At 69.3% G+C, this 56556-nt stretch carries 60 protein-coding genes (1 of these 60 only partly in view); 45 read left to right on the forward strand and 15 right to left on the reverse strand.

Translation table 11 applies throughout. From position 1 onward, the window contains the following. On the forward strand, positions 1 to 1031 hold a 1031-nt coding region (locus NX1_RS28085), incomplete at its 5' end, for an AAA family ATPase (RefSeq protein ID WP_157120147.1). Here the strand turns inward: NX1_RS28085 and NX1_RS38460 are convergent. The 4 genes from NX1_RS38460 to NX1_RS28100 all read right to left on the reverse strand — a co-directional run bounded on the left by NX1_RS38460 (position 1028) and on the right by NX1_RS28100 (position 3337). Next, positions 1028 to 1159 (reverse strand): hypothetical protein, encoded by a 132-nt coding sequence (locus tag NX1_RS38460; RefSeq protein WP_281217215.1) that lies wholly within the window; start codon positions 1157 to 1159, stop codon positions 1028 to 1030. The two genes, NX1_RS28085 and NX1_RS38460, sit on opposite strands and share 4 nt — an antisense overlap. A 38-nt stretch (positions 1160 to 1197) precedes the next feature. Beyond that, complete coding sequence (locus tag NX1_RS28090; protein ID WP_068065725.1) at positions 1198 to 1419, reverse strand: hypothetical protein; 222 nt, start codon at positions 1417 to 1419, stop codon at positions 1198 to 1200. A 16-nt stretch (positions 1420 to 1435) separates the two neighbouring features. Continuing rightward, positions 1436 to 2326: an MBL fold metallo-hydrolase gene (locus tag NX1_RS28095; RefSeq protein WP_068065728.1), complete on the reverse strand. Its 891-nt coding sequence runs from the start codon at positions 2324 to 2326 to the stop codon at positions 1436 to 1438. Between the two features lie 96 nt (positions 2327 to 2422). Further along, on the reverse strand, positions 2423 to 3337 hold the full coding sequence (locus tag NX1_RS28100; protein WP_068065731.1) for an NmrA family NAD(P)-binding protein: 915 nt from the start codon (positions 3335 to 3337) through the stop codon (positions 2423 to 2425). Positions 3338 to 3453: 116 nt separating this feature from the next. Here NX1_RS28100 and NX1_RS28105 point away from each other — a divergent pair, with 116 nt between their 5' ends. Beyond that, complete coding sequence (locus tag NX1_RS28105; RefSeq protein ID WP_068065736.1) at positions 3454 to 4248, forward strand: TetR/AcrR family transcriptional regulator; 795 nt, start codon at positions 3454 to 3456, stop codon at positions 4246 to 4248. A gap of 108 nt (positions 4249 to 4356) precedes the next feature. Here the strand turns inward: NX1_RS28105 and NX1_RS28110 are convergent, their stop codons facing one another. Continuing rightward, complete coding sequence (locus NX1_RS28110) at positions 4357 to 4746, reverse strand: DUF2237 family protein (RefSeq protein ID WP_068065739.1); 390 nt, start codon at positions 4744 to 4746, stop codon at positions 4357 to 4359. A 317-nt stretch (positions 4747 to 5063) separates the two neighbouring features. On the opposite strand from NX1_RS28110, the gene ftsY reads away from it, so the two are divergent. The 12 genes from ftsY (at position 5064) to trmD (ending at position 17787) form a co-directional block, all read left to right on the forward strand. Next, positions 5064 to 6620: a signal recognition particle-docking protein FtsY gene (gene ftsY, locus NX1_RS28115; protein ID WP_373864922.1), complete on the forward strand. Its 1557-nt coding sequence runs from the start codon at positions 5064 to 5066 to the stop codon at positions 6618 to 6620. 459 nt (positions 6621 to 7079) lie between these two features. Then, complete coding sequence (locus NX1_RS28120) at positions 7080 to 8378, forward strand: ammonium transporter (protein ID WP_174555535.1); 1299 nt, start codon at positions 7080 to 7082, stop codon at positions 8376 to 8378. A 4-nt stretch (positions 8379 to 8382) separates the two neighbouring features. Next, positions 8383 to 8721, forward strand: coding sequence for a P-II family nitrogen regulator (locus NX1_RS28125; RefSeq protein WP_067782130.1), 339 nt, complete (start codon positions 8383 to 8385; stop codon positions 8719 to 8721). Between the two features lie 157 nt (positions 8722 to 8878). Continuing rightward, complete coding sequence (locus NX1_RS28130) at positions 8879 to 11332, forward strand: [protein-PII] uridylyltransferase (protein ID WP_068065745.1); 2454 nt, start codon at positions 8879 to 8881, stop codon at positions 11330 to 11332. 128 nt (positions 11333 to 11460) lie between these two features. Then, positions 11461 to 11778, forward strand: coding sequence for a hypothetical protein (locus NX1_RS28135; protein ID WP_245668712.1), 318 nt, complete (start codon positions 11461 to 11463; stop codon positions 11776 to 11778). Positions 11779 to 11880: 102 nt separating this feature from the next. Next, the gene (gene ffh, locus NX1_RS28140; protein ID WP_068065750.1) at positions 11881 to 13455 is read left to right on the forward strand and encodes a signal recognition particle protein; all 1575 of its coding nucleotides are present in this window, start codon (positions 11881 to 11883) and stop codon (positions 13453 to 13455) included. Between the two features lie 283 nt (positions 13456 to 13738). After that, the gene (locus tag NX1_RS28145; protein ID WP_068065753.1) at positions 13739 to 14833 is read left to right on the forward strand and encodes an amidohydrolase family protein; all 1095 of its coding nucleotides are present in this window, start codon (positions 13739 to 13741) and stop codon (positions 14831 to 14833) included. A gap of 92 nt (positions 14834 to 14925) precedes the next feature. Further along, entirely contained in the window at positions 14926 to 15480 is a 555-nt protein-coding gene (locus NX1_RS28150) for a dihydrofolate reductase family protein (RefSeq protein ID WP_068065756.1), read from the forward strand. Between the two features lie 280 nt (positions 15481 to 15760). After that, the gene (gene rpsP / locus NX1_RS28155; protein ID WP_067782140.1) at positions 15761 to 16192 is read left to right on the forward strand and encodes a 30S ribosomal protein S16; all 432 of its coding nucleotides are present in this window, start codon (positions 15761 to 15763) and stop codon (positions 16190 to 16192) included. An 82-nt stretch (positions 16193 to 16274) separates the two neighbouring features. Continuing rightward, positions 16275 to 16517, forward strand: a complete 243-nt coding sequence (locus NX1_RS28160) for an RNA-binding protein (RefSeq protein WP_067782143.1) — start codon at positions 16275 to 16277, stop codon at positions 16515 to 16517. After that, positions 16518 to 17042: a ribosome maturation factor RimM gene (gene rimM, locus NX1_RS28165; protein WP_068065758.1), complete on the forward strand. Its 525-nt coding sequence runs from the start codon at positions 16518 to 16520 to the stop codon at positions 17040 to 17042. A 61-nt stretch (positions 17043 to 17103) separates the two neighbouring features. Beyond that, positions 17104 to 17787, forward strand: a complete 684-nt coding sequence (trmD, locus tag NX1_RS28170; RefSeq protein ID WP_068065761.1) for a tRNA (guanosine(37)-N1)-methyltransferase TrmD — start codon at positions 17104 to 17106, stop codon at positions 17785 to 17787. An 88-nt stretch (positions 17788 to 17875) separates the two neighbouring features. On the opposite strand, the gene NX1_RS28175 is transcribed toward trmD, so the two are convergent. Next, positions 17876 to 18244 (reverse strand): VOC family protein, encoded by a 369-nt coding sequence (locus tag NX1_RS28175; RefSeq protein ID WP_068065763.1) that lies wholly within the window; start codon positions 18242 to 18244, stop codon positions 17876 to 17878. A 113-nt stretch (positions 18245 to 18357) separates the two neighbouring features. Next, a complete protein-coding gene (locus NX1_RS28180; RefSeq protein ID WP_068065768.1) occupies positions 18358 to 19257 on the reverse strand; it encodes a helix-turn-helix transcriptional regulator in 900 nt (299 codons plus the stop codon). A 47-nt stretch (positions 19258 to 19304) separates the two neighbouring features. Here NX1_RS28180 and NX1_RS28185 point away from each other — a divergent pair, with 47 nt between their 5' ends. The 16 genes from NX1_RS28185 (at position 19305) to NX1_RS28260 (ending at position 36905) form a co-directional block, all read left to right on the forward strand. Further along, positions 19305 to 20948 (forward strand): AMP-binding protein, encoded by a 1644-nt coding sequence (locus NX1_RS28185; RefSeq protein ID WP_068065771.1) that lies wholly within the window; start codon positions 19305 to 19307, stop codon positions 20946 to 20948. Continuing rightward, complete coding sequence (locus NX1_RS28190) at positions 20945 to 22606, forward strand: AMP-binding protein (RefSeq protein WP_068065774.1); 1662 nt, start codon at positions 20945 to 20947, stop codon at positions 22604 to 22606. The genes NX1_RS28185 and NX1_RS28190 overlap by 4 nt, the downstream gene beginning before the upstream one ends. A 223-nt stretch (positions 22607 to 22829) precedes the next feature. After that, entirely contained in the window at positions 22830 to 25169 is a 2340-nt protein-coding gene (locus NX1_RS28195) for a Tex family protein (protein ID WP_068065859.1), read from the forward strand. 33 nt (positions 25170 to 25202) lie between these two features. Beyond that, complete coding sequence (locus NX1_RS28200; RefSeq protein WP_068065777.1) at positions 25203 to 26087, forward strand: hypothetical protein; 885 nt, start codon at positions 25203 to 25205, stop codon at positions 26085 to 26087. A gap of 251 nt (positions 26088 to 26338) precedes the next feature. After that, positions 26339 to 26680 (forward strand): 50S ribosomal protein L19, encoded by a 342-nt coding sequence (gene rplS, locus NX1_RS28205; RefSeq protein WP_011210681.1) that lies wholly within the window; start codon positions 26339 to 26341, stop codon positions 26678 to 26680. 83 nt (positions 26681 to 26763) lie between these two features. After that, positions 26764 to 27537 (forward strand): signal peptidase I, encoded by a 774-nt coding sequence (lepB, locus tag NX1_RS28210; protein ID WP_373864923.1) that lies wholly within the window; start codon positions 26764 to 26766, stop codon positions 27535 to 27537. Positions 27538 to 27582: 45 nt separating this feature from the next. After that, positions 27583 to 28350, forward strand: a complete 768-nt coding sequence (locus NX1_RS28215; protein WP_084501817.1) for a ribonuclease HII — start codon at positions 27583 to 27585, stop codon at positions 28348 to 28350. A 121-nt stretch (positions 28351 to 28471) separates the two neighbouring features. Beyond that, positions 28472 to 28777 carry a DUF2469 domain-containing protein gene (locus NX1_RS28220; protein WP_011210678.1) on the forward strand — a complete coding sequence of 102 codons (306 nt, stop codon included), beginning with the start codon at positions 28472 to 28474 and terminating at the stop codon, positions 28775 to 28777. A 193-nt stretch (positions 28778 to 28970) separates the two neighbouring features. Beyond that, positions 28971 to 29327, forward strand: a complete 357-nt coding sequence (locus NX1_RS28225) for a YraN family protein (RefSeq protein ID WP_068065783.1) — start codon at positions 28971 to 28973, stop codon at positions 29325 to 29327. After that, entirely contained in the window at positions 29327 to 30835 is a 1509-nt protein-coding gene (locus tag NX1_RS28230) for a YifB family Mg chelatase-like AAA ATPase (protein WP_068065786.1), read from the forward strand. Before NX1_RS28225 ends, NX1_RS28230 begins: the two co-directional genes overlap by 1 nt. A gap of 5 nt (positions 30836 to 30840) precedes the next feature. Next, positions 30841 to 32046, forward strand: coding sequence for a DNA-processing protein DprA (gene dprA / locus NX1_RS28235; protein ID WP_373864924.1), 1206 nt, complete (start codon positions 30841 to 30843; stop codon positions 32044 to 32046). Between the two features lie 78 nt (positions 32047 to 32124). Further along, complete coding sequence (locus NX1_RS28240; RefSeq protein WP_174555534.1) at positions 32125 to 33048, forward strand: tyrosine recombinase XerC; 924 nt, start codon at positions 32125 to 32127, stop codon at positions 33046 to 33048. A gap of 417 nt (positions 33049 to 33465) precedes the next feature. Next, complete coding sequence (locus tag NX1_RS28245) at positions 33466 to 33831, forward strand: YidH family protein (RefSeq protein WP_068065789.1); 366 nt, start codon at positions 33466 to 33468, stop codon at positions 33829 to 33831. Then, positions 33828 to 34142, forward strand: coding sequence for a DUF202 domain-containing protein (locus NX1_RS28250; protein WP_068065792.1), 315 nt, complete (start codon positions 33828 to 33830; stop codon positions 34140 to 34142). Before NX1_RS28245 ends, NX1_RS28250 begins: the two co-directional genes overlap by 4 nt. A gap of 49 nt (positions 34143 to 34191) precedes the next feature. Further along, on the forward strand, positions 34192 to 36093 hold the full coding sequence (locus NX1_RS28255) for an alkyl/aryl-sulfatase (RefSeq protein ID WP_068065795.1): 1902 nt from the start codon (positions 34192 to 34194) through the stop codon (positions 36091 to 36093). A 116-nt stretch (positions 36094 to 36209) separates the two neighbouring features. Further along, positions 36210 to 36905, forward strand: coding sequence for a GAF and ANTAR domain-containing protein (locus NX1_RS28260; protein ID WP_169812301.1), 696 nt, complete (start codon positions 36210 to 36212; stop codon positions 36903 to 36905). 4 nt (positions 36906 to 36909) lie between these two features. Here NX1_RS28260 and NX1_RS28265 read toward each other — a convergent pair whose 3' ends face one another. After that, positions 36910 to 37638 carry a GAF and ANTAR domain-containing protein gene (locus NX1_RS28265; protein ID WP_068065801.1) on the reverse strand — a complete coding sequence of 243 codons (729 nt, stop codon included), beginning with the start codon at positions 37636 to 37638 and terminating at the stop codon, positions 36910 to 36912. Between the two features lie 242 nt (positions 37639 to 37880). Here NX1_RS28265 and NX1_RS28270 point away from each other — a divergent pair, with 242 nt between their 5' ends. Together NX1_RS28270 and NX1_RS28275 are read left to right on the forward strand one after the other, a co-directional pair. Continuing rightward, positions 37881 to 38582: a GAF and ANTAR domain-containing protein gene (locus NX1_RS28270; RefSeq protein ID WP_068065803.1), complete on the forward strand. Its 702-nt coding sequence runs from the start codon at positions 37881 to 37883 to the stop codon at positions 38580 to 38582. 194 nt (positions 38583 to 38776) lie between these two features. Then, complete coding sequence (locus NX1_RS28275) at positions 38777 to 39376, forward strand: sigma-70 family RNA polymerase sigma factor (protein WP_068065805.1); 600 nt, start codon at positions 38777 to 38779, stop codon at positions 39374 to 39376. Positions 39377 to 39401: 25 nt separating this feature from the next. Here the strand turns inward: NX1_RS28275 and NX1_RS28280 are convergent, their stop codons facing one another. Together NX1_RS28280 and NX1_RS28285 are read right to left on the reverse strand one after the other, a co-directional pair. Beyond that, positions 39402 to 39920 (reverse strand): DUF1990 domain-containing protein, encoded by a 519-nt coding sequence (locus NX1_RS28280; RefSeq protein WP_068065808.1) that lies wholly within the window; start codon positions 39918 to 39920, stop codon positions 39402 to 39404. A 172-nt stretch (positions 39921 to 40092) separates the two neighbouring features. Further along, positions 40093 to 40626: a M23 family metallopeptidase gene (locus NX1_RS28285; protein WP_068065810.1), complete on the reverse strand. Its 534-nt coding sequence runs from the start codon at positions 40624 to 40626 to the stop codon at positions 40093 to 40095. An 803-nt stretch (positions 40627 to 41429) separates the two neighbouring features. On the opposite strand from NX1_RS28285, the gene rpsB reads away from it, so the two are divergent. The 6 genes from rpsB to NX1_RS28320 all read left to right on the forward strand — a co-directional run bounded on the left by rpsB (position 41430) and on the right by NX1_RS28320 (position 46242). Next, a complete protein-coding gene (rpsB, locus tag NX1_RS28295) occupies positions 41430 to 42245 on the forward strand; it encodes a 30S ribosomal protein S2 (protein WP_068065815.1) in 816 nt (271 codons plus the stop codon). 97 nt (positions 42246 to 42342) lie between these two features. Beyond that, positions 42343 to 43167: a translation elongation factor Ts gene (gene tsf / locus NX1_RS28300; RefSeq protein WP_068065818.1), complete on the forward strand. Its 825-nt coding sequence runs from the start codon at positions 42343 to 42345 to the stop codon at positions 43165 to 43167. Positions 43168 to 43424: 257 nt separating this feature from the next. After that, complete coding sequence (pyrH, locus tag NX1_RS28305) at positions 43425 to 44153, forward strand: UMP kinase (protein ID WP_068065820.1); 729 nt, start codon at positions 43425 to 43427, stop codon at positions 44151 to 44153. Positions 44154 to 44203: 50 nt separating this feature from the next. Further along, positions 44204 to 44761 carry a ribosome recycling factor gene (frr, locus tag NX1_RS28310; protein ID WP_068065867.1) on the forward strand — a complete coding sequence of 186 codons (558 nt, stop codon included), beginning with the start codon at positions 44204 to 44206 and terminating at the stop codon, positions 44759 to 44761. A gap of 45 nt (positions 44762 to 44806) precedes the next feature. Beyond that, entirely contained in the window at positions 44807 to 45805 is a 999-nt protein-coding gene (locus NX1_RS28315) for a phosphatidate cytidylyltransferase (protein WP_245668715.1), read from the forward strand. 65 nt (positions 45806 to 45870) lie between these two features. Next, entirely contained in the window at positions 45871 to 46242 is a 372-nt protein-coding gene (locus NX1_RS28320; protein WP_068065875.1) for a LapA family protein, read from the forward strand. A gap of 18 nt (positions 46243 to 46260) precedes the next feature. On the opposite strand, the gene NX1_RS36600 is transcribed toward NX1_RS28320, so the two are convergent. Continuing rightward, complete coding sequence (locus tag NX1_RS36600) at positions 46261 to 46428, reverse strand: hypothetical protein (protein WP_157120149.1); 168 nt, start codon at positions 46426 to 46428, stop codon at positions 46261 to 46263. A 53-nt stretch (positions 46429 to 46481) separates the two neighbouring features. On the opposite strand from NX1_RS36600, the gene rlmN reads away from it, so the two are divergent. The 3 genes from rlmN to NX1_RS28335 are packed head-to-tail and all read left to right on the forward strand — an operon-like array spanning position 46482 to position 49942. Continuing rightward, complete coding sequence (gene rlmN / locus NX1_RS28325; RefSeq protein WP_068065823.1) at positions 46482 to 47591, forward strand: dual-specificity RNA methyltransferase RlmN; 1110 nt, start codon at positions 46482 to 46484, stop codon at positions 47589 to 47591. Between the two features lie 16 nt (positions 47592 to 47607). Continuing rightward, positions 47608 to 49248, forward strand: coding sequence for a serine/threonine-protein kinase (locus NX1_RS35670; RefSeq protein ID WP_084501819.1), 1641 nt, complete (start codon positions 47608 to 47610; stop codon positions 49246 to 49248). Between the two features lie 55 nt (positions 49249 to 49303). Then, positions 49304 to 49942, forward strand: a complete 639-nt coding sequence (locus NX1_RS28335; RefSeq protein WP_068065827.1) for a Uma2 family endonuclease — start codon at positions 49304 to 49306, stop codon at positions 49940 to 49942. Between the two features lie 31 nt (positions 49943 to 49973). Here NX1_RS28335 and NX1_RS28340 read toward each other — a convergent pair whose 3' ends face one another. Further along, on the reverse strand, positions 49974 to 50396 hold the full coding sequence (locus NX1_RS28340; protein WP_068065830.1) for a DUF5997 family protein: 423 nt from the start codon (positions 50394 to 50396) through the stop codon (positions 49974 to 49976). A gap of 97 nt (positions 50397 to 50493) precedes the next feature. On the opposite strand from NX1_RS28340, the gene NX1_RS28345 reads away from it, so the two are divergent. Further along, entirely contained in the window at positions 50494 to 51450 is a 957-nt protein-coding gene (locus tag NX1_RS28345) for a LysR family transcriptional regulator (protein WP_068065832.1), read from the forward strand. Between the two features lie 6 nt (positions 51451 to 51456). On the opposite strand, the gene NX1_RS28350 is transcribed toward NX1_RS28345, so the two are convergent. The 3 genes from NX1_RS28350 to NX1_RS28360 all read right to left on the reverse strand — a co-directional run bounded on the left by NX1_RS28350 (position 51457) and on the right by NX1_RS28360 (position 53313). After that, positions 51457 to 51939 (reverse strand): hypothetical protein, encoded by a 483-nt coding sequence (locus NX1_RS28350; RefSeq protein ID WP_068065834.1) that lies wholly within the window; start codon positions 51937 to 51939, stop codon positions 51457 to 51459. Then, positions 51936 to 52874, reverse strand: a complete 939-nt coding sequence (locus tag NX1_RS28355) for a dihydrodipicolinate synthase family protein (RefSeq protein WP_068065838.1) — start codon at positions 52872 to 52874, stop codon at positions 51936 to 51938. The genes NX1_RS28350 and NX1_RS28355 overlap by 4 nt, the downstream gene beginning before the upstream one ends. A gap of 169 nt (positions 52875 to 53043) precedes the next feature. Next, a complete protein-coding gene (locus tag NX1_RS28360; RefSeq protein ID WP_068065840.1) occupies positions 53044 to 53313 on the reverse strand; it encodes a DUF2631 domain-containing protein in 270 nt (89 codons plus the stop codon). 155 nt (positions 53314 to 53468) lie between these two features. Here NX1_RS28360 and dxr point away from each other — a divergent pair, with 155 nt between their 5' ends. The 3 genes from dxr to ispG all read left to right on the forward strand — a co-directional run. After that, complete coding sequence (gene dxr / locus NX1_RS28365; protein WP_068065878.1) at positions 53469 to 54608, forward strand: 1-deoxy-D-xylulose-5-phosphate reductoisomerase; 1140 nt, start codon at positions 53469 to 53471, stop codon at positions 54606 to 54608. A gap of 222 nt (positions 54609 to 54830) precedes the next feature. After that, on the forward strand, positions 54831 to 56027 hold the full coding sequence (locus NX1_RS28370; RefSeq protein WP_068065843.1) for a M50 family metallopeptidase: 1197 nt from the start codon (positions 54831 to 54833) through the stop codon (positions 56025 to 56027). 153 nt (positions 56028 to 56180) lie between these two features. Continuing rightward, positions 56181 to 56556, forward strand: partial view of a flavodoxin-dependent (E)-4-hydroxy-3-methylbut-2-enyl-diphosphate synthase gene (ispG, locus tag NX1_RS28375; RefSeq protein ID WP_068065845.1) — the beginning only. The gene runs 782 nt beyond the window's last position; 376 of the gene's 1158 nt are visible here — the first part of the coding sequence; it begins with the start codon at positions 56181 to 56183; its stop codon lies off the right edge, out of view.

The raw sequence follows: 56556 nt of genomic DNA on the forward strand, positions 1-56556 counted from the left end.
CCGAGCTGGAGCGGGTGGTGGCCGAGGCGAGCGCCCGCCGCGACGACCTGGTGCGCCGCCGCACCGAATGCGCGGCGCAGGTCGAGCAGGTCAAGGAGCGGGCGCGCGCGTTGAGCACGCAGCTGGCCCAGCTCACCGACGCGGTGCACCGCGACGAGGTGGCCAAGGCGCAGGCCGCGCTGCGCATCGAGCAGCTGGAAGCGACCATCGCCGAACAGTTCGGCATCGCCCTGAACGACCTGATCGCGGAGTACGGTCCCGACGTGCCGCTGCCGCCGTCGCCGCTGGAATTGGCCGAGTACGAGCAGGCCAAGGAGCGCGGCGAACAGGTCAGCGCCCCGCAGCCGATGCCCTACGACCGGGCGAGTCAGGAGCGCCGCGCCAAACGCGCGGAGAGGGATCTGGCCACGCTCGGCAAGGTGAACCCGCTGGCGCTGGAGGAGTTCGCGGCGCTGGAGGAGCGATACAACTTCCTGTCCACGCAGCTCGAGGACGTCAAGAACGCGCGCAAGGACCTGCTCGACGTGGTCGCCGAGGTGGACGCGCGCATCCTGCAGGTCTTCACCGAGGCATACGCCGACGTCGAGCGCGAGTTCGTCCAGGTGTTCGCCAAGCTGTTCCCCGGGGGCGAGGGCAGGCTGGTGCTCACCGACCCGTCCGACATGCTCACCACCGGCATCGAGGTGGAGGCCCGCCCGCCGGGCAAGAAGGTCAAGCGCCTGTCGCTGTTGTCCGGCGGCGAGAAGTCGCTGACCGCGGTCGCGCTGCTGGTGGCGATCTTCCGCGCCCGCCCCTCGCCCTTCTATGTCATGGACGAGGTGGAGGCCGCGCTGGACGACACCAACCTGCGCAGGCTGATCGGGTTGTTCGAGCAGCTGCGCGAGAAGAGCCAGCTGATCGTCATCACCCACCAGAAGCCGACCATGGAGATCGCCGACGCGCTGTACGGCGTGAGCATGCGCGGCGATGGCATCACGCAGGTCATCTCGCAGCGGCTGCGCGGCGAGAACCTCGCTCCCGCATCGGCCTAAGAAGTACGTCCGCGCGGTCGGCGTTCGGCCGCGTCGATCAGGCTTTTCCAGGCGTGGACGCCGATGTCGATCACCTCGTGCACCTCGCGGCGCGGAGTGAACGGAAGCGGGGCGACGCTGGTCGGCATAGAGCCGAGCCGGATCATCGCCCGCGGGTGTCACAACGCTATGGACATCGGCCGTCCCGCACGGGCGCGGGCAGCCTGACCACCCGCGCCTCCAGATCGACCAGCGGCTCGTCACCCGCCTGCCGGTCGTCGAGCTTGGCGACCGCGACCCATTCCGTGCGTTCGTGGATGTGCTTGCGCGAGGGACCGAAGATCTCGTCGACCTCGGCGCCGACCGGATTGCGCCGCTGCCGGGCGGTCCGCCGCTCGAAGAGATTCACCGCATCCAGCGTACGGTCACCGTGCTCGACCGGCCGCCGTGGCGAACCGGTGTGGCTGCCATATGTGCCCGCTGGTCGCCGGGACGGCGCTGCCGAACTGCACGTCGGCGAAATGGCAGCCGTAGCCGAGTGTTCCGGGCGCAGCGAGTTCCTCCACGAGACCGTGCCGCACGTCCGCCGACCGCATCGGGTCGTGGTCGGCCACGGCCGAGAGCTCGGGGTGCGCGATCTGCAGTGACGAGTGCAGCGCGTCGCCGAACGCGACGAGCCGGTGCTCTCCCGTGCCGATGACGAACCCGGTGTGGCCGGTGGTGTGCCCGGGCAGCGCAAGCACCCGCACGCCGGGAAAGACTTCGTCGCCCTCGGCGACGGTGCGGACCTGGTGGGCGAACACGTCGAGCATCTCGGCGGTGGTGCCAGCGGCGGCGGCCAGGTCGCGATGATGCCACTCGACCTCGGAGATCAGGACCGGGGCGTGCGCGAACGGCGTCCGGCGCGCACCGGGCGCCGCCTGCCACAGCCAGCCGAAGTGGTCGGCGTGCAAATGGGTGACGGCGACCATCTCGATCTCGGCGGGCTCGCGGCCGACCTGGGCGAGGCTGTCGAGCAGCGCGCCGCCGCGCAGGATTCCGACGCCGGTGCGGAAGGTCAGCGGGCCGAATCCGGCATCGATCAGCATGGCCCGTTCGCCGTATTCGATCAGCAGTCCGCCGACGCCGGCGACGAAGGAGTCGGCGTCGAGGTACTCGCCGTGCCTGCTCCAGAACCCGTCGGGCGCGGTGGGCAGCCAGGCTCGCGCGTTCATGGTGGTCAGGCCGTCGGGTAGATAGGTGACCTGTAGGTCGCCGACCTGAACGGTTCGGAGCGAGGCGGGCTGGATCAAACGCTCGGTGACGGAGAAGGTCATCGCGACTCGGCTTTCACGGCGTCGGTGTGCAGGTGCTATGACTCTATCCACGTTTCCCCGTCGCGTCGCGCCGAACGCACAGCGAATACCCGTGAATCAGACTGCGGCGGAATCCTTCTGAGCGTCGAGCAGCGCCGCGATACGGTCGGCCCCGCCCGATGCGAGCCAGGAGTCGAGGGTCAGCAGCCCGGGGTGGAGTTCGCGCAGAGCGGGAATATCGGCGTGCCAGCCGACGGTTCGCCGAGTCAGACGCCAGACGTCGACGATCTCGGGACCGATCGCCTCCGCCTCGGCCTCGCTCACTTCCTCGTAGCGCAGCGGGTGCCCGGTGGCGCCCGCGATCGCCGTGGCGGCGGCGACGGGAGTGACCGCGTCGCCCGCCAATTCGAGGATCTCGCCGTCGAAATGGTCCGGGTCCGCGAAGGCCAGCGCGGCGAAGACCGCGACATCGTCGACGGCGATCATCTGCAACGGCCGGTCGGCGGGGAACAGGTGGCGGTGCACGCCGTGCGCGATGCCGTCCACCGGTGAACCCTGGAGCAGGTAGTTCTCCATGAAACGGACCGGGCGCAGCACTGTGTGCCGCAGGCCGCTGGCGATCAGTGCCTCCTCGATGCGCCGCTTACCGTGTGCGCCCCAGGTGTCTTCGCCCAACGAGGCCACGCCGGTGAACACGAAGTGCTCGACCCCGGCGGTGCGCGCGGCATCGATCAGTGCGATGCCGCGCTGGGCCTCGAGGTCGCCGTCCCAGCCCTCGACGCGGTAAGTCGCTGGGGGAACCGCGAATACGCCGCGTGCGCCGGACGCCGCGGCGCGCAGGGTATCGGGCGCGTCGAAGTCGCCGATCGCCAGTTCGGCGCCTGCCGCGGCCAGCGCTCGCGCGGCGGGCGCGCCGGAATCGCGCACCAGGGCGCGCACCGGGATGCCGTCGGCGAGGAGTCTGCGGGCGGTGGCCCCGCCTTGCTTGCCTGTGGCGCCGGTGACGAGGATCGGTTCGTGCTGAGAGGACATGCTCGCCTTCTTCTGAAGAATCGTTCTGGCTAGAATCGGGTCGGTCGACCCGTTTTCGGACGTTACGGGTGAAATCACCCGCTTGGCCAGGCGATCGAGGGAAGGTGCGTAACGAAATGACGGTCTCGGCGACTTACTCGGCCCCTGCCGCCCTCGCGGCGCGGGCCGACGCGCAACGCAACCGCGCGTTGGTGCTCGCCGCCGCGCAGCGGGCCTTCGCCGAGCGCGGACTCGCGGTGTCCCTCGCCGAGGTCGCGCGCCGCGCCGGTGTCGGCGCCGGCACGGTCTACCGGCACTTCCCGACGAAATCCGAACTGCTGGAAGCGGTTATGCAGCAGCGGGTGGACCGGCTGGCCCGGCTCGCCGCCGCCCGTGCCGGTGCGCAGGACCCCGGCGCGGCGTTCTTCGAGTTCTGCGCGGACGTGGTGTCGTCCACCCCGCGCAACCAGGCGCTCTGCGAGATGGTGCAGTCCGACGACGGCTGGCCGCGCACCCTGATGGCCGGTGCGGGAGTGCGATTCCATCAGGCGCTCGAGGCGCTGCTGCTCGCGGCGCAGCGGCAGGGCGCGGTCCGCGCCGACATCGTGCTCGCCGACGTGCTCGACGTCTTCACCGGATGCGTTGCGATTCAACGGAACAAGCCCGCCGGGAGCGAACTGGCTCGCGCCGCGGTGATCCTGCTCGATGCGCTGCGCGCTACTTCCGGTGGCGCGGGCGTAGCGAAACTTCGCGTCGCGTCGGATACCCGTGACGAAACAGGTCCGCGTAACGAAACTTCGACGGGGCCGCGCTGCCCGATCTGCGGCGCGGAACTGGACGCGCCAGGGATCGGACGCCCTCGTCGTTACTGCTCGGCGGCCTGCCGTCAGAAGGCGCACCGTTCCCGTGTCGCCGTCCGAGCCATGGGTTGAACGCGCCACGCGGTGAGCGCCGTATCAAGGGAAGCCCCTTGATCGACAAGGCCGATCTCGGGTGGGGAATGAGGCCGCCGGATATTCGCGGCCGGTGTACTTCGACGCCTACAGCAGGTCGCTCACGTCGTCCGGGACGTCGACGGCGTATTTGCGCAGGATGTCCATGGAGATCACTTCCAGGGCGTTCTCGTGGGTGGCGGCGAGCACGACGGGGGCGGCGACGCCGTCCTCGTGGGCGTGCAGCCAGCGCACCGCGACCACGCACCACCGATCGCCCGGCTGCAGGCCGGGGAAGTTGTTCTCCGGGCGCGGCGAACTGAGGTCGTTGCCGATGGACGCCTGATGTTCGAGGAACTCGGCCGTGACGACGGTGCACACCGTATGGCTGCCCAGATCCTCCGGCCCGGTGCTGCAGCAGCCGTCCCGGTAGAAACCGGTCACAGGATCGGTGCCGCACTCTTCCAGCGGCCCCCCAAGCACGTTTCGATCGGTCACGTCGCCGATCCTATTGTCAGTTCGCGAGAAGTTCCGCAGGACAAGAAATCTCGGGGGCTGTGTCTCGGGCTCGCGCGTGGCGTGATAAGGCGCGGTTCCGCCGCTGCTCCGGCCGGGTGTGGGTCCGTGGAGGACCGGACGTGCCCCGTCTGTCGCACACCGCCGACTGTGCCCCGCCTCCCGACGCCTGTGGGCTGCGCCGCATCGGACCGCGAGTCATCGGGTTGCCGCATCGGTGATCGAACCCACATGGCGCTGCGGCGCGGCCGCGCCGCAGCGGACCGCGCCTATCAGCGGCGATGCGGTGTTCTGCAAGGATGGTCGGCGTGAGTTCCGAAGTCTGGATTCTGATAGCCGCGATCGCCGCCCTGCTCATGGTGGCGCTCGTCGCCGGATTCGTCCTGTACAAGCGCCGCCGCGTCTCCATCGCGGCACCGACGCCGGAGAAAGAGCTGACCGATCGGTCGGGCGGCTACACGGCCACGGGCGGGTTCAGCTTCAGCCAGGGCGGCGCGGCCACCGCGACACGCCCGGAACCGAACCTGGAACGGACCGATACCGAGGGGCAACCGCACGTCGGTGACGACGCGGCCGTCCCGCGCGACGCGCCGCGGCGCGGCATCACCAATGTGCCGCTGCCCGAGTCCGACGTCCTCGCGGAAGCCGGAGGGGCGACGGCGGAGCCGGTCGAATCGGCGGAGGCCGACACGCCCGACGCGACACACGTCGCTCCCGAATCGCCTGCTCCGGCTGACCCGGAGACGCTCGTCGATCCGCAAGCGACCGACCAGGCCCCGGCCGAGCAGCTCCCCGTCGATGAGCCGCCGGTTACGGCCGAGCCGCCCGCGGAGTCCGACACGGCGGTCGCCGAGCCCGAGACGACCGTCGAACCGGCCCCCGTCGTGCCCGACACCGCGGCGGCCGCCGAGACCGCTCCCGCGCTCGAGGAGATCGAGCCGACGGCGGGCCGTCTGGTCCGCCTGCGCGGCCGGCTGTCGCGGTCGCAGAACGCGGTGGGCAAGAGCCTGCTCGGCCTGCTCGGCGGCGGCGACCTGGACGAGGACTCGTGGGAGGAGATCGAGGACACCCTCGTTCTCGCCGATCTGGGCACCGCGAGCACCACCGCCGTCGTCGGCCGCCTGCGCGAGGAGCTGGCCGCGCGCAGCGTGCGCACCACCGACCAGGCCCGGGCCGTGCTGCGCGACGTGCTGGTCGAGGCGCTGCGTCCGGAGCTGGACCGTTCCATCCGCGCGCTGCCGCACGCCGACCATCCGTCGATCCTGCTGGTCGTCGGCGTCAACGGCACCGGAAAGACCACCACCACCGGCAAGCTGGCCAGGGTCTTGGTCGCCGACGGCCGCCGGGTGCTGCTCGGCGCCGCCGACACGTTCCGCGCCGCGGCCGCCGACCAGCTGCAGACCTGGGGCGAACGGGTCGGCGCGGAGACGGTGCGCGGCAAGGAGGGCGCCGACCCGGCGGCGGTCGCGTTCGACGCGGTCAGCGCGGGCATCGAGCGCGGCGTCGACGTCGTGCTCGTGGACACCGCAGGCCGCCTGCACACCAAGACCGGCCTGATGGACGAGCTGGGCAAGGTCAAGCGCGTCGTGGAGAAGAAGGCCGAGGTCGACGAGGTCCTGCTGGTGCTCGACGCCACGATCGGGCAGAACGGCCTCATGCAGGCGCGGGTGTTCGCCGAGGTCGTCGACATCACCGGCGTGGCGCTGACCAAGCTGGACGGGACCGCCAAGGGTGGCATCGTCTTCCAGGTGCAGCACGAGCTCGGCGTGCCGGTGAAACTGGTAGGCCTGGGTGAAGGCGCGGACGATCTGGCGCCGTTCGAGCCCGGCGCGTTCGTGGACGCGCTGCTCGGCTGAGCCCCGATTCGCATTCACATAGGACGGCCGAGCGGACCACCCGCTCGGCCCTCCTATGTTTGCGCATCGATAGCGGGCGATCGAGGTTCGAGGCCGTTCTCGGGCCGCCTCGACGACCTTTCTCTCGAGCGTTCCGTCACCGATCTCGAGACTTCCGCCGCGCCGCTCGATGAACGGAAAGTTTGCGGTGTCCTACTCACAGGTAACCGGTCGCCGCGGTGCGCCGACACCAACCTCACAGCGGGCCGGAAACGGGTGGTGTACGCCACGAAACGTGGTAGCAACACAACGGCGCTATCCGTTCACGCAGGCGCAACACGACAGCTCAACGAATGAAACACCGAATGGCGACCCTTCTGTGCAGGTCCATTTGCCGAAGGCGGCTGGGCCCGAGATGAGGAGGACATTAAGGTGGCATTTCCCGTAATCGGCGCGCCGGACGCCGGTGACACCGCATGGATGCTGGCTAGTTCAGCACTCGTGCTCCTGATGACACCCGGACTCGCGTTCTTCTACGGCGGCATGGTCCGTAGCAAGAACGTGCTGAACATGATCATGATGAGCATCAGCGCCATGGGATTGGTAACGATCCTATGGTCGCTGTACGGCTTCTCCATGACCTTCGGTGAGGACAAAGCGAACCTCATCGGCGACCCGGGGCAGTATTTCGGCCTGAAGAGTGTTTTCGGCGGTAGCTACCTTGCCTCCACCGACCCGGCGGCTCCGGCCGCGGTTCCGCTGAACGGAACCATCCCGCTGTCGGTGTTCGTCGCGTTCCAGCTCATGTTCGCGATCATCACCGTCGCACTCATCTCGGGCGCGGTCGCCGACCGCCTGAAGTTCGGCTCCTGGCTGCTGTTCGCCGGTATCTGGGTCACCGTCGTGTACTTCCCGGTCGCGCACTGGGTCTTCGCGTTCGACGGCTACACCGGTGAAGAGGGCGGCTGGATCGCCAACAACCTCAAGGCCATCGACTTCGCCGGTGGTACCGCGGTCCACATCAACGCAGGCGCCGCGGGCCTGGTGCTCGCGATCGTGCTCGGCAAGCGCAAGGGCTGGCCGCAGACGCCGTTCCGTCCGCACAACCTGCCGTTCGTCATGCTCGGCGCCGGTCTGCTGTGGTTCGGCTGGTACGGCTTCAACGCCGGTTCGGCCGTCGGCTCCAACGGCATCGCGGGCGCGACCTTCCTGACCACCACCATCGCCACCGCCGCCGCCATGCTGGCCTGGCTCCTGGTGGAGAAGGTCCGCGACGGTCACCCCACCTCGCTGGGCGCGGCGTCGGGCATCGTCGCCGGTCTGGTGGCCATCACGCCGTCCTGCTCCTCGGTGAACGTCGTCGGCGCGCTGGCCATCGGCGTCGTCGCGGGCGCGCTGTGCGCCCTCGCGGTCGGCCTGAAGTTCAAGTTCGGCTTCGACGACTCGCTCGACGTGGTCGGCGTGCACCTGGTCGGCGGTCTGGTCGGCACCCTGATGGTCGGCCTCGTCGCCGCTCCCGAAGCTCCGGCGGCCGTCGAAGGCTTGTTCTACGGTGGTGGGATCGAGCAGTTGAAGCTGCAGGCTGTCGGTGCGTTCACCGTGCTTGCGTACTCCCTGGTCGCGACGGCGGTGATCGCGTACATCGTGAAGTTCACGATCGGACTGCGCGCGACGGACGAGGGCGAGTCGGTGGGCCTGGACGAGTCCGAGCACGCGGAAACCGCATACGATTTCGCTGCTGTGGGTGGCACGGCACGCTCGCTCGTCAAGGAGGCATGACGACATGAAACTGATCACCGCAATCGTCAAACCGTTCACGCTCGAGGACGTCAAGTCCGGACTCGAACAGGCTGGCGTGCTCGGCATGACCGTCAGCGAGGTGCAGGGTTACGGGCGGCAGAAGGGCCACACCGAGGTCTACCGCGGCGCCGAGTACTCGGTGGACTTCGTGCCCAAGGTGCGGGTCGAGGTCGTCGTGGACGACGCGTCGGTCGACAAGGTCGTCGAGGTGATCGTCGAGGCCGCGCGCACCGGCAAGATCGGTGACGGCAAGGTCTGGGTCACCCCGGTGGAGTCGATCATCCGCGTGCGAACCGGCGAGCGCGGTACGGACGCTCTCTGATCGCGGCGTGAGCATCGGGCCCTGAGCCGGAACCGCAGCGTGCCGGCGCAGGGCCCGTGAGCGGCTCGATGCGATACGGGACAAACGAGCGGCGGCCCCGTTCCCACCGGAGAGCCCGGTAGGGGCGGGGCCGTACGCATTCAATGGGCGGTGGGTTGTGGGTAGCAGTAGCGGAAATGGCAAGCAGGGCAACGGCGAACGGGTCTCCAACGGGGCGGCCGATCTGGTCGCCGCGCGCGACCAGCTGCTCGACGGCGGCATGCCGCGCAATCCGCGGTTGGATGCCGAGTCGCTGCGGTCGGCGCTGGTAGACCTCTTCGACCTGTGGCTCACCAGCAAGGGCGCCGAACTCGGCATCACCGCCGACAGCGGCCTCGCGGTCGTCGCGGTCGGCGGGCTCGGGCGCAGGGAGATGCTGCCCTACTCCGATCTGGATCTGGTGTTGTTGCACGACGACGTCGATCCGGCCAGGGTGGCCGAGGTCGCCGACCAGCTCTGGTATCCGCTCTGGGACGCCCACATCAAACTCGACCACAGCGTGCGGACCGTCCCCCAAGCGCTGCGGGTCGCCAACGACGATCTGATCGCGGCACTCGGCATGCTCGAGGCCAGGCACATCGTCGGCGACGTGGAGTTGAGCAATCTGCTGATCGGCGGGGTGCGCCGCGAGTGGCGCACCGGAATCCGCAACCGTTTCGACGATCTGATCGCCCAGGCGCAGGCCCGCTGGCAGCGCAGCGGTGAGATCGCGCACCGCGCCGAGCCCGATCTGAAGAACGGCCGAGGCGGACTGCGCGACATCCAACTGCTGGACGCGCTGGCCGTCGCCCAGCTGACCGATGCCATGCCGGGGCTCGGTCCCGATGTGCCCGGCGGTGGCGTGAAACAGGCGCATCGGCGTTTGCTGGATGTTCGCACGGAGCTGCACCGTGTCGCCGGCCGTTCCCGCGATCAGCTGCGCGCGCAGGACGCCGACGAGATCGGCGCCGCCCTTCGCATCGGCGATCGGTTCGATCTCGCTCGCACACTGAGCGATTCGGCGCGGACGGTGAGCTACTCGGTCGACGTCGGGCTGCGCACCGCCGCCAACGCGTTGCCGCGCCGCGGGCTCGCTCGACTGCGCCGCATGCCCGTGCGACGACCACTCGATGAGGGGGTGGTCGAGCACGCGGGCGAGGTGGTGCTGGCCAGAGACGCACGGCCGCAACGGGATCCGGGGCTCATCCTGCGGGTGGCGGCCGCATCGGCGCAGACCGGGCTGCCGATGTCGGCCACCACGCTGAACCGCCTGTCCGAGGACGCGCCGGAGCTGCGCGAGCCGTGGCCGAAGGACGCGCTCAACGACCTGCTGGTGCTGCTCGGCGCCGGGCGCGGCGTCATCGACGCGATCGAGGCGCTCGACCGCACCGGACTCTGGGGCAGGCTGCTGCCAGAGTGGGGCGCGGTACGCGATCTGCCGCCGCGCGACGCACTGCACACCTGGACCGTCGACCGCCATCTGATGGAGACCGTCGCCTACGCGAGCGCGTCGATGACCCGGGTGGGCCGCCCCGACCTGCTCCTGCTCGGCGCGCTGCTGCACGACATCGGCAAGGGCCGGGCGGGCGACCACAGCGTGGTCGGCGCCGAGCTGGCCACCCATATCGGCCGCAGGCTCGGCCTGTGGCCCTCCGATGTGCGCACGCTCAGCGCCGTGGTGCGCCACCACCTGCTGCTCCCGGAAACCGCGACCCGCCGCGACCTCGCCGACCCGGACACGGTGCAGCTCGTGGTCGACGCGCTCGACGGAGACGTGCAGCTGCTGGAACTGCTGCACACGCTGGCCGAGGCGGATTCGCTGGCCACAGGTCCCGGCGTCTGGGGTGACTGGAAGGCGTCGCTCATCGGCGATCTGGTGCGCCGCTGCCGCACGGTGATGGCGGGTTTCGAACTGCCGACCCCCGAGCCCATCGCGCCGGAGTTGCTGGCCAAGGCGGCCGCGGGCGGCGTTCACGTCGACCTGAAGCCAGGCGAAGGCAAGTACACCTACGTGGTCACGGTGATCGCTCCCGACGCGCCGGGCCTGCTCTCCGACGCCGCGGGCGTGCTCGCGCTGCATTCGCTGCGGGTGCTCTCCGCCGCGCTCGGTGGCGAGGGCGCGTCGGCCGTCAACACTTTCGTCGTGTCGCCGAAGTTCGGCGACCCGCCGGACGCGGGTTTGCTGCGGCAGGAATTGATCAGGGCCATCGCAGGGGATCTCGACCTGCCCGCGTTGCTCGCCAAGCGCGAACGCGAGGCGAGCGGTGTCGGCCCGAGCCCGTACGCCCAGGCCCAGCCGCGGATGATCTGGTCGCCGACCTCGACGCCCGGCCAGCTGATCCTGGAGTTGCGCGCCGAGGACCGCGTCGGTCTGCTGAGCCGGTTGGCCGCGGCGTTCGCGGCGTGCGGCGCGAACGTGCGCTGGGCGAAGGTCGTCACCATGGGTTCGGCCGTGGTCGACGCGTTCTGCCTGGAGCTGGGCGGCGAGGATGCCGCGCAGCGGCGCGACGCCATCGAGAAGGCGGTGCTCGACGTCGTACCGCGACCCGCTCCGAAGACGCCCGACCCGGCGCTGCCCGACAGCGCCTCCTGACGGCGACGGCCCGTGTCTCGGCACGGACGACTGCGTTGCACGCTATTTGCTGGATCTTCTCTCCGTGTGCCGTGACGCACCCTACTATCAGAGCGTCCGGCTATCGCGAGCACGAGGGGAGCAGGTCGGTGGCAATTGAGGTTGTTTCGGCTTCGATGATGACGAGCGACGAGACCACGCACATGGCGCGGTGTGTCGGCGGAGATCGATGGGTCGTTTCCTGGTTGCCCGGCCGGACCTTGACCGGACGGCAGGCCGTGACCGCGATGACCATCGCCTCCACGGTATCCACCACGCCCGACGCGCCCGAGGGCGCGGACTGGGCGATGCTCGACGATTTGGCGCTCGAGCTCGGGCTGACCGGCCGGGAGGCCGCGTATATGGTCCGGTTGGAGAACCACGACTACCGCAAGACTTCCAAACCGCGCCGCCGCGCGCTCGAATAAATACCGCGCTCCGCTCGAAGGACGCACCGCCTGCGCGAACACGCGGGCGATCCCATTACCCTGGGAGCAAGTTGACGTCACTCGAGATCAGGAGCGCGATCGGTGTTCGAATCCCTGTCCGACCGGCTAACCGGTGCCCTCAAGGATCTGCGTGGTAAGGGGCGTCTGTCACCGGCCGACATCGACGCCACCTGCCGCGAGATCCGCCTGGCGCTGCTCGAGGCCGACGTCGCGCTGCCCGTGGTTCGCGGTTTCATCGCCAAGATCAAGGAGCGCGCCAAGGGCGCCGAGGTCTCCGCGGCGCTGAATCCGGCCCAGCAGGTCGTCAAGATCGTCAACGAGGAACTGATCGGCATCCTCGGCGGCGAGACCAGGCGGCTGAACCTGGCCAAGAACCCGCCGACCGTGATCATGCTCGCCGGTCTGCAGGGTTCAGGTAAGACCACGCTGGCCGGCAAGCTCGCGAAATGGCTGAAGGGGCAAGGACATCAGCCGCTGCTGGTGGCCTGTGACCTGCAGCGCCCCGGCGCGGTCACCCAGCTGCAGGTGGTCGGCGAGCGCGCGGGCGCGCCGGTGTTCGCCCCGCATCCCGGCACCTCCGTCGGCGGTGGCGACAACCCGCTCGGCATCTCCGCCGCCGACCCGATCGAGGTCGCGCGCGCCGGTGTCGAAGAGGCGCGCGCCAAGCAGTACGACGTGGTCATCGTCGACACCGCTGGTCGCCTCGGCATCGACGAGGAACTGATGCGCCAGGCCGCAGGCATCCGCGACGCGGTGCAGCCGGACGAGACGCTGTTCGTGCTCGACGCGATGATCGGCCAGGACGCCGTCAACACGGCCGAGGCGTTCCGTGACGGCGTCGGGTTCACCGGCGTCGTGCTCACCAAGCTCGACGGCGACGCGCGCGGTGGCGCGGCCCTCTCGGTCCGCAACGTCACCGGCGAGCCGATCATGTTCGCCTCCAGCGGCGAGAAGCTGGAGGACTTCGACGTCTTCCACCCCGACCGCATGGCGAGCCGCATCCTCGGCATGGGCGACGTGCTCACCCTGATCGAGCAGGCCGAGCAGGTCTACGACGCGCAGCAGGCCGAGGAGGCCGCGCGCAAGATCGGCAGCGGCGAGCTCACCCTCGAGGACTTCCTCGAGCAGATGCTGGCAATCCGCAAGATGGGCCCGATCGGCAACCTGCTCGGCATGCTGCCCGGCGCGGGCCAGATGAAGGACGTGCTCGCCCAGGTCGACGACAAGCAGCTGGACCGGGTGCAGGCCATCATCCGCGGCATGACCCCGGCCGAGCGGGACAACCCGAAGATCATCAACGCCTCCCGCCGCCTGCGCATCGCCAACGGCTCGGGCGTCTCGGTCTCCGAGGTCAACCAGCTCGTCGACCGCTTCTTCGACGCCAAGAAGATGATGGCCATGATGGGCCGCCAGATGGGTCTGCCCGGCGCGCGGCGCGGCGGCGGCAAGAAGGGCAAGAAAGGCAAGAAGGGCGGACGCGGTCCGACTCAGCCGAAGATGCGCGGCGGAATGCCGGGGATGCCCGGAATGCCCGGCATGCCGCCTGGGATGCCCGCCGGTATGCCCGACCTTTCGAACATGCCCGCCGGTCTCAACGAATTGCCGCCCGGTCTCGAAGGTTTCGACATTTCCAAGCTCAAGTTCCCGAAGAAGTAGGGCACTGTCTCGCCGGTCGGCGCGCGCGGCGGTCTCCGCCTCGCGCGCGGCGGGCCGCGCGTGGCGGCGAGAGAGCCGTTGCGTGCGGCGCGGCGGGGCAGACCGGGACGATCGCCACTGGCTCGCGTCCCCTGGGGCTTGTCCGATGGGTGCCACGGTAGAGATCAGCCCAAGTGCCCATCGTCAGCGCTCGACCTGTACGAACGCGAGCTGTCGGGCGGTGGGTGAGCGCGGTCGAGGCCGGGTAGGTTGTGCGGCAGACGAGCACGTCCAGGAGGTTGCTGTGCATCTACGCGGGGTGGTTCTGCCGGACGACGGGGTGCGCGATCTCTGGGTGCGCGACGGCCTGGTGTCCTTCGAACCAGTGCCCGGCGCCGAAACCCTCTGCGCCACAGGGTGGATCGTGCCGGGGCTGGTGGACGCGCACTGTCATGTCGGCATCCGCTACGGCGGCGGCCACGAGACCCGCGATGGCGCGATCGCCCAGGCGGTGACCGAACGCGACGCCGGTGCGCTGCTGCTGCGCGACGCCGGATCGCCGATCGACACCCACTTCATCGACGAGCACGACGAGCTGCCGAAGATCATCCGGGCGGGCAGGCACATCGCGCGGCCCAAGCGCTACATCCGCGAGCTCGGCATCGAACTCGACGACGAACGCGACCTTCCGGAGATCGTGGCCGAGCAGGCGCGGTTCGGGGAGGGCTGGGTGAAGATCGTCGGCGACTGGATCGACCGCTCCGTCGGCGACCTGCGCCCGCTGTGGAGCGACGCCGTCCTGAAGGAGGCCATCGACGCCGCGCACGCCAACGGCGCCAGGGTCACCGCGCACGTGTTCGGCGAGGACGCCCTGCCCGGCCTGATCGACGCGGGCATCGACTGCCTCGAACACGGCACCGGCCTCACCGACGAGACCATCGAGATGATGGTCGAGCACGGCACCGCGCTGGTCCCGACCCTGATCAATATCGACACCTTCCCGTCCATCGCAGACGGTGCGGGCAAATTCCCCGTCTACGCCGCCCACATGCGCGACCTGCACCGCCGCGTGCGCCGCACGGTCGCCGACGCGCACGACGCGGGCGTGCCCATCTACACCGGCACCGACGCGGGCGGCTCCATCCGGCACGGCCGCATCGCCGACGAGATCGCGGCGCTCACCGGCGCAGGCTTCTCCCCACACGACGCCCTCGGCGCCGCATCCTGGGACGCGCGCACCTGGCTCGGCCGCCCCGGTATCGAGCACGGCGCCCCCGCCGACTTCGTCGTCTACCGCGACGACCCACGCACCGAACCCGCGACCCTCAGCACCCCCGAATACGTCGTCCTACGCGGCCGCCTCCACCGCTCCGCGGGCCCCATCACCGCCCACCGCTGACCACGATCCACGCCGGTTCGCCGGACCGATGAATCGGAGGCCGTCGCGCCGTCGGTAGTCGAGACAGACTTTTCGTACTAGGAGGTCGGCGCATGCGGGATCTGGTGGTGACGGAGAACGTCACGCTGGACGGGGTGATCGATGCGACGGAGGGGTGGTTCACGGTCGGTGGCGACGCGGTGGACGATCAATCCGACATTCTGGACGAGCTGATGGTGCACACCGCGGCGTGCGACGCGGTGCTGTTCGGGCGCGTCACCTTCGAGGACATGCGCGGGTACTGGCCGGAGCAGACCGACGATCGGACCGGCATCACCGACGACCTGAACCGGATGGCGAAATACGTGGTGTCGCGTTCGATGGACGACCCCGGATGGCAGAACTCGACCGTGCTGCGCGGCCTCGACGAGGTGCGCGCGCTGAAGGAACTGCCGGGGAAGGACATCGTCTGCACCGGAAGCATCGACCTGGTGCACCAGCTGATCGAGGCCGGGCTCATCGACGAGTATCGGTTGTTCGTCTACCCGGTCGTGCTCGGTCGCGGCGCCCGGCTCTTCACCGAAGGCGCGAGAGTTCCCGCGCTGCGACTGGTCGAGAGCAAACCGTTCCGCTCCGGCGTGGTGCTGCTGCGCTATCGCCACACCTGACCAGCGGCGAACCGGTTACTGCGGCGGGAATGGGAAACGTTGCCTTCGGGCCGGGTCTCGGCGGGGCCGCCGCATCGCCCAGGTGACCGAGGTCGTGAGGCGATTTCGGGCGGGGCGGTCCGGTCTGGCAGAATGGACCACCGTCCTTCCGGACAGTGTCAGCCCGTCTCCGGTTACGTACCGCGCGGCGGTCACACACTTCAAGCGCGAAACCGGGCTCGCAGACCGTGCGGGTCGCTGAATCGCGCCGTGACCAACTACCTGAAAGAGGCAGATCAGCATGGCTGTTCGCATCAAGCTCACCCGCATGGGCAAGATCCGCAACCCGCAGTACCGCGTCGTCGTCGCGGACGCCCGCACCCGTCGTGACGGCCGGGCCATCGAGTCCATCGGCAAGTACCACCCGAAGGAAGAGCCGTCGCTGATCGAGATCGACTCGGAGCGCGTGCAGTACTGGCTGGGTGTCGGCGCGCAGCCGACCGAGCCGGTGCAGCGCCTCCTGGAGATCACGGGTGACTGGCAGAAGTTCAAGGGCCTGCCGGGCGCCGAGGGCACGCTGAAGGTGAAGCCGGCCAAGCCGTCGAAGCTGGACCTGTTCAACGCCGCGCTGGCCGCCGCCGAGAACGAGCCGGTCGCCGAGGCCGTCACCCCGAAGAAGAAGGCCAAGAAGGAAGAGGCCGAGGGCGAGGCCGCTACCGAGGCTGCCGAGTAATCGTGAGCGAGCGCAGCGAGCGAACCATCGACACAGCGCGCACCGCGCTCGCCACGGAGCCGAGCGCTAGCGAGGTGGAATCGTGAGTGCGGTTGTGGCCGATGCCGTCGAGCACCTGGTGCGCGGCATCGTCGCCAATCCCGATGACGTCCGCGTCGAGCTGATCACCGGCCGCCGCGGGCGCACCGTCGAGGTGCACGTCCATCCCGAGGACCTGGGCAAGGTGATCGGCCGTGGCGGACGTACCGCGACCGCGCTGCGCACCCTCGTCGCCGGCATCGGCGGCCGTGGCATCCGGGTCGACGTGGTCGACACCGATCAGTAGATGGAACTCGTCGTAGGGCGGGTCGCCAAGTCGCACGGCGTGCGCGGCGAACTCGTCGTCGAGATCCGCACCGACGAACCCGACGAGCGTTTCGCGGCGGGCGCCACCTTGCGTGGCCGCCTGCCGCGCTCGACCGAGGTTCGCGACTTCACCGTGGAGTCGGCCCGCGAGCACTCGGGCCGGCTCCTCGTGTTTCTCGCCGGGATCACCGACCGCACCGCCGCCGACGCGCTGCGCGGGACGCTGTTCCTGGTGGACAGCGAAGACCTGCCGCCCTCGGACGATCCGGACGAGTACTACGACCACGAACTCGAAGGGCTCACCGTCGAGCTCACCGACGGCGCGGTCGTCGGGACGGTCACCGAGGTGCTGCATTCGGCTGCGGGAGAACTGCTTTCGGTGCGCGCCGCCGACGACGGGCGGGAGATCCTGATCCCGTTCGTCACCGCGATCGTGCCCACCGTGTCGGTCGCCGACGGGCTGGTGGTCATCGATCCGCCCGAGGGCCTGCTCGATCCCGAGTGATGGGCACGCCACGCGCTGTCGCGACCGGGCGCGGACAACTCGGTGGAACGAAGGGGCTGGGATGAGGCTCGACGTCGTCACGATCTTTCCGGAGTACCTGGAGCCGCTGCGGACGGCGCTGCTCGGCAAGGCCATCGACAAGGGATTGATCTCCGTCGACGTGCACGACCTGCGGCGCTGGACCCACGACGTGCACAAGTCGGTCGACGATTCGCCGTACGGCGGCGGCCCCGGCATGGTCATGAAGCCGACCGTGTGGGGCGACGCGTTGGACGAGGTGTGTCCCGACGACGCGCTGCTCGTGGTACCGACGCCGGCGGGCGTGCCGTTCACCCAGGCCACCGCCCAGCGCTGGGCGAACGAACAGCACCTGGTCTTCGCCTGCGGCCGCTACGAGGGCATCGACCAGCGCGTGTTCGACGACGCCGCGCGCCGGGTGCGCGTCGAAGAGGTGAGCATCGGCGACTACGTCCTCATCGGAGGTGAGGCCGCGGTGCTGGTGATGACCGAGGCAGTGGTGCGGCTGCTGCCAGGAGTGCTGGGCAATCAGCAGTCCCACCAAGAGGATTCGTTCTCCGACGGTCTGCTCGAAGGACCTTCCTACACCCGTCCCGTCAGCTGGCGCGGTCTGGACGTGCCGCCGATCCTGCTCTCCGGCGACCATGCGAAGGTCGCAGCCTGGCGCCGCGAACAAGCCCTCGCGCGCACCCGCGAACGTCGCCCGGACCTGCTGCCGCCGGATTGAGGCGCCGCCCGGTCACTGCCGTGGCATCGTGCGATCGGTCGACGCACGATGCCACGGTTCCCGGGCATGGCGCAGCCGGTGCCGCGCGCTAGTCGGGCAACTGCGCCGTCGTGATGCAGAACGGATGACCCGCCGGGTCGAGCAGTACCCTCCACCGGTCGCCGGGTTGGGTCGGTGCGGGCACGGCGCCCAGTGCGAGGGCGCGCTGCTCGCACGCGTCGAGGTCGTCGTCGGCCGACAGGTCCAGGTGCACGATCGCGCTGCCAGGCCACACCGGCGGTTCGTAGTCGGCGATCCGCTGCGCGATGACCGCTAGACCGGACGGGATGCGGATCGCCGCGCTGCGGTCTTTGCTCCACAGCATGTGTCCGCCGAGCAGATCGAGGTAGAACCGCGCGAGCGCATCGGGGTCGGCGCAGTCCAGGGACAATCCCGCGATACGGAAAGGCTCTGTCACGCAAGGGAGTGTAGGGCCGACCACATCTCCGCGCCGATCCGGGAGGTCATCGAGCCGTTCCGCATTCCGTTGGCGGCCGGGCGAATTCGTCCCGCCGTCCAGAACGCCTGCGATCAGGGAAGCAAGCCGAGGCGGCGCGCGATCACCACGGCCTCGTGGCGGGTGTGCGCGTCGAGTTTGGTCATGGCGTTGCGCAGGTAGCTCTTGACCGTTTCCGCGCTGAGTGAAAGACGCTGCGCCACTTCCTGATTGGTGCAGCCGAGCGCGATCTCGGCCAGCACGTCCAGCTCTCTGCGGGACAGGCGCGGCGCGTCGGCGACGGGCCCGCCGGTGAGGGCGCGGCCGAGCCGGTCGCAAATTCCGTTCAGCCGCGTCCGCATTCGCTCGTCGCCTGCCGTGCGAGCCAAGCCGCGCAGTTCCGCGCCGATGTCGCGCAGTTCCTCGGCGAGGGCGGGCGCGGTGTCCGGCGTCGGGGCCGACATCTCGAGCAGTCGTAGTCGCCGGTCCACCTCGTCGCGGATCGCGATCTCGGTGGCCAGTCGCTTGCTCGCCTGCACCACCAGGTCGGCGGCGCGATCGCCGAGCGGGCTCGCCCCGCGGGTCGCGGCGTAGAGCACCGCGCGCGAGCGGTCGTCCACGATCACCGGCACGGCAAGCACCGCGCGAATTCCCTCGCCCGAGACCGGCGCGTCGTAGTGGTGGGTGATGGAGGCGGCGTTACGGTAGTCGGCCACCGACGCCGGCCTGCGCATATCCATCACCCGGCCGCCGAGGCCGGACTTGCGGAGCACGGTCAGTCCGCGCAGCCCGTTGGTCATCGTCCCGACGAACTCCGTGAGCAGCAGCGCGTCCTCGTGCACCTCGCCGCCGAAGACGACCGGCACGCCCGCCCGGTGCGCCACCCAGCGGATCTCGGCGCGCAGCGCGTCCGCGTCGCGCGGGCGCAGCAGGGGGCTGGTGGTCAAAGACTCACCCCTTTTCGGGGGTAGTGACGAACGTGATGCGACCCACATCCTATTGCACACGAGGGTGGCGTGGATCACCGATGAGGAGAGACGAGATGAGCACGGACCTGGAATCGCGGGTGCGCGAACTGCTGGAGTGTTACGACGGACCGGAGGCGTGCGCGGCGGAACTGCTGTGCGACCGCCATCCCGCGGACCGCGTCGCGTTCACGGTGGTCGAGGCGGATCTGAGGGCCACCGATCTCACCTACGGAGAACTGCGCGAGCGTTCGGCTCGGTTCGCCGCGGCGCTGGCCGGTCTCGGCGTCGGCCGAGGCGATCGCGTCGCCACGCTGATGGGCAAGTCGGCCGATCTGATCGTGGCGCTGCTGGGCATCTGGCGACGCGGCGCGGTGCACGTGCCGCTGTTCACCGCTTTCGCGCCGCCGGCCATCGCCTTCCGGCTGGCGGCGAGCAGGGCCGCGCTGGTCGTCGCGGACACCGACCAGGCCGCGAAGCTGGCGCCGAGCGACGACATTCCCGCCGACGCGCCGTGGCGGCTGATCGTCGCGGGCGGCCCCGAAGAGGTCGGTCCTGGCACGCTGCGCTTCGCCGATCTGCTCGACGCGTACGCCGCCGACGACCCGCGCGCGGCCGCCGTCTCGGTGGGCGGTGACGGACTGCTGGTCCAGCTGTTCACCAGCGGCACCACGGGGACGCCGAAGGGCGTGCCGATCCCGGTGCGCGCGCTGGCCTCCTTCCACGCGTATCAGGAGTTCGCGCTGGACGTCCGTCCCGACGACGTCTACTGGAACGCCGCCGATCCCGGCTGGGCGTACGGGCTGTACTACGCGATCCTGAGCCCGCTCGCCTCGGGAACCCGCAGCCTGATGTTGCACGCCGGGTTCTCCGCACCGCTCACCTGGCAGGTGCTCGAGCGGTTCGGGGTCACCAATTTCGCCGCCGCGCCCACCGTGTACCGGGCGCTGCGCGCCGACGACACCGCGCGGCCATCGGGTTTCGCGCTGCGCCGCGCCTCCTCCGCGGGTGAACCGCTCACCCCCGAGGTCGTGGCCTGGTCGGCCAGGAACCTGGGCGTCGCCGTCCGCGACCACTACGGGCAGACAGAGCACGGCATGGTCGTCTGCAACGCGTGGCACGACGAGATCGGCACCGACGCGCCACTCGGTTCGATGGGCAGGCAGCTGCCCGGCTGGACCTGCGCCGTGCTCGCCGAGGACGCCGACCGCGAGGCGGCGCCGGGCGAACTGGGCCGGGTAGCGATCGACACCGAACACAGTCCGCTGCTGTGGTTCCTCGGCTATCTCGACGCCCCCGAGCGCACCGCGCAGCGCTACACCGCCGACGGTCGCTGGTACCTCACCGGCGACGCCGGATCCCGCGACGCGGACGGCTTCTTCCACTTCTCGGCCCGCGACGACGACGTGATCATCATGGCGGGCTACCGCATCGGCCCGTTCGAGGTGGAGAGCGTGCTCGTGCTGCACGAACAGGTGGCGGAGGCCGCGGTGGTGGGTCTGCCGGACGAGCTGCGCGGTGAGGTGCTCGAAGCATTCGTGGTGCTGCGCAACGGATCCGCGGGCAGTGCTGAGCTGGCCGCCGAGCTACAGCAACTGGTCAAGGAGAAGTTCGCCGCGCACGCCTATCCGCGCCAGGTGCATTTCGTGACGAGCTTGCCCAAGACGCCCAGCGGCAAGGTTCAGCGTTTCGTGCTGCGGCAGCAGGGAGGCGCGCGATGACCCCCGCGCTGCCGAGCTACGCCTCGGGCACCTCGGACGCGCCGCTGCTCGGCGACACCATCGGCGCCAACCTGGACCGCACGGCGGCGGCGCATCCCGACCGGGAAGCGTTGGTGGACTTGCCGGCCGGCCGCCACTGGACCTATCGCGAGCTGGTCGAGGCCGTCGACGCGCTCGCGTCCGGCCTCGCCGCCTGCGGCCTCGGCAAGGGCGATCGCGTCGGCATCTGGGCGCCGAACTGCGCGGAGTGGTTCCTCGTCCAGTACGCCACCGCCAAACTGGGCGCGATCCTGGTCAACATCAATCCGGCCTACCGCACCAGCGAACTCGGGTATGTGCTTCGCCAGGCCGGGGTTCGGATGCTGATCGCCGCGCCGGAGTTCAAGACCTCGAACTATGTCGCGATGATCGAGGAGGTGCGGCCCGAATGCCCCGGCCTCGAGCAGGTTTTGATCCTCGGTGATCCGGCGTGGGTCGCGGCGGCGGACGCGCCGATCGACACCGAGCGGCTGGCCGCGATCGCGCCGACGCTTTCCGCCGACGATCCGATCAACATCCAGTACACCTCGGGTACGACGGGTTTCCCGAAGGGCGCGACCCTCAGCCACCACAACATCTTGAACAACGGGTATTTCGTGGGTGAGCTGTGCGGATACACGGAGCAGGACCGGATCTGCGTGCCGGTGCCGTTCTATCACTGCTTCGGCATGGTCATGGGCAATCTGGCCGCCACCAGTCACGGTGCGGCGGTGGTGATTCCGGCGCCGTCGTTCGATCCGTCCGCCACGCTCGCCGCGGTCGCGCAAGAGCGGTGCACCTCCCTCTACGGCGTGCCGACGATGTTCATCGCCGTGCTGGCCGAACTGGACTCGACGCTCGAGAAGACCGGAGCGACACCGGATCTGTCCAGTCTGCGCACCGGCATCATGGCGGGCTCGCCGTGTCCGGTCGAGGTGATGAAGCGGGTCATCGATCGGCTCGGCATGCACGAGGTGTGCATCTGTTACGGCATGACGGAGACCTCACCGGTGGCCACCCAGACCCGCCGCGACGACGACCTGGACCGCAGGACCGCGACCGTCGGCCGCGTCGGCCCGCACCTGGAGGTCAAGATCGTCGATCCGGCAACGGGTCTGACGGTTCCGCGCGGCGAACCCGGCGAACTGTGCACCCGCGGCTACTCGGTGATGCTCGGCTACTGGGACCAGCCGGACAAGACCGCCGAAGCCATCGACGCGGCCCGCTGGATGCACACCGGCGACGTCGGCGTCATGGACGCCGACGGCTACGTCGCCGTGACCGGACGGATCAAGGACATGGTCATCCGCGGCGGCGAGAACATCTACCCCCGCGAAATCGAGGAGTTCCTCTACACCCACCCCGACATTCTCGACGCCCAGGTGATCGGCGTCCCCGACGAGAAGTACGGCGAGGAGCTGATGGCCTGGATTCGCATGCGCGAGGGCGCGACTCCCCTCGACGCCGGAGCCCTGCGCGCCTTCTGCACCGGCAAACTCGCCCACTTCAAAATTCCCCGCTACGTCCACATCGTCGACGAATTCCCGATGACGGTGACAGGCAAGATCCGCAAGGCCGAAATGCGGGAAATGGCAAAGGAGCTCATAGCCCAACCTCGAGCATCCCAACGCGACAACTGATCTCGCACGGTCCGGGTAACTCACCGGGTACGCCCAAAACTCACCCCGCCCCCAACCGCCGGCCCGGCGCGAAACTCCCGACGCGCCCACAACCGGCCTTAAACTCGGAGAGGCGGAACAGCTAGGGTGGCTGGTCGTGACGACAGCGCCCGAGATCGCAAGTCCAGATCCGAACAGCACCGACACGACCGCCGCCGCACCGACCGGCGCCGCCCCGGCCAGCGTGGGCAGGCGGCTCGCCGACGAACTCGGGGTGCGCGAGAGCCAGGTCCGCGCCGCGGTCGAGCTGCTCGACGCGGGGTCGACCGTGCCGTTCATCGCGCGTTACCGCAAGGAAGTGACCGGCGGGCTGGACGACGCGCAGCTGCGCCAGCTCGACGAGCGGCTGTCCTACCTGCGCGAACTGGACGAGCGCCGGGGCGCGATCATCGAATCCATCCGTGGCCAGGGCAAACTCGACGACGCGCTGCTCGGTCAGCTGATGCTGGCCGAGACCAAGGCCCGCCTGGAGGACATCTACCTGCCGTACAAGCCGAAGCGGCGCACCAAGGCGCAGATCGCGCGCGAGGCGGGTCACGAGCCGGTGGCCGACGCGCTGATCGGCGATCCGTCCACCGATCCGGCCCAGTACACCGCCGAGCAGCTGGACGGCGCACGCGCGATCCTGGTCGAGCGGTTCGCCGAGGACGCGGATCTGGTAGGCGAGCTGCGCGAGCTGATGTGGAACCGCGGCCAGATCACCTCGAAGGTGCGTCCAGGCAAGGAGGAGGCGGGCGCGAAGTTCGCCGACTACTTCGAGTTCGACGAGCCGTTCCACAAGCTGCCCTCGCACCGCGTGCTCGCGCTGCTGCGCGGCGAGAAGGAGGACGTGCTCTCCCTGCACCTGGAGCCGGACGCGGAGGAGCCGGCTCCGGGGGAGCGCACCGTCTACGAAGGCCGGATCGCGGTGCGTTTCGGCATCGCCGACCGTGGCCGCCCCGCCGATTCCTGGTTGCTGGACACGGTGCGCTGGGCGTGGCGCACCAAGCTTCAGGTCAGCCTGGGCATCGACATCAGGATGCGGCTGCGCCAGGCCGCGGAGAAGGACGCGGTCGACGTGTTCGCCGCCAACCTGCGCGATCTGCTGCTCGCCGCGCCCGCGGGCACGCGGACCACGATGGGCCTCGACCCGGGCTACCGCACCGGGGTGAAGGTCGCTGTCGTGGACGCCACCGGCAAGGTCGTGGCCACCGAGGTGATCTACCCGCACAAGCCGCAGGGACAGACGGAGAAGTCGCTCGCCGTGCTCGGCGCGCTGGTCGCGCGGTTCGGCGTCGAGCTGATCGCGATCGGCAACGGCACCGCGTCGCGCGAGACCGATGCCCTTGCCGCCGAGCTGATCTCCCGCATCGCCGCATCGTCGGAAAACGGGGCGAACAAGCCGACCAAGATCGTGGTCTCGGAGGCGGGCGCCTCGGTGTACTCGGCCTCCGCTTACGCCTCCCAGGAACTGCCGGACATGGACGTGTCGCTGCGCGGCGCGGTGTCCATCGCGCGCCGCCTGCAGGATCCGCTCGCGGAGCTGGTGAAGATCGACCCGAAGTCCATCGGCGTCGGGCAGTACCAGCACGACGTCTCGGAGACGCTGCTGGCCCGTTCGCTCGGCGCGGTGGTCGAGGACGCGGTGAACGCGGTCGGCGTCGACGTCAACACCGCCTCGGTGCCGTTGCTCTCCCGAGTCTCGGGCATCGCGTCGTCGGTGGCGGAAAGCATTGTGGCGCATCGGGACCAGCACGGTCCGTTCCGCAGCCGCACCGCGCTGCTCGACGTGCCCCGGCTGGGTCCGAAGGCGTTCGAACAGTGCGCGGGCTTCCTGCGCATCCGCGACGGCGAGGACCCGCTGGACAGCTCAGCGGTGCACCCAGAGGCCTATCCGGTGGTCCGGCGCATCCTGGAGTCCACCGGCCGCGGAGTGACCGAGCTGATCGGCAACACCACGGCGTTGCGCGCGCTGCGTGCCGCGGAGTTCACCGACGAGAAGTTCGGCGTCCCGACCGTCACCGACATCATCAGCGAGCTCGAGAAGCCGGGCCGCGATCCGCGCCCCGAGTTCAAGACCGCCGAGTTCGCCGCCGGCGTCGAGAAGGTCGCCGACCTGAAGCCGGGCATGGTGCTCGAAGGCGTGGTCACCAATGTCGCCGCGTTCGGCGCGTTCGTCGACGTGGGCGTGCACCAGGACGGCCTGGTGCACGTCTCGGCCATGTCGCACACCTTCGTCAAGGATCCGCGCGAAGTCGTCAAGTCCGGTGACGTGGTGAAGGTGAAGGTGCTCGAGGTCGATGTCGCCCGTCAGCGCATCGGACTTTCGCTGCGCCTGGACGACGAGCCGGGCGCGCCCGCGAAGAACGAGCGCGGCGGGAATCGCGGCCAGGGCGGCGGACGGCAAGGTGAAGACGGCAAGCAGCGGCAGAATGGTCGGGGACGGCAGCAGCAAGGCCGCGGTCAAGGCAATCAGCGGCGCAATGCCCCCGCGCCGAGCGGTTCCATGGCCGACGCGCTGCGCCGGGCAGGTTTCGGACAGTAGGAGCCAGCGCGGGGCGGAGGGATGTAGGCGGCCATGCGACGGTGGCTCGAGGAAGACGTGATCGCGCACGGCCGCCTGCCTCTGCTGTTCTTCCTCTTCGGCTTCATCATCGGATTTCTGTTCATCCGGCTCAGCGTCCGGATGATCAGGGCCGAGGTGCGCTGGTGGCCGGGCAATCTGCGCGCCGGGTCGGTGCACGTCCACCACATGGTGTTCGGCGTGATCATGGTGCTCGGGTCCGGGCTCGGCTTGGTCGCCGTCTACGAAGACGGCAGCAGTGCCACCGGGGCCGCGCTGTCGGCGGCGTTCGGCGTCGGCGCCGCCCTGGTGCTCGACGAGTTCGCGCTGATCTACTACCTGCGCGACGTGTACTGGGAGGAGCAAGGCCGCACCTCGGTGGACGCGGTCTTCGTCGCGCTGGCCGTGACCGGGCTGCTGCTGCTCGGCTTCCATCCGCTGTCGTTGTTGGAGATCAACGACTTCCGCGACTCCATCGGCACCGCCGCGCGGATCGTGGCGATCATGTTCGCGTTCACGAACCTGACGCTCGCCGCGATCGTCATCGCCAAGGGCAAGATCTGGACCGGCCTGTTCGGCATGTTCTTCCCGCCGCTGCTCGTGGTCGGCGCGCTGCGACTGAGCAGGCCGGGCGCGCCGTGGGCGCGGTGGCGCTATGCCGATCGGGGGCGGCTGATGTCCCGGGCCATCGTGCGGGAGCGCCGGTATCGGAGGCCGGTCATCCGGGCCAAGATCTTCGTGCAGGACCTGGTCGCGGGTAAACCGAGTGTCGAGCACGTCCGCACCGCGACGGAGGCGGAGCTGGCCAGGACCGTGGTCGCGGCGCCGCCCGCGCCACACCGGGAGCACCACTACCATTTGCCGTGGACCGCGGCCGAGCACGCCGAGGAGCACTTTTGATCGGCGGGAGCGCCCACTAGCCAGGGTTCACCGGCCGGGCGGCCATTCGAGCCCGCAGGGCCTCGTTTCGGCCGGACGGGGACCCGATCCTTCGGGCCCGATTTTCGGCGAGGCCCGCTGGTCTGGCACAATGCACAGGTTGCCCTGGGTGCATGTCGACCCCGGGAGCATCCCTTAATTCGGAGCATGAACCGGTCGAGCACGCCGTGCCGCCAGGGTCCTCTGTTCGAGCGAACTCCAGAAGGATGGAAATGAACACCCTTGACTTCGTAGACGAAAAGTCGCTGCGCAGCGATGTCCCCGACTTCCGTCCGGGCGACACCCTCAACGTGCACGTGAAGGTCATCGAAGGCTCGAAGGAGCGCATCCAGGTCTTCAAGGGCGTCGTGATCCGTCGCCAGGGCGGTGGCATCCGCGAGACCTTCACCGTCCGCAAGGTGTCGTTCGGTGTTGGCGTCGAGCGGACCTTCCCGGTGCACAGCCCCAACATCGACCACATCGACGTCGTGACCCGCGGTGACGTCCGCCGGGCGAAGCTGTACTACCTGCGCGACCTGCGCGGTAAGGCTGCCAAGATCAAGGAGAAGCGCTGAGCGCTTCGCCGTGACCCGGCACGAATGATCTTCACTGGCCCGGCACCGGACGCGAGTCATGGTGCCGGGCTAGTCTGTTCCGCGTGGCAGACGAAAGTGGGTCGGTGTCGGTGTCCGGATCGGACGACGAGGGGGCTGGACGTCGCGGCAAGCGGCAGGCGAAGAAGAGCAAGAAGCAGCGCCCGTTCTGGCAGGAGCTGCCGGTCCTCATCGTGATCGCGGCCGTCATCGCCGCGCTGATGGTCAGCTTCGTCGGGCGGCCGTACGTGATCCCCTCCCAGTCGATGGAGGAGACCCTCCAGATCGGCGATCGCATCTACGTGCAGAAGGTCAGCTACTACGGCAGCGACCCGCAACCCGGTGACGTGGTGGTCTTCGTCGGACCGCCCTCCTGGAACACCCGCTACCAGTCGATCCGCTCGGACAACGCGGTGGTGCGCGGGGTGCAGAACTTCTTCTCCTTCTTCGGCCTCGTGCCGCCCGACGAGAACGACCTGGTCAAGCGGGTCATCGCGGTCGGCGGCCAGACCGTGCAGTGCTGCGACGCGCAGGGCAGGGTCATGGTGGACGGCAAACCATTGGACGAGCCGTACGTCCAGAACGACTATCGCTGGCTGCCCGGCCAGCAGAACGCCACCTATCCCGCCGGCCGCGTGTTCGGTCCGGTGAAGGTCCCGGAGGGGCACCTGTGGGTGATGGGCGACAACCGCAACCAGTCCGCGGACTCCCGCGCCCACGTCGGCGACGAACTTCAGGGCACCGTGCCCATCGACAACGTGCGCGGCAAGGCGGTCATGAAGATCTGGCCGCCGAACCGCATGGGATTCATTCGTTCTCAGGACCCGCAGACGAACTGAGGCGCGCGGCCGCAGGATAATTGGACGGTGGGGCAGGCCGGAGTCATGGGTAACCGAACAGCGGCGAGCAACGGGTGGCCGCCGCGCGTGGTGATGCGCAAGGCGGGCGGCCTGCGCACGCTGGAGGCGGCGCTGATCCGCAGCGGGCTCGGCCCGGTGGCGGGCGTGGACGAGGCAGGGCGCGGCCCGTGCGCCGGACCGCTCGTCGTGGCGGCCTGCCTGCTCGCCCCGAAGGCCTACGACAAACTCGCGGGTCTCGACGACTCCAAGAAACTCACCGAGGCCACCCGCGAGGAGCTGTATCCGGTCATCACCCGGCTGGCGCTGTCCTGGAAGGTCGTGGTGATTCCGGCTTGGGAGATCGACTCCCTCGGCATCCACGTGGCCAATATCGAGGGCATGCGCCGTGCCGTGGCGGGTCTTGGGCACACTCCTGGCTATGTGCTGACCGACGGGTTTCGCGTCCCCGGTATTCCGGTGCCTTCATTGCCGGTGATCGGCGGCGATGCCGCGTCGGCGTGCATCGCTGCGGCCAGCATCCTGGCCAAGGTGACGAGGGACCGGATCATGGTGCAGATGGACCAGCGATTCCCCGGCTACGGTTTCGCCGCGCACAAGGGCTACAACACGCCCGAACACACCGCCGCGCTCAACGCGCTCGGTCCGTGCAGCGAACACCGGCGATCGTGGCGCAATGTGCGCGAGACGGCGGGATTACGGCCGCTCGACCCGGCCGTCGAATACGCGGACGCGGTGCTGGCGGACGGCCTCGAGGACGGCCGGGTAGCTACCGATGCCGCCCATGCGGGATGATTGTGGAGACGACCAGGCGGTGTGAGCGTCGGGCACGACGCAGTAGCGCGGGATAACCACGCAGACCACGCGAATGCCGCCGATACGATGCAGTGCGGCGAGAAGGAGGACGTCCCACCCGATGAGTGCCGAGGACCTCGAGAAGTACGAAACCGAGATGGAGCTCTCGCTGTACCGCGAGTACAAGGACATCGTCGGGCAGTTCTCGTACGTGGTGGAGACCGAGCGCCGCTTCTACCTGGCCAATTCAGTGGAGCTGCGCCCGCAGAACGCCGACGGTGAGGTGTACTTCGAGGTGCGCATGAGCGACGCCTGGGTGTGGGATATGTACCGGCCCGCGCGCTTCGTCAAGCACGTCCGGGTGATCACCTTCAAGGACGTCAACATCGAGGAGCTGGAGAAGCCCGACCTGCGGCTTCCCGAGTGATCCGGCGGCCATCGATCCGCCCGGACAGCCCGGCAGCGCCCGGTGTAGCCCGGTAGCACACCGCGCCGGCGGATCGGCTCGGCGACGAGCGGCGCGACCGCGTGTTGTCCACAGCGAAGGCGTCATCCACAGGGCGGATATCGGCCCAGGTCGCCGCGGCCGGACCGCGGCGCGGTGCGGTCACGATCGTCGGGTGGCAGACAAACAGGCGCTCGGCGCGTACGGGGAAGAGCTGGCGGCACGGTTCCTGCAAGACTCCGGCATGGAGATCGTGGTCCGCAACTGGCGGTGTCGCTACGGCGAACTCGATCTGATCGCGCGTAACTCCGACACCACCGCTTTCGTCGAGGTGAAGACCCGTAGCGGCCTCGGTTTCGGCACGCCCGCCGAGGCCGTCACCTTCGCCAAGCAGCAGCGGATACGGCGGCTGGCGCTGCTCTGGCTGGCCGAACAAGACGGCCCGTGGCGGCGGATCCGCTTCGACGTGATCTCGGTGCTGATCGCGCCGGGCAGTCGGCCGGTGATCGACCACCTCGAGGCGGTCTTCTGATGGCGCTCGGGCGCGCCCATTCGGTCGCGGTCACGGGTGTGGACGGGCAGTTGGTCGAGATCGAGGCCGACATCGGCCAGGGACTGCCCTCGGTGCACCTGGTCGGACTTCCCGACACCGCGCTCTCGGAATCCCGCGACCGGGTCCGCTCGGCGGTGGCGAATTCGGGGGAGAAGTGGCCGGACGGGCGGGTGATCCTCGCGCTGTCGCCCGCGACCCTGCCCAAGATCGGCAGTGTGTACGACTTGGCGCTGGCGATCTCGGTGCTGGACGCGGCGGGCGCGGTGCCTTCGGAGCGGCTGGCGAAGACGGTGCTGCTCGGCGAGCTCGCACTGGACGGGCGGGTGCGCCGGGTGCGCGGCATCCTGCCAGCGGTGATCACCGCGCGCAACGCGGGCTGGTCGTCGGTGGTGGTGCCCGAATGCGCCTTGGCCGAGGCGGGTTTGGTGGAGGGCGTCGAGGTGTTCGGCGCGGCCAGCCTGCGCGCCGTCGTCGCCTGGCTGCGCGGGGAGGGCACGCTGCCCGAGCCGAACGGCGAGCTGCCCGACACGGCGCGGTCCTGCGGCGATCTCAGCGAGGTGGTTGGTCAGGAGGAGGCCCGATGGGCGCTCGAGGTGGCCGCGGCGGGCGGGCATCATCTCCTGCTCACCGGACCGCCGGGCATCGGCAAAACCATGCTGGCGCAACGTCTTCCCGGCCTGCTTCCGCCGCTGTCGGAAGCCGAGGCGCTGGAGGTCACGGCGATCCACTCGGTGGCGGGCGCGTTGTCCGGCGAGCATCCGCTCATCACGGAGCCCCCGTTCGTCGCGCCGCACCATTCCACCTCGGCGACGGCGATGATCGGCGGCGGCTCGGGCTCGGCCCGTCCCGGTGCGGTGAGCCGCGCCCACCGCGGCGTGCTCTTTCTCGACGAGTGCGCCGAGATCGGGGGAAAGGTTCTCGAAGCGCTGCGAACTCCCTTGGAGGAGGGCGAGGTTCGCATCGCCCGCCGGGACGGGGTGGCGCGATATCCGGCGCGCTTCCAACTCGTCCTGGCGGCGAATCCGTGCCCGTGCGCGCCCGCCCGCGACGTGGACTGCATCTGCGCGCCCCTCGCGCGCCGTCGCTACCTCGGCAAATTGTCCGGGCCCTTGATGGACCGGATCGACATCTGGGTGCAGATGCACGGCCAGTCCGGTGCGACGTTCAGCGCCGACGCCGCCGAGAGCAGCGCGGTGGTGCGCGAGCGCGTCGCCGCCGCCAGGAAGGCCGCGCTGCACCGCTGGCGCGAGGACGGCTGGCTCACCAACGCGGAAGTGCCGGGACACGCGCTGCGCCAGCGGTTCCGGTTGCCGCGCGAATCCGTCGCTCCGGTCGAGGCGGCCCTGCGCACGGGCCGCATGTCCGCCAGGGGCGCCGACCGCGCCATTCGGGTCGCCTGGACGGTGTGCGATCTGCGCGGTGCCGATGTCCCCAGCACGCAGGACGTCATGCTGGCGCTCAACTTTCGCCAGCGAGGTGTGCAGTGAACGAGCTGGAGGTTCTCGATGGCTCCGCCGGTGCGCGGGATGTTTCACCGCGAGCGGTGGATGCGGACGAGCGGCGGTTGGCTTGGGTCTACCTCTCACGGGTTGTCGAAGGGCCGTGCGCGGCGCTGTCCGCGTTGATCGAATCGGTCGGGGTGGTGGAGGCCGCGCGTGCGGTGCGGGAATGCGATCTGCCCGAGTCGCTGCGCCGGCCGACGCGGCGACGGCGCGAGATCGACGCGGCGGCGGATGATCTGACGACCATCGAGCGGATCGGCGGCCGCGTGGTGACGCCCGACGACCCGGAGTGGCCGGCGTGGCGGCTGCTCGGACTGAGTCAGCTCGAAGCGGGTCGCGATCCGGACAGCTCGGCGCCGCTGGTGCTCTGGGTACGGGGACCGCGCTCGCTCTTGGAGTCGAGCGAACGGGCGATGGCCGTGGTCGGTTCGCGATGCAGCACGGGATACGGCAATCACGTCACAGCCGAGATCACGGGGGAGCTGGCCGCGCAGGGCTGGACCATCGTGTCCGGCGCGGCGTTCGGCATCGACGCGATGGCGCACCGAGCGGCGCTCGCGGTCGGCGGGCCGACCATCGCGGTGCTCGCCTGCGGTGTGGATCGCCCGTATCCGGCTCAGCACGAACGGCTGCTGGCCGAGATCGCGGAGGTCGGTCTGGTGGTCAGCGAGTACCCACCGGGCACGGTCGCGAGGAAGCATCACTTCCTGGCCCGCAATAGGTTGGTCGCGGCGTTCGCGGACGGCGTGCTCGTCACCGAGGCCGGGCTGCGCAGCGGCGCGCGCAACACCGTCAAATGGGCGCGGCGACTGGGCCGTCCGGCCATGGCCGTCCCGGGACCGGTCACCTCGGCGGCATCGACCGGATGTCACCGGATGATTCGCGACGGTGAGGCGCTGCTGGTCACCCGCACCGAGGAGGTCGTCGACGAGGCAGGTCCGCTGCGCCTGTCTCTCCCCGGCAGCGCCGGCCCCGTTCCCGGCACTCCCGAGCACCTCACCGGTGACGAGGCTGCCGTATTCGCCGCGCTCCCCGCGATAGGTTCCCGCCTGCCCCACGAACTGACCCGACACTGCGAACTCCCGGTTCCCGCGATTCGCGCGGCCCTCGTCGCGCTCGAGCTGGCGGGATTGATCGGTGTGGACGACAGCGGGTGGCACCGCAAGACGAAGGGACGATCATGCGGTCGCTCATGAGGCCGTACCCGACACCACGGGGCGCTCGGCCCGGCGCGGTCCCTTGCCAACTGCCGCGACCGCGGCGACCGTGGTGGGGTGGAAGACTTGCCCGAAGACTTGGATGCGCTGCTGTCGGAATACGGGCGGCACCTACGGCTCGGCCGGAACCGCTCCGCCCACACCGTGCGCGCCTATCTCGGCGACGCGCGTTCGCTGCTGGCGCACCTGTACGCCCGCTCCCCGGATTCCGCGATCAGGGAGCTCGACCTGGCCTTGTTGCGGTCTTGGCTCGCGGAGCAGTCGGCGAACGGCGCGGCCCGCACGACGATGGCGCGGCGCGCGTCCTCGGCGCGCACGTTCACCGGGTGGCTCACCAAGACCGGCAGGCTGGAGGTCGACCCCGGCCTGCGGCTCGGCTCGCCCAAGGCGCACCGGACACTGCCGGCCGTGCTCGGCAGGCAGCAGGCGGTCGCGGCCATGGACGCGGCGGAATCCGGTGCGGCGCAGCACGATCCGATGGCGTTGCGGGACAGGTCGATCGTCGAGTTGCTGTATTCGACCGGGATAAGGGTGAGCGAACTCTGCGGCCTGGACATCGACGACGTGGATCGGGAGCGGCGCTTGGTGCGGGTGCTCGGCAAGGGGAACAGGGAGCGCTCCGTCCCGTTCGGCGCGCCTGCCGACCGTGCCGTCGCCGAGTGGCTGCGCTACGGCAGGCCCACGTTCGCGACCGCCGAATCGGGGCGCGCGCTGCTGCTCGGCAGGCGTGGTCGCCGTCTGGATCAGCGGCAGGCCAGGAGCGTGGTGCACGAGGTCGTTGCGGCGATTCCGGGCGCCCCCGACCTCGGCCCGCACGGACTGCGCCACAGCGCGGCCACCCACCTGCTCGAGGGCGGCGCGGATCTGCGCGTGGTTCAGGAAGTGCTCGGCCACGCCAGCATGGCCACCACCCAGCTGTACACGCACGTGTCCATCGAACGGCTGAAGAAGGTGCACGACCAAGCCCACCCGCGCGCGTGAGCGCACGGCAGGCGCGCGAGGGAGCACGCCGCGGTCGCGGATGGACGGCAAGCCGGTGCGGTGCATCCCGGCGGCTTGTCCACGCCGTCGCTTCGCCGCACCGACGGCGCAACGCCTACGCGCACATCGACGGTGTCACCCGCCGCACGCCGTCGCGGATGGAGCGGCCGGGCGTAGCGCGTCCGGTGTGTTTCCAGGTCGTCGCGGGCGTGTCGCGCGCTCCAGCGAGGTTCGTGGACGACCGGTCGGTCTGCCGATACGCTGACGTTGCGGAATGTTTGCCTGCGGCACGAATCGGACCAGAGACGGAGTGGTGCCCGTGCATCCTGGCGAAAGCGTGACCCCGGACGCCCCTCAGCGCCGGGCCGATTCGGTCGCGGCCGTGTTCGTTTCGCACTTGTTCCCCGGGGAGGCGGCGTGACACTGCCGGATGTCGGCGCGGAATCGGAGGACGGCGAGGAGAACGTCGACTATCGCTTCACGCTGGCCAACGAACGGACCTTCCTGGCGTGGATGCGCACCTCTCTCGGCCTGCTCGCGGGCGGCGTCGCCGTGCACGCCCTGGTGCAGCCGTTCCACATGGCCGGTCTGCGGCGGCTGCTCGCGGTCAGCTGCATCGTGCTCGCTGTCGTCGTCGCGTTGGGCGCCTACCTGCACTGGCGCCGAATCGGGCGCGCGATGAGCCGCGGCGAGCCGCTGCCGCAGACGCTGCTGGTGCCGATCCTGTCCGCGGGCATCGGCGTCGTCTCGATCATGGCGTGCGTCGCGGTGCTGCTGCGATGACGGCCAGGGACGCGGGTCTGGCCGCCGAGCGCACCGCGCTCGCGTGGCGCCGCACCGCCATCAGCGCCATGGTCGTCGCCGCACTGTGCATCGATCACGTGGTGAGCTCCGGGTGGCGCGCGGCGGCGATCGCCCCCGCCGTCGCGGCGACGACGATGATCGCGGTGGCGGTCGCTGGCTACCTGCGTAGTCGGTGGTTGCGCCACGGCCACCGCGGCAGATCCGACGGCATCATCGTCGCGACGACGTTGGCGGTCCTGTTCGCCGGTTGTGTCGCTGCCGCATTGGGTTTCACAGAACCAGCCTGGTGATCCGTTCCAGGACAGAGGAGTTCGGCCGAGACGAAAGAGGAGGAGGACGATGCCCGAAGTGACGGAGCCGACCGAGGTGATCGTCGGCGCGCAGCAGCGCGACGCGGCGATGTTGCCGTTCGCCGACGAGGCCGACCTGGCCGACGCGCAGCGCGGATTCGTCGCCGCGCTCGAGCCCGGTGTGGTCACACAGGACGACGAATCCGTGGTGTGGGACAACGACTCCTACGGATTCCTGCGTGAGCCGTGCCCCGCTTCCGTTCATCCCAGCCTGTGGCGGCAGTCCGGGCTGGTCGCCGCCCAAGGACTGTACGAGGTGACCGACGGGATCTATCAGATCCGCGGCTTGGACCTGTCGAATATGACGCTGGTCGAAGGTGATCGGGGCGTCATCGTGATCGATCCGCTGATTTCCGCCGAAACCGCGGCCGCGGGTCTGCGACTGTATCGCGAGAACCGCGGCGAACGTCCGGTCACGGGGCTCATCTACACCCATTCGCACGTCGATCACTTCGGCGGCGCGTTCGGGGTGGCCGACCAGGAAGACGCCGCGGCAGGCCGGATTCCGGTCATCGCGCCCGCCGGATTCCTGGAACACGCGGTGTCCGAGAACATCTTCGCGGGTACCGCAATGGCACGCCGGGCGGCCTACATGTACGGCGCCGTGCTACCGAGGGGCCCGCTCGGCCAGGTGGGCGCGGGACTCGGGCAGACCACCTCGCTCGGCACGGTCACCCTGATCGCGCCGACCGTGGACATCACCGCCACCGGCCAGGAAATGACGGTCGACGGCGTGCGGATCGTCTTCCAGATCACGCCGGGCACCGAGGCGCCCGCGGAGATGAACTTCTACTTCCCCGATCGACGTGCGCTGTGCATGGCCGAGAACGCCACCCACACCCTGCACAACATCGTGACCCTGCGCGGCGCGCTGGTCCGCGATTCGCACGTGTGGGCCCGGTACCTGACCGAGGCCATCAACCTGTTCGCACGCCGGTCGGATGTCGTGTTCGCCTCGCACCACTGGCCGACCTGGGGCACCGAGCGCCTGGTGGAATATCTTGCGCTGCAACGTGACCTATACGGCTATCTGCACGATCAGACGTTGCGGATGCTGAACCAGGGCTACGTCGGCGCGGAGATCGCCGAGCAGCTGACGCTGCCGCCCGCGATCGAGAACGCCTGGCACGCGCGCGGGTACTACGGTTCGGTCAACCACAACGTCAAGGCGATCTACCAGCGCTACCTCGGCTGGTTCGACGGCAATCCGGCCCACTTGTGGGAGCATCCGCCCGTCGAATCGGCCCGCCGCCACGTGGAATTCATGGGCGGCGCCGAGGAGGTGCTGCGCAAGGCGCGCGAGTCCTACGCCGAGGGCGACTTCCGCTGGGTCGCGCAGGTGGTCGACTACGTGGTCTTCGCCGAACCCGGCAACGAGGCGGCGAAGGACCTGCTCGCCGCGGCCTACGAGCAGCTCGGCTACGGCGCCGAGAACGCGACGTGGCGCAACTTCTACCTCAGCGGCGCCTACGAACTGCGCTACGGCTCGTTCGGCACCCCGACCAAGGTCGACTCGATGGCCATGCTGACCGCGCTGACCGTCGACCAGATCTTCGACGCCATGGCGCTGCGCGTCGACGGTCCGAAGGCATGGGACATGCGGGTGATCACCGACTGGCACCTCACCGACGAAGGCCGCGTGTACCGGCTGGAGCTGCGCAACGGCAGGCTGACCCACTACGACCGGCCCGAGGGCGTCGCGCTGCCAGACGCGGACGCCGAATTCACCCTCACCAGGGCGACCATGATCCGAGTCCTGTTGCAGGGCCAGGACTTCGGGGTGGCCGCCGCCGCGGGCGACATCGCCATCGAGGGCGATCCGACCAAGCTCGCCGCCCTGGTCGGCGTGTTCGACGAGCCGGATCCGGATTTCGCCATCGTGACGCCCTGAGTGGTCGCGGGCGGAAATCGCTCGACCGTGAGCGAGACCGAGTAGCCCGTCACGCGCCAGAGGATTTCGCTATTCTGGCTGCTGCCGGTCGATTCCAGGCGGTTCATAGGATGGGCGTGGCGGAGTTCGATTCACTCACCGAGAGCTTCCTCTCCGCGCTGCGCCGAGGCGGAGGCGATATCTCGGCCGCCTGCCGGGCCGCCGTGCAGGTGCTCCCGGTGCAGCGGGCCGCCATCATGATCGGCGAACGAGACGTGGGCGTGCAGCCCTGGTGTAGCAGCGACGAGATCGCCGCACGCGTCGAGGCGGTGCAGGCGACGGTCGGAGAGGGGCCCGCGGTGGACGCGGTGGCCACCGGCGTGCCGGTTTCCGTCATCGATCTGACCGAGAACTGCGGACGCTGGCCCGGTTTCGCCGCGGCGCTGGCTCGTGAACCGGTGTCCGGCGCGATGACGGCGATGCCGCTGCGGCTGGGTGCGGTGCGGTTCGGTGCGCTGGATCTGTACCGGGTGCAGCCCGGTCGCGTGGACGGGACGATGATCTCGGCCGGGCTGCACGTCGCCGACATCATCACCGCCCACGTGTCGGCTGGGTCCGATTGCGCCGAGCACGCGGGGGAGTGGTTGCGCCATCCGCTGACGAGCGCGTCGATTCACCAGGCCGCGGGCATGGTGATCGCCCAGCGCGGTGTCGGCGCCGCGGACGCGTACGCCACGCTGCGCACTTATGCGGTCCGCCAGGGCATTTCGCTTGCGGAGGCCGCTGAGCGGGTGCTCCGCAGGAGCGTCCGCTTCGACAACGGATCCCACTGAACCGCTACGCGCGGTGTTCGACGGGTGTAGCCAGCACTACCCCAGCGTCGATGCTGCCCGTCACCAAGGCGCCCGCCAGTTCGGCCATCCGCAGCCCGCAGCGCCGCGCGTGAGCGCGCAGCCGCCCGAACGCCTCGGTCATGTCCAGGTCACCGCGCTCGGCGAGCACGCCCTTCGCCTGCTCGATGACCACCCGATCGTGCAGCGCGACCGGCAATCTGGCCTGCATCGGCTCCACCCTCGGCCGCAGCACGTGCTGCGCGATGCCGATGGCGGCCAAGTCGGCCAGGATCTGCCCGGATCGCACGGCGGCCCGGTCGAGTGCGCCCGGCGCGGCGCCGAAGATGGTCAGGGCGCCGAGATTGTCCGTGCGCAGCCGCAGCGGCAGGGCATAGGTCGATCGGTAGCCGTGTTCGATTGCGTGCCTGGCGAACTCGGGCCAGACGAGGGTAGCGGCGGCGAGGTCGTCCACGATCGCGGGGCTGCTGGTGCGATAGGCCTGCCTCGAGGGCCCGTCGATCGTTTCGACGAGCAATCGCGCTCGCTCGTCGGTGGCGGCGAGCACCCGTAGCTCGCCACGATGATCGCCGAGGAACAGGCCGGCCTCGGCGCCGCCGGTCAGTTCGGTACACGCGTCGACCAATTGCTGGGATAGCTCTACCACATCGAAATCGCTCGTCATCGTGCCGACTGACCGTACGAGCACGTCCAGCAGCGGCGCGGGTGCTCCCATGGCGGTCTCCCTGAGTGATCGCAGTGACGGCTGAGTCAAGCGGAAGTGGAGCCTCGCCTTACATGTTTGCACTCGAATAGCGTTCGTGTCGACCGCACTTGCGGAGTCACGCACCGAATCGCCAGGGCTAACGAGTGTTTCGGCGAGTCGTCCACCGTCCATACCATGGAGTGTCGGGCAGGTGCGGTGCGGTAACTCAGAGGTGGGCGCGCGGCGTTCGCCGGCAACAGGGGTGGTTCGGTATGTCTGACAGTGATCAGCTGGTCACGGCCTTGTCCGGTCTCGTCGGGCTGCTGCCCGAACCCGGCGACCTCATCGAGCCGCTACACCGGGTGATCGACAGCGCCACCGACGCACTCGACGTGGCGGGCTGCGCGGTGCTGCTCGTGGCCGACGGACACTCCGGCGTCGTCACCGCCACCGGCGCGGCGCTGGCGGAAGTCGCGCTCAGCCAGCGCAGCAGCGAGCGCGGACCGGCGCTGGACGCGCTGCGCCACGGCGAACCGGTCGCCGTCGCCGACGTACGCGAGCGACACGCCGCCTGGCCCGAGTACACGAGCGTCGCGGTGCGCCACGGTGTTCGCGCCGTTGCGGAGATCCCGATGCGGTCCGGCGCGACGACGGTGGGCGCGCTGAGCCTGTACGCCTATCACCCGCGCGAATGGACCGAACCCGAACTGTCTGTCGGCGCATTGCTGGCGGGTATGGCCGCCGGGCACATTCTCACCGCCGAGCGGCTGCGCGCCCAGCAGCGGCTGACCGAACAGCTGCAGCACGCGCTGGACTCGCGGGTGCTGGTCGAGCAGGCGAAAGGCGTGCTCGCCAACGCGCGCAACACGACGCCACAGGCCGCCTACGAGCTGATCCGGGCGCACGCCCGCCGCCATCGGTTGAGCGTGCACGCGGTCGCGGGCGGCATCGTCGAACTCGGTCTGCGGATCTGAGCCGAGCTCGGCCACCTCCGATTGGACGTGCCGGGCGCGCCCGAAGCGGCGGCGCGGTCCAGGACCGACCGGTAGTCTGGCCACTGGCGGATGTCCGAAACCCATGCCCCCGGAACGGAATCCGCGGTAGACGCCACCGTCCGTGTCCTCGACGGGTGGTCCATTCGTCAGCGTCCGCTGCCATCGGGGGCATCATGGTTTCGCCAGCTCTGTCTGCTCGCACGTCAACCCACCATCGGATTCCGGACACCATCGCCAACGCCGAGTTGGTGCGCCGGATCGGCGTCGGTGATCGCGACGCCTACGCACTGCTCTATGCCAGAACGCGCCCGCTCGTCTTCGGGCGGGTGCTCGCGATCGTGCGCGATCCCGACTACGCCGAGGAGACCTGTCACGACGTTTACCTCCAGGTCTGGCGCAGCGCAGCGGGTTTCGACGAGCGGCGCGGCTCGGTCACCACGTGGTTGTGGACGCTCGCGCACCGGCAGGCGGTGGACCGGGTGCGCCGGGAATGCGCCGCTACCGACCGCGATCAAGCTTGGGCCGCAGGCGATTACGGGCGGCCCGCCGATCATGTCGCGGACGAGGTGCTGCGCCGTCACGAATACCGCTGCGTGCGAACAGGACTGGCCGCCCTGACGCCACTGCAACGGGAATCGCTCTTGCTCGCCTATTATCACGACCTCACCTACCCGCAGGTCGCCGAGCGTCTCGGCGTCGGCCTCCCCGCCGTCAAATCCCGCATTCGTTCGGGACTGGCCCAGTTGGCGTCCACGCTCGCGGCCGCGGTCTGAGCTCGGGTCCCTGTTCGCGCGCGGCCTAAGCCCGGGTGGGCAGGGTAGCGAGGTACCGGCCCGCGATGACGCGTTGCAGGAGCCGAACCAGCGGGCCGCCCACCGCGGTGTACCAGGTCGCGGGTGTGGAGAAGGCCGTGACGACGCCGTGGACCGAGTCGTCGGCGGGGTCGTACTCGACCGAGAACAGTTCCTCGCCGACCTCGGGGTGTCCGGGCAGCGTGCCGTAGGCGAAACCGCGCCGGTTCTCGTCGTCGAACACGTACACCACGCGGCAGGGCGCGACGATGGCGAGCGGGCCGATCCCGAGTCGCACGGTGAGCAGGGTGCCCGGTTCGGCGGTCGGCGTGCTCGCCCTATCGAAGATGCCGACGCCTTTCTGCATCCGATAGGCGAGGATCTCCGCGCCCGCCCGCTCGAACAGGTCTCTGCCGTTGCCGAGGCGGCGTTGCAACCGGAAGTGGTAGTAGCCATCCGGGAGTTCGCCCTTGGTGGCGCCGATCTCGCGGTAGGTGAACCAGGGACCGTCGAGCGCATTCTCCATCTCTCGATCATCGTCCGGTTGCCTGCGGTTCGGAAGGTGATCAACGCGACGGGTGCTCCCGCGCGTCGACAAGATGCACCGTCTGCGCTCCTACTCGGCGACTCCGACACCGCTCGCGGCAACGCCTCGACCCGGACGCGATCGGCGGTGCCTCGCGATCGCGCCGGACCTCTCACGCGATGGGGCCCACCGGTTCGAGGCGCAGTGGTGCGACGTGCAGCAATCCGAGTGGATCGAGGTATTCGAACCGTCCGCGCCGTCCAGCCTCTCGACGCAGACCCCAGTGCAAACACGCGGAAGCCGCGCATTCCGGATGCCCTTCCTCCAGCGTCCCGATCGGAGTACCCCGCGCGACGCGCGCGCCGACCGAGACCCGTGCGCGAACCGGTTCGTATGTCGTCCGCAATCCACCCGGATGCTCGATCGACACGACGGGCTTGTCCGCCACCTCCCCGGCGAACACCACGATTCCGGCTCCCGCCGCCAGCACCCTCTGACCTGGCGACCCCGCCAGATCGACACCGCGATGCCCGGGCAGCCAGTTCTGCGCAGGCCGCTCGAACCGCCGCTCCACCATGGGCCGAGGCCGCAGCGGCCACCCGAACTCCCCGCCCGGCGCTGCCGCCGCCGTCGCGGTCGAGGCCGCGAGAAACGCCGCGGCGACCGCGAAAAGCACCGGTCTCCACACGAACAAGGCCACTTTCATTTTTCGGCGCTCGGGTCACGACCGCTGCCGCCACGCCGAATCGGCCGGGCCACTCGGGAGGCCCGAACCGCCCGGCACGATCGACAACCGCGTGTCCGGCACTCGCGGCGGTATAAGCGGGAGTTGGAACAGCGGCAGTTCCGGCGCTCGGTGCGACGGGCATGCCGAACCCGAACAGGCCACATCGGGACCGGACGGAAACCGCGTGTCCGGTGTGGGCAGCGGCATCGGGGCCAGCCGGAAAAGCGGCAGTTCTCGCGCTCGAAACGGCAGGCACGCCGACCCGGAGCAGCCCGGATCGGCGCCACGGACCGGCCGTGCCTGCGCCGTCACAGGTCGCGCGCCCGCCAGCGTCAGCACGAACATCAACGGGAGAATCACGGTGATCGAGAGGGAAAGTCGGTGCATGGGTTCGACCTTCGCCGGTCGAGGCGCCCTCGCGACATCCCCGATCCGGCGTGTGTGGACAACGTCGGCTCCTGTGGAAATCGCGCGTTTCGCCTGGTTGTGGCGTCGTGACCAGGGGATTTAGGTCAGGGAGGCACCTGGTCGTAGACTGATCGAGCGGTCTGTGCCCGGCACGGACCGACTTCGCGCGCCACCCGTGCTTGTTCGCAACGGCGCCGTTCGAACCTCAGCTCCCGAATTCCGAGAGTGCTCGTTCGCGGCAGTGCCAGTGAGAACAGGGAATCGTCGGCTGGTCCCGATCGGTGATCCGACCGGGTCCGACGATTCGGCGGCGCCAGGGCAGCGGGTCGCCGACCCACTGCGTCAACCGGCAACGAAAGAGAGATACGGGAGCCATGGCTGTCGTAACCATGAAGCAGCTGCTCGACAGCGGCGCGCACTTCGGACACCAGACCCGGCGCTGGAACCCGAAGATGAAGCGGTTCATCTTCACCGACCGCAACGGCATCTACATCATCGACCTGCAGCAGACGCTGACCTACATCGACAAGGCCTACGAGTTCGTCAAGGAGACCGTCGCCCACGGTGGCACCGTTCTCTTCGTCGGCACCAAGAAGCAGGCCCAGGAGTCGATCGCGGCCGAGGCGACTCGCGTCGGGATGCCCTACGTGAACCAGCGTTGGCTGGGCGGCATGCTCACCAACTTCTCCACCGTGCACAAGCGCCTGCAGCGCCTCAAGGAGCTCGAGGCCATGGAGCAGACGGGTGGCTTCGAGGGTCGCACCAAGAAGGAAATCCTCATGCTCACGCGTGAGATGAACAAGCTGGAGCGGACCCTCGGCGGTATCCGCGACATGCAGAAGGTGCCCTCGGCCATCTGGGTCGTCGACACCAACAAGGAGCACATCGCCGTCGGCGAGGCGCGCAAGCTGAACATCCCGGTCATCGCGATCCTGGACACCAACTGCGACCCCGACCTGGTCGACTACCCGATCCCGGGTAACGACGACGCGATCCGCTCCGCCGCGCTGCTGACCAAGGTCGTCGCCTCCGCGGTGGCCGAGGGCGTGCAGGCGCGGGCCGGTCTGGCCTCCGGCGACGACAAGCCGGAAGCGGGCGCGGGCGAGCCGCTCGCCGAGTGGGAGCAGGAGCTGCTGGCGCAGGCCGCGCCGGGCGCCGAGTCCTCCGCCGAGACCCCGGCCGAGGCCTGAGGCTCGTAACCCGCTGTTTCAGCGGTGATCACCACGGAGTGCCATGGTGATCACCGCTGCCCAGTAACTGAACTTCTCCAAAGGAGGCTCGCCACCGATGGCGAACTACACCGCTGCCGATGTGAAGCGGCTCCGGGAGCTGACCGGCTCCGGGATGATGGACTGCAAGAAGGCCCTCGAAGAGACCGACGGTGACTTCGACAAGGCCGTCGAGGTCCTGCGCATCAAGGGCGCCAAGGACGTCGGCAAGCGCGCCGAGCGCGCCACCGCCGAGGGTCTGGTCGCCACGCAGGACGGCGTGCTGATCGAGATCAACTCCGAGACCGACTTCGTCGCCAAGAACGACGAGTTCCAGGGTCTGGCCAACCAGATCGTCGCGGCGGCCGCCAAGGTCCGCCCCGCCGACCTGGACGCGCTCAAGGCCGTCGACCTGGGCGGCAAGACCGCCGACCAGGCCGTGCAGGAGCTCGCCGCGAAGATCGGCGAGAAGCTGGAGCTGCGCCGCGTCGTGTCCTTCGAGGGCCCGGTCGCGACCTACCTGCACAAGCGCTCCTCCGACCTGCCGCCCGCCGTCGGCGTGCTGGTCGAGTACCAGGGCGAGGGCGATGCCGCGGCCGAGGCCGCCCGCGCCGCCGCCATGCAGATCGCCGCGCTGAAGGCCAAGTACGTGACCCGCGACGAGGTTCCGGCCGACGTCGTGGAGAACGAGCGCCGCATCGCCGAGCAGACCGCTCGCGAGGAGGGCAAGCCCGAGGCCGCGCTGCCGAAGATCACCGAGGGCCGCGTCAACGGCTTCTTCAAGGACGTCGTCCTGCTCGAGCAGGCGTCGGTCACCGACTCGAAGAAGACCGTCAAGGCCCTGCTGGACGAGGCCGGTGTCACCGTGAGCCGCTTCGCGCGGTTCGAGGTCGGCCAGGCCTGACAGCCTGTGAAGGCCCCTCATCCTGTCACCCCCGACGGATGAGGGGCCTTCTGCTGTCCGCGTCCGTCGGGCCGCGCGGCGACGCGGCGCCCCGATTCCCGACCCGCTCGTGGTGTCGGAGGGGGTCTTCTACGGTCGCCGAAATCGAGTAAGGCAGGATAGGAACCGCCTTATTGCGGGATCGCGAACTTATCCGCTGTGCCCTGATGTCTCAGCATGCTGAGAACGAACACCATCACCAAAGGAGAAGAGCACCGATGACGGACCCGGGGACCGACCGCCCAGGATATCGCCGGGTACTTCTCAAACTGGGTGGCGAAATGTTCGGCGGCGGCAAGGTCGGCCTCGACCCCGACGTCGTGCAGACCGTGGCCGAGCAGATCGCCGAGGTCGTCGCGACCGGTGTGCAGGTGGCCGTAGTCATCGGCGGCGGTAACTTCTTCCGCGGCGCCGAGCTCGAGGAGCGCGGCATGGAGCGGGCCCGCTCGGATTACATGGGCATGCTCGGCACCGTGATGAACAGCCTTGCGCTGCAAGACTTTCTGCAGAAGCAGGGGATCGACACCAGGGTGCAGACCGCGATCACGATGGGCCAGGTCGCGGAGCCGTACCTGCCGCTGCGCGCCAAGCGCCACCTGGAGAAGGGCCGCGTGGTGATCTTCGGCGCAGGCATGGGCATGCCGTATTTCTCCACCGACACCACCGCTGCCCAGCGTGCCCTGGAGATCGGCGCCGACGTGGTGCTGATGGCCAAGGCGGTCGACGGCGTCTTCACCGCGGATCCGCGGGTCGACGCGACCGCGACGATGTACACCGAAATCACGCACAAAGAGGCCATCGAGCGTGACCTGCGGGTCGCCGACGCCACGGCCTTCAGCCTGTGTATGGACAACCAGATGCCCATCCTGGTGTTCAATCTGTTGACGAAGGGCAATATCGCCCGCGCGGTCGCCGGTGAGAAGATCGGCACATTGGTTCGGTCCTGAGCCCGCGAACCGCGGATCATGACGATGACGACGCTGTGGAGGAAACGGTCGTGATTGAAGAAGCGCTCTTCGACGCCGAGGAGAAGATGGAGAAGGCCGTCTCGGTGGCGAAGGACGATCTCGGGACCATCCGGACCGGACGCGCGAATCCGGGCATGTTCTCCCGGGTCGTCGTGGACTACTACGGTTCGCCCACCCCGGTCACCCAGATGTCCAGCATCACGGTGCCCGAGCCGAGGATGGTGGTGATCAAGCCCTACGAGGCCGGTCAGCTCGGCCCCATCGAGACCGCGATCCGCAACTCGGACCTAGGTGTCAACCCCACCAACAACGGCGACATCCTGCGCATCAGCATCCCGCAGCTCACCGAGGAACGCCGCCGTGAGCTGGTCAAGCAGGCCAAGAGCAAGGGCGAGGACGCCAAGGTCGCGATTCGCAATGTGCGGCGCAAGGCCATGGACGAACTCTCGCGCATCCAGAAAGATGGCGAGGCGGGTGAGGACGAGGTCGGGCGCGCCGAGAAGGAGCTCGACAAGACCACCGCCAAATACGTGGGTCATATCGACGAGCTGGTCAAGCACAAAGAAGCCGAACTGCTCGAGGTCTGACAACAGATCCGAGGGCCCGCACGGTCGGGGGACGAGGAACAACGAGTGAGCGACGGGACAATCGTGGCCGACAATGCCGCCGCAACGGGTGCGGCCGAGGAGCCGACGCCGGGGAGCGGCGCCGCCGAAGCGAACCCGGTCCGTCCGGGTGACTTCGCGGTCGGGCAGTTCCACACCGCGCACCCCGACCATGCCGAGCCCGTGGTCCCCACGCCCGCCGCCACGACGTCGCGGGCGGGACGTAACCTGCCCGCCGCGCTGGCGGTCGGCTTGGGGCTCGGACTGTCGCTCATCGCGATCCTGCTGTTCGCGCCGCTGGTCTTCATCCCGGTCGCCGCGGCCGGTGTGGGCGTGGCCACCTGGGAGGTGGCCAAACGGCTGCGCGAGGCGGACGTGCTGGTGCCGCGGATCCCGCTCATCGTGGGCGGGCAGGCGGTGTTCTGGCTCGGCTGGCCATGGGGCGCGAGCGGTGTCGCGGGCGCCTTCGCGGCCACCGCGCTGACCTGCATGGTGTGGCGCCTTTTCGACCACGGTTTGCAGACCGCACCGCGGAACTTCTTGCGCGACACGGCGATCGCGATCTTCGCACTCGCCTGGATCCCGCTGCTCGCCTCCTTCGCCACGCTGCTGCTGCTGGAGCCGGACGGCAACCTGCGGGTGCTGACCTTCATGATCCTGGTGGTCTGCTCCGACGTGGGCGGCTATGTGGCGGGCGTGCTGTTCGGCAGGCATCCGATGGTGCCGTCGATCAGCCCGAAGAAATCCTGGGAGGGCTTCGGCGGCTCGCTGGTGTTCAGCGTCATCGGCGGTCTGCTGACGGTCACCCTGCTGCTGGACGCGAATTCGATGATCGGCGTGGTGCTCGGTGTCGGACTCGTGCTGGTCGCGACCGTCGGTGACCTGATCGAATCGCAGATCAAGCGCGAACTCGGCATCAAGGACATGGGCACGCTGCTGCCCGGGCACGGCGGCATCATGGACCGCCTCGATTCGATGCTGCCTTCCGCGTTCGTCTCCTGGCTGGTGCTCAGCACGCTGCTGTGACCGGCCGCTGGGCGACATACCGCGAATTCCCGGCGGCCGTGATAGCGATCGTCCATGATCGAGGCATGTCCCCGAATGCCGAGCACGAGCCCGAGCCGAGCCGGCCCGATCAGCCGACCGCCCCGGCCACCCCGCCGCCGGCCCGCACTCCGCCGACGCCGCCGGCGACCGAGCCGCCCACCACCGGCGAAAAACCCTCGATCTCCTCGCGGACCGGTTACGCCTGGGTCGGGCTAGTGGCTGGCACGCTGATCATGATCGTGCTGCTCATCTTCATCCTCCAGAATCTGGAGACCATCCAGGTGAGTCTGTTCTTCTGGGAGTTCCACCTGCCGATCGGCGTCGCGGTGCTGCTCTCGGTGATCTGCGGCGCGCTGGTGATGGCCCTGGTCGGCGGTATGCGCATCATCCAACTGCGGCGCGCCGCCAAACACTGACCTCCGTCATTCCCGTGCTCACGCAACCTGCCGCCAGCGCAGCGGTCGCACACCGAACTCGCGCTGGAACGCGCGGCTGAACCCGGCCTCGGAGCGATGGCCGACGCCATTGGCGATCCTGGACACCGGCTCGGTGGTGGAGCGCGGCAGGTGCGTGGCGGTGATCGGTTCTGTGTCCTCGCGCACTGTTCCGGGCTGACCATTCGACAACAAGGGGCGGATGAGAGACTGGAAGAACTATGACCGCCTCCCTGCCCTTGGTTTTCGATGCTCCGCGCCGTGGCATGCCGCCGCGGCATCTCGCCGATCTCGATGCCGAGGGGCGGCGCGCCGCGGTCGAAGAGCTCGGGCTGCCCAAGTTCCGCGCCGACCAGATCGCGCGGCAGTACTTCGGGCGGCTGCAGGCCGATCCCGAGCAGATGACGGATCTGCCCGCGCCGGTGCGTGAGAAGGTCGGCGCGGCGCTGTTCCCGCCACTGCTCTCGGTGGTCAAGCACGTGGCGTGCGACGACGGCCAGACCCGCAAGACGCTCTGGCGGGCGGGTGACGGCACCCTGCTGGAGAGCGTGCTCATGCGCTACGCCGACCGCAACACGCTGTGCATCTCCAGCCAGGCGGGCTGCGGCATGGCCTGCCCGTTCTGCGCGACCGGTCAGGGCGGGCTGAATCGCAACCTGTCCACCGCCGAGATCGTCGACCAGGTGCGCGCCGCCGCGGCCGCGCTGCGCGACGGCGAGGTGGCGGGCGGCGAGGGCAGACTGTCCAACATCGTCTTCATGGGTATGGGCGAGCCGCTGGCCAACTACAAGCGGGTGGTCGCCGCGGTGCGCCGCATCACCTCACCCGCGCCGGACGGTCTCGGCATCTCGCAGCGCAATGTCGTGGTGTCGACCGTCGGCCTTGCTCCCGCGATCCGCAAGCTCGCCGACGAAGATTTGTCGGTGACGCTGGCGGTCTCGCTGCACACCCCCGACGACGAGCTGCGCGACACGCTCGTGCCGGTGAACAACCGCTGGCCGGTGGCCGAGGTGCTGGACGCGGCGCGCTATTACGCCGACAAGACCGGTCGCCGGGTGTCGGTCGAGTACGCGCTCATTCGCGATATCAACGACCAGCCGTGGCGCGCCGACATGCTCGGTGCGAAACTGCACAAGGCGCTCGGCTCGCGCGTGCACGTCAACGTCATCCCGCTCAACCCGACGCCGGGCAGCAAGTGGGACGCCAGTCCGAAGCCCGTCGAGCGCGAGTTCGTCCGCAGGGTCAACGCCCAGGGCGTGCCGTGCACCGTGCGTGACACCCGAGGCCAGGAGATCGCCGCCGCCTGCGGGCAGCTGGCAGCCGAGAACTGAATCACGAGGGGGGCCATTGCTGCAGCCAGGTGACGTATTCGCCGGGTATGCCATCGAACGACTGCTCGGTCAGGGCGGCATGGGTGCGGTGTATCTGGCTGGGCACCCGCGGCTGCCCCGCCGTACCGCGCTGAAGCTGCTGAAGCGGGAGTTGTTCTCCGACGCGGAGATTCGCGCCCGCTTCGAGCGCGAGGCCGATCTGGTCGCGCAGCTGGACCACCCCAACATCGTGGCGGTGTTCGATCGCGGCATCGAAGACGAGCAGCTGTGGATCTCCATGCAGTTCATCGACGGCGTGGACGCGGCCTCGGTCGACCCGCGCACCCTGCCGCCGCAGCGGGCCGCCCAGATCGTCGCCGAGACCGCGCTGGCGCTGGACTACGCGCACCGCATGGGTGTGCTGCACCGTGACGTGAAACCCGCGAACATCCTGCTCTCCCGTTCAGCCGGGCAGGAGCGGGTGCTGCTCACCGATTTCGGCATCGCTCGCCCGCGCGAGGACACCAACCAGCTCACCCAGACCGGCACCTTCACCGCCACCCTCGCCTATGCCGCGCCGGAGCAGCTCACCGGTGCGGCGCTCGATCACCGGACCGATCAGTACTCACTGGCCTGCACCCTGTACTGGCTGCTCTCCGGCACCGTGCCGTTCGATTCCCCGCAGGCCGTCGCGGTGATCCAGGGACACCTGAAGCAGCCGCCTCCGCCGCTGAGCTCGGTGCGGCCCGGCCTGCCGCCCGCGCTGGACGCGGTGCTGGACCGCGCGCTGGCCAAGCGGCCCGCGGATCGGTTCGACTCCTGCGCGGAGTTCGCCGCGGCCGTGCAGCAGGCGTTGCTCGGTCCGGTCAGCACGCCGCACGCCGTCGCGCCACATACGCCCCGTCCGCATCCGGTGGTGGGCCCGCAAGCCTCGGCGCCCAACCCCATGCCGGTGGCGCACCCGCCGCGCTACGCCCGGCCCATGCCGCCGCCTTATGCGAATGGCGGTGTGCCGCAGGGATATCCGCCCGGCTACGGCGCTGTCCCCGCCGCGTATCGTCCGCCCCTTCCGCCCCGGCGGCGCAGCTCGAGCGCGAAGGTGCTCCTGGTGATCCTGGGCATCGTGTTCGCGCTGCTGGCCGGGTGCGGGACCTTCGTGTGGACCGACGATTCGACGTGGGTATCGCAGTTGACCGGACGCTCGAAGGGGCACAAGGATCTGTCGGAGATGTCGGCGGCGTTTCCGGGGATGCTGCCGAGCAACAATCGCGACAACGGCAAGGGCTACAACGGCGCGTCCTGTCGTCCGATTTCCGAATGGAAGGACTGGCGCGCCAGGGACGGCGACGAATCGGCCTTCGACCGTTGGCAGGCACAGTGGGAATGCCTCCTGGGGGACAGCGCCAAGCTGGCCTACCACTTCTACGCCTACCCGACCGCGGAGGCGGCGCGGCAGGCGGTGACCACATTCAAGTCCAGGGCCAAATCCCAAGGCTCGAGCACCGAGGGCACCAGGACCGACGAACGTTTCGTCTACCAAGGTCAATTCGGCGGCGAGGCCGCTCTGATCCTCTCGACCTTCTCCGACCCCTCTCGCGCCCGCTGGGTGTTCACCTTCCACGGCCCCACGCGCCTCGATGACGGACTCGCCGCCAAAGTCCGCGAAGCCCCGCTCTAGGCGACTACGGCATCAGCCGCCGATTGCCGCACGGTCGAGACGCTACGCTTGCGGCATGAGCGAGGCTGTCGACTGGTCATGGCTGCGGACCACGATTCCGATCGTCGATATGGCCATGTACCTGGACATGCCCGAGGACATCGCCCGCACTCTGGAAATCCGCGATGGCATGATCGTGCATTGCGAATCGCCATCGCCGAATCATGTTGCGATCAGCGACAACATCAAGGGAGCGCTGCGCGAGGCGGTGTCCAAGCGTCCCGGCGGTGCGCCGTGTCTGCGGGCCAGCGGTGAGCTCGACATGCTGGTCTCCGAGGTCCCGTTCCATTACAAGCGACCGGACGCGATCGTGTATCGCTGTGTCGATGAACCGCGGGGCAAGTGGAAGACCAAGCCGACAGCGGCGGACACACTGCTTGTTGTCGAGGTCGTTTCTCCGAATACGGTGACAGCGGATCTTGTGGAAAAGCGTGCGGAGTACGCGCGGCTGAGCATCCCGTACTACTGGATCGTGCGCATGGTGCAGGACGACGGGCCTGCGGCATCGATCGAGATGCTGAGGCTCACCGCCGACGGCACCTACGTCCGGGAGAACATGTCGCTACGGGCCCGTGGCGACATGGTGGCGGTCGATGTCGCCGATCCGCTCGACATCACCATCAGCTGGAATCAGCTCGATCTCGGCCTGGACTGACCGTCCCTGATGGCGAGCTCTGGTCCGCGTGTCAGTCCGCGCGGAAACGGTTCTTTGCCGGGCGGTTGGTGGCGGCGCGGCGTTCGGCTTCTTTCGTCTTGACTCGCTCGTTCTCGCGCTGCACGGCTTCGTAGCTCTCGCGCTCGCGGACCAGCCATTCGGGCGGGTCGGCGAGCAGGGTGGCGATCTCGTCGGCGGTCAACGCGTCGGAGACACCGGCGCGGGCCAGGCCGCTGTTGGAGACGCCGAGCTTGCGGGCGGTGATGTCGCGCGGGAACGGACCGGTGCGGCGCAGTTCGGTGAGCCAGGCCGGGGGATCGGTGCGCAGCCGATCGAGGTCGGCGCGGGTGATCGGCGAGTTCCGGAACTCCTCCGGCGCGGCGGGGAGGTAGATGCCGAGTTTGTCGGCCGCGGTCAGCGGCTTCATCATCTGCGGTTTCTTGTCCGGGCTCACCGGGACAGCCTAGTCGACCGCCGGACCGTCTCCGTCCCAGCCTCGTCGTCGCGGCGGCCGTCCGGACCGGTGCGCGGCGTGCAATACCCTTGGTCGAATGAGTCAGGTGGAGTCGATCGACGTCGAGCGGTTGCGCTGGTTCGTCGCGGTGGCCGAGGAGCTGCACTTCGCGCGGGCGGCCAAAGCGCTGGGGATCGCGCGGCAGCGGCTCAGCCGGACGGTCATCGACCTGGAAGACGAGCTCGGCACCAAGCTGTTCGTCCCCGGCGCCCAGCCGACGCAGCTCACCGACGAGGGCCGCGAGCTGCTCACCGCCGCGTGCGAGGTCATCGCCCGCGCGGAGGCCGAAGCGGCGCGGCCGGAGCCCGAGGAGGACCGGCCCGTCCTTCGGGTGGGTTTCGTGCCCGGCGTCACCGTGTCGAAGTGGGAACGGATCTGGAGTGAGCGGTTCTCGGATGTCCAGCTCGAGACGATCCCGCTCGCGGCCGCCGACCAGCTGACCGCGCTGCGGGAGGGACGGGTCGACATGTGCTTCGTACGCCTGCCGATCGACCGCGAGGGGCTCAGCGCGATTCCGCTGTACCGCGAGGTGCCGGTCGTCGTGGTGCCCAAGGACCACCCGATCTCGCTGTTCTCCGAGGTCGGCGCGGCGGAGCTGGCCGACGAACGCGTGCAGGACGCCTCGGACATCGACGCGGCGGCGGTCACCTTCGAAATGGTCGCCGCGGGAGTCGGACTCGCCGTCGTCCCGCACTCCATCGCGCGCCTGCACGCCCGTCGTGATCTGGTGTACCGGACCGTCACCGATCACCCGGACACCGAGATCGCCCTGGCCTGGCCCGCGTCCGAGACCACCGAGCTGGTCGAGGAATTCATCGGCGTGGTGCGTGGCCGCTCCGAACGGAGCTCGCGCGCGCCACGCGCCGAACAGCCGGCGAAGCGGACCACCGTCAAAAAGCCTGCGCCGCAGCGGAAACCGACGGGCGGGAAGGGTGCCTCCGCGACACGGGGCGCACGCTCCTCTGGCGCGAAGAGCAAGCGGCGCGGTCGCTGATCCGGTCTATTCGACGCTGCGCCGCGCCCCGGCGGGCCAGACGATATCGATCGGGACGAGCCGTCGCCGGGCGGCGTCGACCGCGTCGGCGGTGCTGCCGGTATCGCCGTCGCTGCCATCCCACACGGCGACGAGCCGGGTGATGTCGGCCAGGACGGCTTCGTTCGCCGCGCGGTACGCGACGGGCGACGGTTCGGCGTAGGGCATGACCCGCACGGATGCGGCCCGCGTGAGCAGGTCGTCGAAGACCGCGACGCGGTCGATCGGGACGGCCTGGTCTCGATAGTGCCGCGCGGGCAGCACGACCTCCAACCGCCCGCCGAGCGCGAGCACCACCTCGGCGAAGATCGAATCCGCGCCCGGCGCAAGGCAGCTCACTCCGATCAGCTCGCCGTCGCAGTCGCGCAATCGTTCGAACAGCGCGGCGCGGATCAGTTCGGCGGTGGCCGCGGTGAGATGGAGGTGCCCGGTGATCCCTATGCGTGTCACGGCGTGCCCTCGTGGAGGCGGGGCAGGATCTTGTTGCGCAGGTGCGCGCGGATGTCGGCGATCACGGCGTCGGCCGGGGTGACCAGGGGGCTGCGGACGGTGGCCGGGAATCCTGGAATGCGTTCGGCGAGGGCGGCTTTGACGAACGTCATGTCGGAGAGGCCCGATTCGTGGCGGAGGGCGCGACACTCGTCGAACACGGCTTGCCAACGCGTTGCCGCATCACCGTCGCCGTCGCGCAAGGCGGCGGCGATACGAACGGGGATCTCGGGCACGGGATTGCCCCCACCGGACACGATGCCGTGCACGCCGAGCTCGCCGATCCGTGCGGCCGCACCGTCGTTGCCCGCGAAGACCGCGAGTCCGGTCGCGGTATACGCCCGGGTGACGTCGAGCCGACCACTCGAGTCCTTGATGCCGACGAGCATCGGGTACTCGGCGGCGAGCGCACCGAACAGCTCCGGGGAGATCGGCGTTTGGGTGTGACGGGGAAAGTTGTACAGCAGCATCGGCAATTCGGTGCGAGCGAGCAGCCTGCCGAAGAAGTCACGGACGCCGGTCTCCGGTGGGTCGGCGAAGAAATAGGGGGCGATCGCGGCGACGGCGTCGGCGTGCTCGCGAGCGTGGTCGAGCAGGTCGATCGCGTCGCCGTACGCGGTGGCGCCGACGTGGGCGATCAGGTGGCCCGGCCACTGCGCGCGGGCCTGCTCGAGGACCTTCTTGCGTTCGGCGACAGTCAGATTCGCGAACTCGCCGGTGGTGCCGTTGACGAGGATGGCATCGACGCCCGCCCGGTGCAGAAAGCCGAGGTACTCGCCCAGCGCCCGGCTGTCGACGGCGTGGTCGCGAGTGAACGGCGTGACCGTGGCGATGATCGGGTTGACCTGCACGTTTCCCGGCCAGGGAACCCGCGGCGCCGGCTGTCCAACTGTCATCTGCGGCACTCCTCCACATCGACACGGCAGTCGACCAGTTTATCGCCCGCGCGGCGGCGGCCGGTCGATCGAGTCCGGCGATGCCGGGTGATCCGCGGCGAGCCCGGTGGACGCGGGCACGACAACGGCCGCGCCCCCGGCATGGACCGGGGCGCGCGGCCGCGAAGAATTAGCGGGGCTTGCGCCGCAGGATGGTGTCGCGCACCAGGATGACCACGATGAGCGCGGCGAAGCCGATGAGGTAGATGTCCTCGATCTTGCCCTTGTGGTTGCCGATGACCATGGCCACCAGCGCGAACGCGACGATCCAGCCCGCGATGCGGAAGGTGCGACGCGATTCACCACTCCAACCCCAGGCGGCGGAGGGGACCTCGGCGGTGTCCACGTGAGTGACGATGGCGCGCTCGTTCTTGGCGGGTTCGATTTCCGTGGCGGCCACGATCGCTCCTCAGGTGGTTCGGGTACCGAACATTCCGGTACACACTCGGTGGGGCTACTGCTCGATATCGTGACATACGACGCCGCGTCGTTGGTAGTCGGGCCGCGTTCGACGCGCGCGGTGAGCGGCCTGGCACGGTAGGACACAATGGCTTGGTGTCCGACATCGTGAGAGTCCTGCTGCTCGGCAGCACCGGATCCATTGGTACCCAGGCGCTCGAGGTGATCGCCGCCAACCCCGACAAGTTCGAGGTGGTCGGCTTGGCGGCCCGCGGTGGCAATACCGAGCTGTTCGCCGCGCAGATGGCCGCCACCGGGACTCGCAATGTCGCCGTCGCCGATCCGGCCGCCGCCGCGGCCCTCGACATTCCGCTGGCGGGCCCGGCGGCCGTGACCGAATTGGTCCGCCGCACCGAGGCGGACGTGGTGCTCAACGCGCTGGTCGGCTCGCTCGGCCTGGAGCCGACCCTGGCCACCCTGGAGTCGGGCACGCGGCTCGCGCTGGCGAACAAGGAATCGCTCGTTGCCGGCGGTTCGCTGGTGACCCGCGCCGCCGCGCCCGGCCAGATCGTGCCGGTGGACTCGGAACATTCGGCGCTGGCGCAGTGCCTGCGCGGCGGACGCGCCGAGGAGGTCGACCGGCTGGTGCTGACCGCGTCGGGCGGGCCGTTCCGCGGCTGGACCGCCGAGATGCTCGAATCGGTGAGCCCCGCCGAGGCCAAGGCGCACCCGACCTGGTCGATGGGTCTGATGAACACCCTGAATTCGGCCTCGCTGGTGAACAAGGGCCTGGAGCTGATCGAGACGCACCTGCTGTTCGGTATCCCCTACGACCGCATCGACGTCACGGTGCACCCGCAGTCGATCGTGCACTCGATGGTCACCTTCACCGACGGGTCGACGCTGGCGCAGGCCAGCCCGCCGGACATGAAGCTGCCGATCGCGCTGGCGCTCGGCTGGCCGGACCGGGTGCCCGGCGCGGCGGCCCCCTGTGATTTCGGCACCGCCGCCACCTGGACCTTCGAGCCGGTCGACAACGAGGTGTTCCCCGCGGTCGACCTGGCCAGGCAGGCTGGCACCGCGGGCGGCAGCGTGACGGCGGTCTACAACGCCGCCAACGAGATCGCGGTGCAGGCGTTCCTGGACGGTCTGATCGGCTTCCCGGCGATCGTGCGCACGGTGGCTCAGGCGGTGGAGGCGGCCGATCAGTGGCGGACCGAGCCGCAGAGCCTGGCCGAGGTGCTCGCCGCCGACGGCTGGGCGCGCGACTACGCCCGGCGCGTCGTCGGAGGCTGAATCGCCGGTCCCCGGCGCGCACGACCGCATGCTGGCAGACTGAGGCTTTGAGGATCGGGGATGGAATTCGTCCGGCGTACCCGCGCGTTCGCGCGGACGTGCGCGGGCTGGTGACGGACTCGGTCCCGCCGCGTCCATTAGTGTGGTCGGGGTGCTCGCGGCCGCGCCGGCGCGTGCGCGGGATGTCGACGAGCTGCGCAACGCAGGAGGGCTGGAGAGCAAATGGTGTTCGCCATGGGGTTCGTGCTGTTCGCGCTCGGCATCCTCATCTCGGTCGCCCTGCACGAATGCGGACACATGTGGGCGGCCCAAGCCACCGGCATGAAGGTGCGCCGCTACTTCGTCGGGTTCGGGCCGACCCTCTGGTCCTTCCACCGCGGTGAGACCGAATACGGCGTCAAAGCCATCCCGCTCGGCGGCTTCTGCGATATCGCGGGCATGACCGCTTTGGACGAGGTGCGGCCGGAGGAACTGGACCGCGCCATGTACCGCCAGGCGACCTGGAAGCGAATGGTGGTGATGGCGGGCGGCATCGCGATGAACTTCGTGCTCGGCTTCCTGCTGATCGTGGTGCTGGCCGTCGGGTGGGGCCTGCCGCGGCTGGACGAACCGGCCCCCACCGTCGGGAGCCTGCAGTGCGTCGCGGACGCGAATCCCGATGGGACCCTGCAACAGTGCAGCGGTCTCGGCCCCGCGCAGGTGGGCGGCCTCCAACCGGGCGACACCATTACGGCCGTGAACGGCGTCGCGGTCGGCACCTGGGCGGAGTTCACGGAGCAGACCCGCAAGCAGCAGGGCCCGATCACCTACACCGTGGACCGCGCCGGACAGCGGGTGCAGGTGACGGTCACGCCGCAGCCGGTGACGCGCTACGCGAAGGACGGCACGAAGACCGAGGTCAGCGCGGTCGGCGTCACCCTCGACAACCCGCCGATCGAGCAGTACAACGTCGTCACGGCCGTCCCCGCTGCGGCCTCCTTCACCGGCGACCTTTTCGTGCGCACCTTCCAGTCGCTCGCCCAGATGCCCGCCAAGGTCGCGGCGCTCTGGGACGCGGTCACCGGCGGCGCGCGCGACCCGGAGACCCCGGTCAGCATCTACGGCGCGAGCCGCATCGGCGGCGAGAGCGCGCGCGAGGGCCTGTGGCAGGTGTTCGTGCTGATGCTGGCGAGCCTCAACTTCTTCCTCGGCGCGTTCAACATTCTGCCGCTGCTGCCGCTGGACGGCGGTCACATGGCGGTGGTGCTGTACGAGAAGTTCCGCAACACCGTCCGCGGCTGGCGCGGCCTCGCGCCGGCCGGTCCGGTCGACTACCTCAAGTTGTTGCCCGCGACCTACCTCGCCGTCGTCCTCGGCGGCGCGTACATGGTGCTGACGTTGGCCGCCGACATCGTGAACCCGATTCGGCTGTTTCCCTGAGTTATCCCTGGCGGGGTACCCTGTCGCGGGCAATCGCGGGACAACACGTCGCCAGACCGTGTCATGGGCGTCACAGGGTGGTGGTCCACCGGGCGCGGCTAAGCTCGGTAGGCGAACGGCCCGCAGCACACGGACGAAAGTAGGCAGCCGAAAGTGACCAGCACAATCGGACTGGGGATGCCGACCGCACCCGCGGCCGTTCTCGCGCCCCGCCGCAAGACCCGTCAGTTGATGGTGGGTGGTGTCGGTGTGGGTAGTGACCACCCGATTTCGGTGCAGTCGATGACCACCACCAAAACGCATGACGTGAATGCGACATTGCAGCAGATCGCCGAGCTCACGGCCTCTGGTTGTGACATCGTGCGTGTCGCCTGTCCGCGTCAGGAGGATGCGGATGCGTTGGCGACGATCGCGCGTAAGTCGCAGATCCCGGTGATCGCCGACATCCATTTCCAGCCCCGCTACATCTTCGCCGCGATCGACGCCGGTTGCGCGGCGGTGCGCGTGAATCCGGGCAACATCAAGGAGT

It is taken from the genome of Nocardia xishanensis NBRC 101358, from assembly GCF_001613365.1.
In the GTDB taxonomy this organism is placed as follows: domain Bacteria; phylum Actinomycetota; class Actinomycetes; order Mycobacteriales; family Mycobacteriaceae; genus Nocardia; species Nocardia xishanensis.

Bases quoted from the DNA above. Each gene is read 5' to 3' on its own strand.
- NX1_RS38460 (WP_281217215.1), bottom strand. From the start codon at position 1,159: ATGCCGACCAGCGTCGCCCCGCTTCCGTTCACTCCGCGCCGCGAGGTG.
- NX1_RS28095 (WP_068065728.1), bottom strand. From the start codon at position 2,326: ATGACCTTCTCCGTCACCGAGCGTTTGATCCAGCCCGCCTCGCTCCGA.
- NX1_RS28100 (WP_068065731.1), bottom strand. From the start codon at position 3,337: ATGTCCTCTCAGCACGAACCGATCCTCGTCACCGGCGCCACAGGCAAG.
- NX1_RS28105 (WP_068065736.1), top strand. From the start codon at position 3,454: ATGACGGTCTCGGCGACTTACTCGGCCCCTGCCGCCCTCGCGGCGCGG.
- ftsY (WP_373864922.1), top strand. From the start codon at position 5,064: ATGGTCGGCGTGAGTTCCGAAGTCTGGATTCTGATAGCCGCGATCGCC.
- NX1_RS28120 (WP_174555535.1), top strand. From the start codon at position 7,080: ATGCTGGCTAGTTCAGCACTCGTGCTCCTGATGACACCCGGACTCGCG.
- NX1_RS28125 (WP_067782130.1), top strand. From the start codon at position 8,383: ATGAAACTGATCACCGCAATCGTCAAACCGTTCACGCTCGAGGACGTC.
- NX1_RS28150 (WP_068065756.1), top strand. From the start codon at position 14,926: ATGCGGGATCTGGTGGTGACGGAGAACGTCACGCTGGACGGGGTGATC.
- rpsP (WP_067782140.1), top strand. From the start codon at position 15,761: ATGGCTGTTCGCATCAAGCTCACCCGCATGGGCAAGATCCGCAACCCG.
- rimM (WP_068065758.1), top strand. From the start codon at position 16,518: ATGGAACTCGTCGTAGGGCGGGTCGCCAAGTCGCACGGCGTGCGCGGC.
- trmD (WP_068065761.1), top strand. From the start codon at position 17,104: ATGAGGCTCGACGTCGTCACGATCTTTCCGGAGTACCTGGAGCCGCTG.
- NX1_RS28180 (WP_068065768.1), bottom strand. From the start codon at position 19,257: ATGTGGGTCGCATCACGTTCGTCACTACCCCCGAAAAGGGGTGAGTCT.
- NX1_RS28185 (WP_068065771.1), top strand. From the start codon at position 19,305: ATGAGCACGGACCTGGAATCGCGGGTGCGCGAACTGCTGGAGTGTTAC.
- NX1_RS28190 (WP_068065774.1), top strand. From the start codon at position 20,945: ATGACCCCCGCGCTGCCGAGCTACGCCTCGGGCACCTCGGACGCGCCG.
- NX1_RS28200 (WP_068065777.1), top strand. From the start codon at position 25,203: ATGCGACGGTGGCTCGAGGAAGACGTGATCGCGCACGGCCGCCTGCCT.
- rplS (WP_011210681.1), top strand. From the start codon at position 26,339: ATGAACACCCTTGACTTCGTAGACGAAAAGTCGCTGCGCAGCGATGTC.
- NX1_RS28215 (WP_084501817.1), top strand. From the start codon at position 27,583: ATGGGTAACCGAACAGCGGCGAGCAACGGGTGGCCGCCGCGCGTGGTG.
- NX1_RS28220 (WP_011210678.1), top strand. From the start codon at position 28,472: ATGAGTGCCGAGGACCTCGAGAAGTACGAAACCGAGATGGAGCTCTCG.
- NX1_RS28230 (WP_068065786.1), top strand. From the start codon at position 29,327: ATGGCGCTCGGGCGCGCCCATTCGGTCGCGGTCACGGGTGTGGACGGG.
- NX1_RS28250 (WP_068065792.1), top strand. From the start codon at position 33,828: ATGACGGCCAGGGACGCGGGTCTGGCCGCCGAGCGCACCGCGCTCGCG.
- NX1_RS28255 (WP_068065795.1), top strand. From the start codon at position 34,192: ATGCCCGAAGTGACGGAGCCGACCGAGGTGATCGTCGGCGCGCAGCAG.
- NX1_RS28265 (WP_068065801.1), bottom strand. From the start codon at position 37,638: ATGGGAGCACCCGCGCCGCTGCTGGACGTGCTCGTACGGTCAGTCGGC.
- NX1_RS28270 (WP_068065803.1), top strand. From the start codon at position 37,881: ATGTCTGACAGTGATCAGCTGGTCACGGCCTTGTCCGGTCTCGTCGGG.
- NX1_RS28275 (WP_068065805.1), top strand. From the start codon at position 38,777: ATGGTTTCGCCAGCTCTGTCTGCTCGCACGTCAACCCACCATCGGATT.
- NX1_RS28280 (WP_068065808.1), bottom strand. From the start codon at position 39,920: ATGGAGAATGCGCTCGACGGTCCCTGGTTCACCTACCGCGAGATCGGC.
- NX1_RS28285 (WP_068065810.1), bottom strand. From the start codon at position 40,626: ATGAAAGTGGCCTTGTTCGTGTGGAGACCGGTGCTTTTCGCGGTCGCC.
- rpsB (WP_068065815.1), top strand. From the start codon at position 41,430: ATGGCTGTCGTAACCATGAAGCAGCTGCTCGACAGCGGCGCGCACTTC.
- tsf (WP_068065818.1), top strand. From the start codon at position 42,343: ATGGCGAACTACACCGCTGCCGATGTGAAGCGGCTCCGGGAGCTGACC.
- pyrH (WP_068065820.1), top strand. From the start codon at position 43,425: ATGACGGACCCGGGGACCGACCGCCCAGGATATCGCCGGGTACTTCTC.
- NX1_RS28320 (WP_068065875.1), top strand. From the start codon at position 45,871: ATGTCCCCGAATGCCGAGCACGAGCCCGAGCCGAGCCGGCCCGATCAG.
- rlmN (WP_068065823.1), top strand. From the start codon at position 46,482: ATGACCGCCTCCCTGCCCTTGGTTTTCGATGCTCCGCGCCGTGGCATG.
- NX1_RS28335 (WP_068065827.1), top strand. From the start codon at position 49,304: ATGAGCGAGGCTGTCGACTGGTCATGGCTGCGGACCACGATTCCGATC.
- NX1_RS28345 (WP_068065832.1), top strand. From the start codon at position 50,494: ATGAGTCAGGTGGAGTCGATCGACGTCGAGCGGTTGCGCTGGTTCGTC.
- NX1_RS28355 (WP_068065838.1), bottom strand. From the start codon at position 52,874: ATGACAGTTGGACAGCCGGCGCCGCGGGTTCCCTGGCCGGGAAACGTG.
- NX1_RS28370 (WP_068065843.1), top strand. From the start codon at position 54,831: ATGGTGTTCGCCATGGGGTTCGTGCTGTTCGCGCTCGGCATCCTCATC.